Source organism: Arthrobacter gandavensis (genome assembly GCF_039528575.1).
In the GTDB taxonomy this organism is placed as follows: domain Bacteria; phylum Actinomycetota; class Actinomycetes; order Actinomycetales; family Micrococcaceae; genus Arthrobacter_B; species Arthrobacter_B citreus_B.
The window spans coordinates 590,998-646,835 of sequence record NZ_BAAALV010000001.1 but is presented as its reverse complement, the minus strand read 5'-3'; the positions used below and the strand labels follow the sequence as shown (position 1 = coordinate 646,835).

General features: G+C 66.4%; 57 protein-coding genes and 2 tRNA genes (1 of these 59 running past the window's edge). 44 read left to right on the top strand and 15 right to left on the bottom strand.

Annotated features, from left to right (window positions below):
• From gltX to ABFX29_RS03075, 4 genes are all read left to right on the top strand, one after another.
• Positions 1–22, top strand: partial view of a glutamate--tRNA ligase gene (gene gltX, locus ABFX29_RS03090; protein WP_152227384.1) — the 3' portion only. It extends 1,499 nt beyond the left edge of the window; 22 of the gene's 1,521 nt are visible here — the last part of the coding sequence; its start codon lies off the left edge, out of view; it ends in the stop codon at positions 20–22.
• Between the two features lie 8 nt (positions 23–30).
• Positions 31–765, top strand: coding sequence for an HAD family hydrolase (locus ABFX29_RS03085; RefSeq protein ID WP_152227386.1), 735 nt, complete (start codon positions 31–33; stop codon positions 763–765).
• A gap of 145 nt (positions 766–910) precedes the next feature.
• A tRNA-Gln gene (locus ABFX29_RS03080) sits at positions 911–982 on the top strand.
• A gap of 89 nt (positions 983–1,071) precedes the next feature.
• Positions 1,072–1,144 (top strand) — tRNA-Glu (locus ABFX29_RS03075).
• Positions 1,145–1,197: 53 nt separating this feature from the next.
• On the opposite strand, the gene ABFX29_RS03070 is transcribed toward ABFX29_RS03075, so the two are convergent.
• Positions 1,198–1,737, bottom strand: a complete 540-nt coding sequence (locus tag ABFX29_RS03070; protein ID WP_152227388.1) for a DUF1697 domain-containing protein — start codon at positions 1,735–1,737, stop codon at positions 1,198–1,200.
• Positions 1,738–1,818: 81 nt separating this feature from the next.
• On the opposite strand from ABFX29_RS03070, the gene ABFX29_RS03065 reads away from it, so the two are divergent.
• Complete coding sequence (locus ABFX29_RS03065; protein ID WP_211372367.1) at positions 1,819–2,832, top strand: thiamine-phosphate kinase; 1,014 nt, start codon at positions 1,819–1,821, stop codon at positions 2,830–2,832.
• A gap of 4 nt (positions 2,833–2,836) precedes the next feature.
• Here the strand turns inward: ABFX29_RS03065 and ABFX29_RS03060 are convergent, their stop codons facing one another.
• Both ABFX29_RS03060 and ABFX29_RS03055 read right to left on the bottom strand, forming a co-directional pair.
• A complete protein-coding gene (locus ABFX29_RS03060) occupies positions 2,837–3,259 on the bottom strand; it encodes a potassium channel family protein (protein ID WP_152227392.1) in 423 nt (140 codons plus the stop codon).
• Positions 3,260–3,305: 46 nt separating this feature from the next.
• A complete protein-coding gene (locus tag ABFX29_RS03055) occupies positions 3,306–4,025 on the bottom strand; it encodes an IclR family transcriptional regulator (RefSeq protein WP_055240772.1) in 720 nt (239 codons plus the stop codon).
• 143 nt (positions 4,026–4,168) lie between these two features.
• Here ABFX29_RS03055 and leuC point away from each other — a divergent pair, with 143 nt between their 5' ends.
• The 6 genes from leuC to ABFX29_RS03025 all read left to right on the top strand — a co-directional run bounded on the left by leuC (position 4,169) and on the right by ABFX29_RS03025 (position 10,731).
• Positions 4,169–5,632 carry a 3-isopropylmalate dehydratase large subunit gene (gene leuC, locus ABFX29_RS03050; RefSeq protein ID WP_152227395.1) on the top strand — a complete coding sequence of 488 codons (1,464 nt, stop codon included), beginning with the start codon at positions 4,169–4,171 and terminating at the stop codon, positions 5,630–5,632.
• Positions 5,633–5,641: 9 nt separating this feature from the next.
• Complete coding sequence (gene leuD, locus ABFX29_RS03045) at positions 5,642–6,241, top strand: 3-isopropylmalate dehydratase small subunit (RefSeq protein WP_152227397.1); 600 nt, start codon at positions 5,642–5,644, stop codon at positions 6,239–6,241.
• Positions 6,242–6,463: 222 nt separating this feature from the next.
• Complete coding sequence (gene murA / locus ABFX29_RS03040) at positions 6,464–7,789, top strand: UDP-N-acetylglucosamine 1-carboxyvinyltransferase (RefSeq protein WP_152227399.1); 1,326 nt, start codon at positions 6,464–6,466, stop codon at positions 7,787–7,789.
• Positions 7,790–7,799: 10 nt separating this feature from the next.
• On the top strand, positions 7,800–8,558 hold the full coding sequence (locus ABFX29_RS03035; RefSeq protein WP_152227400.1) for a lysophospholipid acyltransferase family protein: 759 nt from the start codon (positions 7,800–7,802) through the stop codon (positions 8,556–8,558).
• Complete coding sequence (locus ABFX29_RS03030; RefSeq protein WP_152227402.1) at positions 8,555–9,595, top strand: NAD(P)H-dependent glycerol-3-phosphate dehydrogenase; 1,041 nt, start codon at positions 8,555–8,557, stop codon at positions 9,593–9,595. Before ABFX29_RS03035 ends, ABFX29_RS03030 begins: the two co-directional genes overlap by 4 nt.
• Positions 9,592–10,731, top strand: coding sequence for a D-alanine--D-alanine ligase family protein (locus tag ABFX29_RS03025; protein ID WP_152227403.1), 1,140 nt, complete (start codon positions 9,592–9,594; stop codon positions 10,729–10,731). The genes ABFX29_RS03030 and ABFX29_RS03025 overlap by 4 nt, the downstream gene beginning before the upstream one ends.
• Positions 10,732–10,753: 22 nt before the next feature.
• On the opposite strand, the gene ABFX29_RS03020 is transcribed toward ABFX29_RS03025, so the two are convergent.
• Positions 10,754–11,227, bottom strand: a complete 474-nt coding sequence (locus ABFX29_RS03020) for a DUF3515 domain-containing protein (protein ID WP_152227405.1) — start codon at positions 11,225–11,227, stop codon at positions 10,754–10,756.
• A 100-nt stretch (positions 11,228–11,327) separates the two neighbouring features.
• Between ABFX29_RS03020 and ABFX29_RS03015 the strand changes: the two genes are divergently transcribed.
• The 4 genes from ABFX29_RS03015 (at position 11,328) to rsmD (ending at position 16,447) form a co-directional block, all read left to right on the top strand.
• Positions 11,328–12,335 carry an LCP family protein gene (locus ABFX29_RS03015; protein ID WP_246167400.1) on the top strand — a complete coding sequence of 336 codons (1,008 nt, stop codon included), beginning with the start codon at positions 11,328–11,330 and terminating at the stop codon, positions 12,333–12,335.
• 200 nt (positions 12,336–12,535) lie between these two features.
• Positions 12,536–13,564: a DAK2 domain-containing protein gene (locus tag ABFX29_RS03010; protein ID WP_246167402.1), complete on the top strand. Its 1,029-nt coding sequence runs from the start codon at positions 12,536–12,538 to the stop codon at positions 13,562–13,564.
• A 6-nt stretch (positions 13,565–13,570) separates the two neighbouring features.
• Entirely contained in the window at positions 13,571–15,799 is a 2,229-nt protein-coding gene (locus tag ABFX29_RS03005; protein ID WP_246167404.1) for an ATP-dependent DNA helicase RecG, read from the top strand.
• Between the two features lie 57 nt (positions 15,800–15,856).
• On the top strand, positions 15,857–16,447 hold the full coding sequence (rsmD, locus tag ABFX29_RS03000; RefSeq protein ID WP_152227410.1) for a 16S rRNA (guanine(966)-N(2))-methyltransferase RsmD: 591 nt from the start codon (positions 15,857–15,859) through the stop codon (positions 16,445–16,447).
• Between the two features lie 6 nt (positions 16,448–16,453).
• Here the strand turns inward: rsmD and ABFX29_RS02995 are convergent, their stop codons facing one another.
• Both ABFX29_RS02995 and ABFX29_RS02990 read right to left on the bottom strand, forming a co-directional pair.
• On the bottom strand, positions 16,454–17,248 hold the full coding sequence (locus ABFX29_RS02995) for a spermidine synthase (RefSeq protein WP_152227413.1): 795 nt from the start codon (positions 17,246–17,248) through the stop codon (positions 16,454–16,456).
• 2 nt (positions 17,249–17,250) lie between these two features.
• Positions 17,251–18,495 carry an aminotransferase class I/II-fold pyridoxal phosphate-dependent enzyme gene (locus ABFX29_RS02990; protein WP_152227414.1) on the bottom strand — a complete coding sequence of 415 codons (1,245 nt, stop codon included), beginning with the start codon at positions 18,493–18,495 and terminating at the stop codon, positions 17,251–17,253.
• A 113-nt stretch (positions 18,496–18,608) separates the two neighbouring features.
• On the opposite strand from ABFX29_RS02990, the gene coaD reads away from it, so the two are divergent.
• The 5 genes from coaD to mutM all read left to right on the top strand — a co-directional run bounded on the left by coaD (position 18,609) and on the right by mutM (position 21,797).
• On the top strand, positions 18,609–19,073 hold the full coding sequence (gene coaD / locus ABFX29_RS02985) for a pantetheine-phosphate adenylyltransferase (protein ID WP_152227416.1): 465 nt from the start codon (positions 18,609–18,611) through the stop codon (positions 19,071–19,073).
• 190 nt (positions 19,074–19,263) lie between these two features.
• Positions 19,264–19,827 (top strand): YceD family protein, encoded by a 564-nt coding sequence (locus ABFX29_RS02980; RefSeq protein WP_152227418.1) that lies wholly within the window; start codon positions 19,264–19,266, stop codon positions 19,825–19,827.
• A gap of 2 nt (positions 19,828–19,829) precedes the next feature.
• Positions 19,830–20,033, top strand: a complete 204-nt coding sequence (rpmF, locus tag ABFX29_RS02975; protein ID WP_055240805.1) for a 50S ribosomal protein L32 — start codon at positions 19,830–19,832, stop codon at positions 20,031–20,033.
• Between the two features lie 82 nt (positions 20,034–20,115).
• Entirely contained in the window at positions 20,116–20,826 is a 711-nt protein-coding gene (rnc, locus tag ABFX29_RS02970; RefSeq protein ID WP_152227419.1) for a ribonuclease III, read from the top strand.
• Between the two features lie 8 nt (positions 20,827–20,834).
• Complete coding sequence (gene mutM / locus ABFX29_RS02965) at positions 20,835–21,797, top strand: bifunctional DNA-formamidopyrimidine glycosylase/DNA-(apurinic or apyrimidinic site) lyase (RefSeq protein WP_152227420.1); 963 nt, start codon at positions 20,835–20,837, stop codon at positions 21,795–21,797.
• A gap of 18 nt (positions 21,798–21,815) precedes the next feature.
• Here mutM and ABFX29_RS02960 read toward each other — a convergent pair whose 3' ends face one another.
• The 4 genes from ABFX29_RS02960 to ABFX29_RS02945 are packed head-to-tail and all read right to left on the bottom strand — an operon-like array spanning position 21,816 to position 27,289.
• Positions 21,816–22,634: a serine hydrolase domain-containing protein gene (locus tag ABFX29_RS02960; RefSeq protein ID WP_152227421.1), complete on the bottom strand. Its 819-nt coding sequence runs from the start codon at positions 22,632–22,634 to the stop codon at positions 21,816–21,818.
• A 10-nt stretch (positions 22,635–22,644) separates the two neighbouring features.
• On the bottom strand, positions 22,645–23,631 hold the full coding sequence (locus ABFX29_RS02955; RefSeq protein WP_152227422.1) for an NAD-dependent epimerase/dehydratase family protein: 987 nt from the start codon (positions 23,629–23,631) through the stop codon (positions 22,645–22,647).
• Complete coding sequence (locus ABFX29_RS02950) at positions 23,628–26,270, bottom strand: alpha/beta fold hydrolase (RefSeq protein ID WP_152227424.1); 2,643 nt, start codon at positions 26,268–26,270, stop codon at positions 23,628–23,630. The genes ABFX29_RS02955 and ABFX29_RS02950 overlap by 4 nt, the downstream gene beginning before the upstream one ends.
• On the bottom strand, positions 26,264–27,289 hold the full coding sequence (locus ABFX29_RS02945) for a 3-oxoacyl-ACP synthase III (RefSeq protein WP_152227426.1): 1,026 nt from the start codon (positions 27,287–27,289) through the stop codon (positions 26,264–26,266). Before ABFX29_RS02945 ends, ABFX29_RS02950 begins: the two co-directional genes overlap by 7 nt.
• Before the next feature lie 213 nt (positions 27,290–27,502).
• Between ABFX29_RS02945 and smc the strand changes: the two genes are divergently transcribed.
• Complete coding sequence (gene smc / locus ABFX29_RS02940; protein WP_211372368.1) at positions 27,503–31,117, top strand: chromosome segregation protein SMC; 3,615 nt, start codon at positions 27,503–27,505, stop codon at positions 31,115–31,117.
• Positions 31,118–31,272: 155 nt separating this feature from the next.
• Here smc and ABFX29_RS02935 read toward each other — a convergent pair whose 3' ends face one another.
• Both ABFX29_RS02935 and ABFX29_RS02930 read right to left on the bottom strand, forming a co-directional pair.
• On the bottom strand, positions 31,273–32,004 hold the full coding sequence (locus ABFX29_RS02935) for a glutamine amidotransferase (protein ID WP_152227430.1): 732 nt from the start codon (positions 32,002–32,004) through the stop codon (positions 31,273–31,275).
• Complete coding sequence (locus tag ABFX29_RS02930) at positions 32,001–33,239, bottom strand: MFS transporter (protein WP_152227432.1); 1,239 nt, start codon at positions 33,237–33,239, stop codon at positions 32,001–32,003. The genes ABFX29_RS02935 and ABFX29_RS02930 overlap by 4 nt, the downstream gene beginning before the upstream one ends.
• 108 nt (positions 33,240–33,347) lie before the next feature.
• Here ABFX29_RS02930 and ftsY point away from each other — a divergent pair, with 108 nt between their 5' ends.
• From ftsY to ABFX29_RS02915, 3 genes are all read left to right on the top strand, one after another.
• Entirely contained in the window at positions 33,348–34,550 is a 1,203-nt protein-coding gene (gene ftsY / locus ABFX29_RS02925; protein WP_152228346.1) for a signal recognition particle-docking protein FtsY, read from the top strand.
• A 280-nt stretch (positions 34,551–34,830) separates the two neighbouring features.
• Entirely contained in the window at positions 34,831–36,126 is a 1,296-nt protein-coding gene (locus ABFX29_RS02920) for an ammonium transporter (protein ID WP_152227434.1), read from the top strand.
• On the top strand, positions 36,123–36,461 hold the full coding sequence (locus ABFX29_RS02915) for a P-II family nitrogen regulator (RefSeq protein WP_091604011.1): 339 nt from the start codon (positions 36,123–36,125) through the stop codon (positions 36,459–36,461). Before ABFX29_RS02920 ends, ABFX29_RS02915 begins: the two co-directional genes overlap by 4 nt.
• A gap of 179 nt (positions 36,462–36,640) precedes the next feature.
• On the opposite strand, the gene ABFX29_RS02910 is transcribed toward ABFX29_RS02915, so the two are convergent.
• A complete protein-coding gene (locus tag ABFX29_RS02910; protein ID WP_152227436.1) occupies positions 36,641–38,059 on the bottom strand; it encodes a glucose-6-phosphate dehydrogenase in 1,419 nt (472 codons plus the stop codon).
• Positions 38,060–38,189: 130 nt separating this feature from the next.
• On the opposite strand from ABFX29_RS02910, the gene ffh reads away from it, so the two are divergent.
• The 13 genes from ffh (at position 38,190) to ABFX29_RS02845 (ending at position 47,533) form a co-directional block, all read left to right on the top strand.
• Positions 38,190–39,773 (top strand): signal recognition particle protein, encoded by a 1,584-nt coding sequence (ffh, locus tag ABFX29_RS02905; RefSeq protein WP_152227438.1) that lies wholly within the window; start codon positions 38,190–38,192, stop codon positions 39,771–39,773.
• Between the two features lie 78 nt (positions 39,774–39,851).
• Positions 39,852–40,568 (top strand): alpha/beta fold hydrolase, encoded by a 717-nt coding sequence (locus tag ABFX29_RS02900; RefSeq protein ID WP_152227440.1) that lies wholly within the window; start codon positions 39,852–39,854, stop codon positions 40,566–40,568.
• Complete coding sequence (locus ABFX29_RS02895) at positions 40,561–41,076, top strand: GNAT family N-acetyltransferase (RefSeq protein ID WP_211372369.1); 516 nt, start codon at positions 40,561–40,563, stop codon at positions 41,074–41,076. The genes ABFX29_RS02900 and ABFX29_RS02895 overlap by 8 nt, the downstream gene beginning before the upstream one ends.
• Positions 41,077–41,121: 45 nt before the next feature.
• On the top strand, positions 41,122–42,009 hold the full coding sequence (locus ABFX29_RS02890; RefSeq protein ID WP_152227442.1) for a VOC family protein: 888 nt from the start codon (positions 41,122–41,124) through the stop codon (positions 42,007–42,009).
• A gap of 192 nt (positions 42,010–42,201) precedes the next feature.
• On the top strand, positions 42,202–42,609 hold the full coding sequence (rpsP, locus tag ABFX29_RS02885; protein ID WP_055240818.1) for a 30S ribosomal protein S16: 408 nt from the start codon (positions 42,202–42,204) through the stop codon (positions 42,607–42,609).
• Between the two features lies 1 nt (position 42,610).
• A complete protein-coding gene (locus tag ABFX29_RS02880) occupies positions 42,611–42,853 on the top strand; it encodes an RNA-binding protein (protein WP_091604027.1) in 243 nt (80 codons plus the stop codon).
• Between the two features lie 132 nt (positions 42,854–42,985).
• Complete coding sequence (gene rimM / locus ABFX29_RS02875; RefSeq protein WP_152227443.1) at positions 42,986–43,528, top strand: ribosome maturation factor RimM; 543 nt, start codon at positions 42,986–42,988, stop codon at positions 43,526–43,528.
• Positions 43,529–44,317, top strand: coding sequence for a tRNA (guanosine(37)-N1)-methyltransferase TrmD (gene trmD / locus ABFX29_RS02870; protein WP_152227445.1), 789 nt, complete (start codon positions 43,529–43,531; stop codon positions 44,315–44,317).
• Positions 44,318–44,547: 230 nt separating this feature from the next.
• Positions 44,548–44,907, top strand: coding sequence for a 50S ribosomal protein L19 (rplS, locus tag ABFX29_RS02865; RefSeq protein WP_091604035.1), 360 nt, complete (start codon positions 44,548–44,550; stop codon positions 44,905–44,907).
• Between the two features lie 5 nt (positions 44,908–44,912).
• The gene (gene lepB, locus ABFX29_RS02860; protein WP_211372370.1) at positions 44,913–45,614 is read left to right on the top strand and encodes a signal peptidase I; all 702 of its coding nucleotides are present in this window, start codon (positions 44,913–44,915) and stop codon (positions 45,612–45,614) included.
• Positions 45,615–45,625: 11 nt separating this feature from the next.
• Positions 45,626–46,405 carry a signal peptidase I gene (gene lepB, locus ABFX29_RS02855; RefSeq protein WP_246167406.1) on the top strand — a complete coding sequence of 260 codons (780 nt, stop codon included), beginning with the start codon at positions 45,626–45,628 and terminating at the stop codon, positions 46,403–46,405.
• Positions 46,402–47,202 (top strand): ribonuclease HII, encoded by an 801-nt coding sequence (locus ABFX29_RS02850; protein WP_420831114.1) that lies wholly within the window; start codon positions 46,402–46,404, stop codon positions 47,200–47,202. The genes lepB (ABFX29_RS02855) and ABFX29_RS02850 overlap by 4 nt, the downstream gene beginning before the upstream one ends.
• A gap of 7 nt (positions 47,203–47,209) precedes the next feature.
• Positions 47,210–47,533, top strand: coding sequence for a DUF2469 domain-containing protein (locus ABFX29_RS02845; RefSeq protein WP_091604041.1), 324 nt, complete (start codon positions 47,210–47,212; stop codon positions 47,531–47,533).
• On the opposite strand, the gene ABFX29_RS02840 is transcribed toward ABFX29_RS02845, so the two are convergent.
• Positions 47,530–48,147, bottom strand: a complete 618-nt coding sequence (locus ABFX29_RS02840) for a GNAT family N-acetyltransferase (protein WP_152227449.1) — start codon at positions 48,145–48,147, stop codon at positions 47,530–47,532. The two genes, ABFX29_RS02845 and ABFX29_RS02840, sit on opposite strands and share 4 nt — an antisense overlap.
• Before the next feature lie 51 nt (positions 48,148–48,198).
• On the opposite strand from ABFX29_RS02840, the gene ABFX29_RS02835 reads away from it, so the two are divergent.
• From ABFX29_RS02835 to ABFX29_RS02805, 7 genes are all read left to right on the top strand, one after another.
• Positions 48,199–48,837 (top strand): hypothetical protein, encoded by a 639-nt coding sequence (locus ABFX29_RS02835; protein WP_152227451.1) that lies wholly within the window; start codon positions 48,199–48,201, stop codon positions 48,835–48,837.
• A 109-nt stretch (positions 48,838–48,946) separates the two neighbouring features.
• Complete coding sequence (locus ABFX29_RS02830) at positions 48,947–49,306, top strand: YraN family protein (RefSeq protein ID WP_152227453.1); 360 nt, start codon at positions 48,947–48,949, stop codon at positions 49,304–49,306.
• Positions 49,306–50,847 (top strand): YifB family Mg chelatase-like AAA ATPase, encoded by a 1,542-nt coding sequence (locus ABFX29_RS02825; protein ID WP_152227455.1) that lies wholly within the window; start codon positions 49,306–49,308, stop codon positions 50,845–50,847. Before ABFX29_RS02830 ends, ABFX29_RS02825 begins: the two co-directional genes overlap by 1 nt.
• A complete protein-coding gene (locus ABFX29_RS02820; protein ID WP_152227456.1) occupies positions 50,844–52,142 on the top strand; it encodes a DNA-processing protein DprA in 1,299 nt (432 codons plus the stop codon). Before ABFX29_RS02825 ends, ABFX29_RS02820 begins: the two co-directional genes overlap by 4 nt.
• Positions 52,143–52,153: 11 nt before the next feature.
• Positions 52,154–52,678 carry a methylated-DNA--[protein]-cysteine S-methyltransferase gene (locus ABFX29_RS02815; protein ID WP_152227458.1) on the top strand — a complete coding sequence of 175 codons (525 nt, stop codon included), beginning with the start codon at positions 52,154–52,156 and terminating at the stop codon, positions 52,676–52,678.
• Between the two features lie 165 nt (positions 52,679–52,843).
• Positions 52,844–53,731, top strand: coding sequence for a tyrosine recombinase XerC (locus tag ABFX29_RS02810; RefSeq protein ID WP_152228350.1), 888 nt, complete (start codon positions 52,844–52,846; stop codon positions 53,729–53,731).
• 210 nt (positions 53,732–53,941) lie between these two features.
• Entirely contained in the window at positions 53,942–54,445 is a 504-nt protein-coding gene (locus tag ABFX29_RS02805) for a DUF3145 domain-containing protein (RefSeq protein ID WP_152227461.1), read from the top strand.
• Positions 54,446–54,537: 92 nt separating this feature from the next.
• Here the strand turns inward: ABFX29_RS02805 and fabF are convergent, their stop codons facing one another.
• Positions 54,538–55,779 (bottom strand): beta-ketoacyl-ACP synthase II, encoded by a 1,242-nt coding sequence (fabF, locus tag ABFX29_RS02800; protein WP_152227463.1) that lies wholly within the window; start codon positions 55,777–55,779, stop codon positions 54,538–54,540.
• Positions 55,780–55,838: the final 59 nt, after the last annotated feature.

Genomic DNA, 55,838 nt, shown 5'->3' with positions numbered 1-55,838 from the left:
CTTCCGCGCGGCGGAGGCCTAAGCGACTCCATGAGTGAACGGCGGAGCGGCAGGCCCACGGGTGTGCTCTTTGACATCGATGAGACCCTCGTGGACCTCCGCACCGCCATGGGCAATACGCTGCGCGACATCAGCGCCGCGGACCTGGCGCACTTCACCGAAGAGGACTGGGCCGCGTACCAGCATCTCTACGCGGCAGACCCGCAGGGCTACTACGACCGCTACCTGGCAGGCGAACTCAGCTTCACCCGCCAGCGACTGCTCCGGGTCGCCCACGCCCAGCAGTCCCACGGCCTGCCCGTGTTCGACGCTGACGCGGAGGAAGCCTGGAACGCCGCCTACGACAAGACGCTGCCGCGCCACTTCAAGGCGTTCGACGACGTCGTACCCGTCCTGGATGAACTGGACGCGCTGGGGATACCCTACGGCGCCGTCAGCAACAATGTGCATGACTACCAGCGGGCCAAGCTTGACGCGGCGGGACTGGAACGCATTCAGGTCCTGGTGGGCATCGATGCAGTCGATGCTGCCAAACCCGATCCGGCGATTTTCCTGGAAGGCGTGCGCCTGCTCGGCACTGACCCGGCGCTGACCCTCTACGTGGGGGACAACCCCGTGGTGGACGGCCGCGGGGCGCTTGATGCCGGGCTGCAGTCGCTGTGGATTGAACGCAGCGGCAACGAGGAGCTGCGCGCGGCGCATCCCGGCCTGGCAGTAGCCGGGGACCTGGCGGCCGTGGCGGCTGCCTTTTCCGTCTCCCGGTGAGGGCACTGACGGGGCCCTTGGGGGTGGAGCCGGAACGGTTCCGGGCCGGTTTTGTACTCCGGCCGGAACCCGTGTATAGTAATAACTCGTGCTGAGGGGTTGAAGCCGGAACTTGAGGGTTCGGGAACAGCCCGGAAGAGCACATTGGGATATGGTGTAATTGGCAACACAACGGTTTCTGGTACCGTCATTCTAGGTTCGAGTCCTGGTATCCCAGCGCTAATCAAAGAAGGCATTTAGTCCGATTTGAGAAAAAAAGAACAGGTATGAAATACTTGTTCAGCTCGCTTAGCAGGTGAAGCAAACGGCCCCATCGTATAGCGGCCTAGTACGTCGCCCTCTCACGGCGGTAACGCGGGTTCGAATCCCGCTGGGGTCACAGACTGCGGTCCCGGACATAAATGTCCGGGACCGTTTCTTTTTAAGCACTAGCTATTCCGCGGCCGCTATTCTTTGCAGGGTTCGCAAATTCCTCGTTGTAGTGGCGGATCTATAACGCGGTTTTGCCGCTGCCTTAGCCAGCGGCGATTCGAGAGTGGAGCCTTTATCCGCGGTCCAGGCGAGGGCCTCGGGACCCAACCGGACCTGCTCGGCACCTGCGGCTTCCGCCACGGCCGTGAGCTCGTCAAGCACGTGCGGGTCCGAGGAGAAGGTGACATAGGCATGGACCGCCGGATTGTCCGCAGCGTAGGGAACCGCGGCTGCCAGTTCTGCCACCCGCGGCACGGTTAGGACCATGACCCATGCCTCGTAACCGAACGCACTGCGCAGCGCTGCTTCAACCCGCTGCTTAAGTTCCGCCGGGTTCCCGCCGGCAGTGACGACGGCGTTCCCGCTGGCCAGGAGGGTGCGCACACCTTCAAGCCCAAGGCCTTCCAGCAGGCCGCGCAGGTCAGCCATCTTCACGGTGACACCGCCCACATTCACGCCGCGGAGCAGGATGGCGTACCGGCAGCCCGGTGGTTCATTCATAGGCCGAGGCTACTCCGGTGCTTCCGGGCGTGCAGCATAATTGAAAACCGGTACACAGCAGGCAAAAGGAAAGCGGTTCCCGTGGCAGATTACCCCCAGTCGGTGGCAGACCTTGGTGAAGGGGAACTGCTGTCCCGGATCTTCCCCCGGTTGGGCGGGCCGCGTATGCTCCTGGGCCCGGGTGACGACGCCGCCGTAATCGGCGCGCCCGACGGCCGCAGCGTTCTCTCAATCGACACCCTGGTCCAGGACCAGGACTTCCGCCTCCAATGGCCCGGCGGTTACCGCACCACCGGCTACGACGTCGGCTGGAAGTGTGCAGCGCAGAACCTCTCCGACATCAATGCCATGGGTGCCGAAGCCACCTCCCTGGTCGTCAGCCTGACCCTGCCGGCTCAGACCCCCGTGTCCTGGCTCGAGGGTCTAGCCGATGGACTCTCGGCGGCCCTGCGTGCCCTCGGAGCGGAGAACTGTGCCGTGGCCGGCGGCGACCTGGGACGGGGAAACCAGCTTGTGGTGACGGCTGCGGTTACCGGCGACCTTCAGGGACGGGACCCGGTCCGGCGTTCGGGTGCGGTCCCCGGCGACGTGCTGGCTGTCTGCGGTGCGCTGGGGCAGGCAGCGGCCGGGCTGGCGCTGCTGGAGAGTTCCCTGCCCTACGCTGACCTGGACGGATGGGAGCGTTCCCTCACCGCGGCCCAGTCCCGGCCGTGCCCGCCGCTGGCTGCCGGGCCTGCGGCTGCTGCGGCCGGAGCGCACGCCATGATGGATATTTCGGATGGTTTGGTGCGCGACGCCGGACGGCTGGCTGCCGCGTCAGGTGTGTGCCTGGACCTGGACTCCCGGATTCTTGGGATCGAGACTGCTCCGCTGGCTCGTGCGGCAGCCAAGCTGGGCGTCGATCCGCTGCACTGGGTGCTGGGCGGGGGAGAGGACCACGGGCTCCTGGCTGCGTTCGCGCCTGGGGCGGACCTGCCGCGTGGATTCCGGCGGGTGGGAGCCGTCCTGGACCGGGCAGTGCACATCAGCGGGCTTCCCGTCACGGTGGACGGACAGGCACCGGATGCGGCCGGCTGGGACCACTTCGCCGGCTAAGGCACTACTCGAGCAGGTGCCGTTCCCGCACCCTTCGTGCCAGGTCGGCCAGCTGTTCGCGGGAGAGGTCCGGAAGCCGTTCCAGCTCGCTGACAAAGTCCCGCAGGCTTTCCTTGGACCTGGTGCGCATCAAGGTGTTGTAGAACCCCACGATCACCCCGGTGGCCAGGGCAACCACCAGGATCCCGTACAGCGCGACCGCCACCGTGATCAACCGTCCCACCACGGTTACGGCAACGAAGTCCCCAAAACCGATGGTGGTAAAGGAAACGAAGAGGTACCAGAGCGCGTCGCCAAAGCGCGGAATCCCGGGTTCGAAGAGCGGCAGCAGCAGGGCCGCGGCAACGTAGACGGCCAGGAAACCGTAGAAGACGACGTCGGCACCGGTGATGCGGATGATGTTCCACAGGACGTGCAACCGTTTCATGCCCGCTCCTTTGAGCCCGGGCTTCCTACGATAGGCCGACGGCGGGTCAGTCGGTATTGGTGCGCAGTGCTTCGGTCAGCTGCTGGGCGGCCTTGGACACAACCTCGGCATGAATGCGCCCAGGCTGGCGGGTGAGCCGCTCTATTGGGCCGGAGATGGAGACCGCCGCGATCACCCGGCCGGAGGGACCGCGGACGGGGGCTGAAACCGACGCCACCCCGGGTTCGCGTTCGCCCAGGCTCTGCGCCCAGCCGCGCCGCCGGACACCGGCCAGAACGGTGGGAGTGAAGCGCGCGTTCTGCAGTCCTTCGAGCAGCCTGTCATGGTCTTCCCAGGCCAGAAGCACCTGAGCCGCGGAGCCTGCCTTCATGGACAGCTGTGTTCCTACCGGGATCGTGTCCCGCAGGCCGATGGGCCGCTCGGCGGATGCGACACAAACCCGCCATTCTCCCTGCCGGCGGAAAACCTGCGAGCTTTCCCCTGTCGCATCCCGCAGAGCCAGCAGTACGGGCCCTGCGGAGGCAATCAGCCGGTCCTCGCCGGCGGCGGACGCCAATTCCACGAGCCTGCTGCCCAGGACAAACCGGCCTTGTATGTCCCGTCCCACCAGCCGGTGGTGCATGAGCGCCAGGGCCAGCCGGTGCACGGTGGGCCGCGCGAGTCCGGTGGCGGCTACGAGCTGGGCCAGGGTGGTGGGTCCGGCCTCGAGTGCGTCCAGCACCATTGCCGCCTTGTCGATGACGCCCACGCCGCTTGAATTGTCCATAGGATGATATTGCCGTCTCAATATTTGAGATGCAAGCCGGAAAACTGGCAGGGCGGCGGGGATGCTGGTTGTCTTAATCCATCAGGATTCCGCAGGGGCCGGCAGAACCGCCGGAAACTGCGCCGGGCGAGGAGCAGATGGCAATGGGAGAGCATTCAGCGGGCAGGACGCTCGCCGAAAAAGTGTGGGATGAGCACGTAGTGTCCAAGGGCAGCGACGGCGCGCCGGACCTGCTCTACATTGACCTCCACCTCGTGCACGAGGTCACGTCACCGCAGGCTTTTGAGGGCCTGCGCCTGGCTGGCCGGAAGCTGCGCCGGCCGGACCTCACCATCGCCACCGAGGACCACAACACGCCCACCCTGGCGATCGACAAGCCCATCGCGGACCCCGTTAGCCGCACCCAGATCGAGACCCTGCGCGCCAACTGTGCGGAGTTCGGCGTCCGGTTGCACCCGCTCGGCGACGCCGAGCAGGGCATCGTACACGTGGTGGGTCCGCAGCTGGGCCTCACCCAGCCCGGCCTGACGGTTGTCTGTGGCGACTCGCACACCTCGACTCACGGTGCCTTCGGAGCGCTGGCCATGGGCATTGGAACCTCCGAGGTGGAGCATGTCATGGCTACCCAGACGCTCTCCCTGAAGCCGTTCAAGACCATGGCCATCAACGTTGAGGGCACCTTGAAGCCCGGTGTGACGTCCAAGGACATCATCTTGGCGGTCATTGCCAAGATCGGTACCGGCGGAGGCCAGGGCTACGTGCTGGAATACCGGGGTTCGGCTATCCGCTCCCTGTCCATGGAAGCGCGCATGACCATCTGCAACATGTCCATCGAAGCCGGTGCCCGCGCCGGAATGGTGGCCCCCGATGAAACGACGTTTGCGTACCTGAAGGACAAGCCGCACGCACCGCAGGGTGCGGACTGGGACGCCGCCGTCGAGCACTGGAAGTCCCTGGTCACCGATGAGGACGCCGTCTTCGATGAAGAGGTCTTCCTCGACGCCAATGAGCTGGAACCGTTCGTCACCTGGGGCACCAACCCGGGTCAGGGCGTTTCCCTCTCCCAGAAAGTTCCCTCGCCTGCCGAATTCGGTGACGAGAACGCGCGGGCCGCCGCTGAGCGTGCACTTGAATACATGGACCTGGCAGCCGGCACCCCCATGAAGGACATCCGCGTGGACACAGTGTTCCTGGGTTCCTGCACCAACAGCCGTATCGAGGACCTGCGGATCGCGGCGGACATCATCCGCGGCCGGCAGAAGGACCCGAACGTGCGGATGATGGTGGTCCCGGGTTCGGCCCGGGTCCGGCTGGAAGCCGAAGCCGAAGGCCTGGACCAGGTCTTCAAGGACTTCGGCGCTGAATGGCGTTTTGCCGGGTGCTCGATGTGCCTGGGGATGAACCCGGACCAGCTGGAACCGGGGGAGCGCTGCGCTTCCACCTCCAACCGGAACTTCGAGGGCAGGCAGGGCAAGGGCGGCCGGACGCACCTGGTTTCACCGGTCGTGGCCGCAGCCACCGCCGTGCGCGGGACGCTGAGCTCGCCGTCGGACCTTGACCCACTGCCCGGCGCAGCCGCCGGTTCCGCCGCCACCGCTGCCGCCTAGGAGAAGAACATGGAAAAGATCACAACGCACACCGGAATCGGCGTTCCGCTGCGGCAGAGCAACGTGGATACGGACCAGATCATCCCCGCGGTCTACCTCAAGCGCATTACCCGAACCGGGTTCGAGGATGCCCTGTTCGCCGGCTGGCGGAAGAACCCGGAGTTCATCCTGAACCAGGAGCCCTACAGCTCCGGCTCCGTGCTGGTTGCCGGCCCGGACTTCGGCACCGGCTCCTCCCGGGAGCACGCCGTCTGGGCGCTGAAGGACTATGGTTTCCGCGCCGTGCTCTCCTCCCGGTTCGCGGACATCTTCCGCGGCAACTCCGGCAAGCAGGGCCTCGTCGCGGCTCAGGTGGCGCAGGATGACATTGAGCTGATCTGGAAGGTGCTCGAAGAGTCCCCGGGCACCGAGGTGACCGTGGACCTCCAGGCCCGGACCGTGATTTGCGGCACGGTCACCGCACCGTTCCAGATTGACGACTACACCCGCTGGCGCCTCCTGGAAGGCCTGGACGACATTGGGCTGACCCTGCGCCACGAGGAGGACATCACAGCATTCGAAGCGCGCCGCCCCGCATTCAAGCCGACGACGCTTCCTGCCAGGAGCTAAGCACCCTCCCGGTTTCTGCCGCGCGAGTCTGCCGCAGTAGTATTGATGGGCCTTCCCGTTCAGGGCAGGCCCATCAGTTTTCCCGCTCCCGCGGCCGGACTGTGCCCTTTCCTGCGCCGTCCCGGCGGCCCCGTTATTTCGGGAAAGGCAGGCTTGCTCCTATGCTTAGGAGGCAGTCTCTTATGGCCTCTGGGGCATTTAAAACGAAAGAAACAGGTGTTCATGGGTAGCGTTCTAACCATCCGTGGTGGTGTACCCCTAACAGGCAAAGTACCGGTCCGCGGGGCGAAGAACCTGGTTCCCAAAGCCATGGTGGCAGCGCTGCTGGGCAACTCTCCGTCGCTGCTTCGCAACGTACCGGAGATCAAGGACGTGGATGTTGTCACGTCCCTGCTGAAACTCCACGGCGTCGAGGTCACGAAGGATCCCGTAACCGGTGACCTGCTGATGGACCCGAAGAACGCCAAGACAGCTGCGTCCCGGGACATCGATGCCCACGCAGGAGACTCCCGTATCCCGATCCTGCTGTGCGGACCGCTGATGCACAGCATCGGCGAAGCGTTCATCCCGGACCTGGGCGGCTGCAAGATCGGCGACCGCCCCATTGACTATCACCTGCAGATGCTGCGGAACTTCGGTGCCCTCGTGGAGAAGCGCCCCGGCGGCATCTCCATCTCTGCGCCCAAGGGGCTCAAGGGTGCGAAGCTCGAGCTGCCCTACCCCTCCGTGGGGGCCACTGAGCAGGTCCTGCTCACCGCCGTGCGTGCAGAGGGCATCACCGAACTGAGCGGCGCCGCCGTCGAACCGGAAATCCTCGACCTCATCGCGGTCCTGCAGAAGATGGGTGCGATCATCACCGTCCAGACGGACCGTGTGATCCGCATCGAGGGCGTACCGGAACTCACCGGCTACAACCACCGGGCGCTGCCGGACCGCAACGAGGCAGCCTCCTGGGCGTCCGCGGCCCTGGTCACCAAGGGCGACATCTACGTTGAAGGTGCCAACCAGCAGGACCTGACGGCCTTCCTGAACATCTACCGCAAGATCGGCGGCGCGTTCGACGTCGACGATGACGGAATCCGCTTCTACCACCCCGGCGGCAAGCTCAATCCGCTGGTCCTGGAAACGGACGTCCACCCCGGCTTCATGACCGACTGGCAGCAGCCCGTGGTCGTGGCACTCAGCCAGGCTGACGGCGTGTCGATCGTGCACGAGACCGTATACGAGAACCGCTTCGGCTTCACCGACGCACTGATCCGCATGGGGGCGAACATCCAGGTGCACCGTGAGTGCCTTGGCAGCATCCCCTGCCGTTTTGGGCAGCGGAACTTCCTGCATTCGGCAGTGATTTCCGGGCCGGTGCAGCTCAAGGGCGCGGAAATCGACATTCCGGACCTCCGCGGCGGGTTCAGCCACCTGATTGCCGCCCTGGCGGCCGAGGGCACCTCCCGTGTCACCGGCGTCGAACTCATCAACCGGGGCTACGAACACTTCCTGGACAAACTCGAGGGCCTGGGCGCGGACTTCGACGTCACGGACGGGAAGTAAGCTTCCGCACATGAGCGAATCGAGAAAGTCACGTCTCACGTTCACCATCCTGGCGACCGTGGTCCGGCCTGCAATGAACCTCATGCTGGGCCGGAGCTGGGATGGGACGGAGAACCTGCCCAAGGGCGGCGGATTCATTGCCTGCCCGAACCACGTGACTGAAATCGATCCGCTCGTGGTCGGCCATTTCTTCTACAACCAGGGGATCCTTCCGCGGTACCTGGCAAAAGCGTCCCTGTTCAAGGTTCCAGTGCTCGGCCCGGCGCTGCGGGCCACCCAGCAGGTGCCCGTCCAGCGCGGGGGCGCCGGTGCTGCGGCTTCCCTCGACGGAGCGCAGCAGGTCATCGACGCCGGCGGCGCCCTGATCGTGTACCCGGAGGGAACGCTCACGCGCGATCCCGGCCTGTGGCCCATGAAGGGGCGGACCGGTGCCGCGAGGCTGGCTCTCCAGACGGGAGCACCGGTGATTCCGATAGCCCACTGGGGTGCGCAGGACCTGCTGCCGCGCTACGGCAAGATGCTGCACCTTTTTCCGCGCAAGCGGGTGCGGCTGCTGGTTGGCAAGCCGGTGGACCTCTCTGACCTGCGCGGGGTTCCGCTGACCAAGTCAGTGCTGGAGGAAGCCACGGAACGGATCATGGCCGAGCTGACGACGCTGGTGGCTTCCCTGCGCAGGGAAACGGCACCCACTGAGCGCTGGGATCCTTCCCGCAAGGGACAGAAGGCCGTAGGACGCGGCTACGATCCCCAAGAGGAGAAGAAGAAGTGAGAACCGAATCTCTTCCGGAGAAAGTGGCAGTTCTCGGCGCAGGCAGCTGGGGAACCACTTTTGCCAAGATTGCGGCGGATTCCGGTGCTGCGCGCAGGGCCGACGTCCTGATCTGGGCCCGCCGCCCCGAGGCAGCAGAGGAAATCAACCAGTCGCGGCGCAACACCCGGTACCTCAAGGACACTGTCCTGCCGGCTAACCTGCGGGCCTCCGCGGACGTTGCGGAGGTTCTCGCCGGAGCCCAGCTGGTGGTTCTCGCGGTACCGGCCCAGACACTGCGGCAGCAGCTGCGCGAATTCAGGGACCTGTTCCCCAAGGACGCCGTGATCCTGTCCCTGATGAAGGGGCTGGAAGTTGGAACGGACGCCCGGATGAGCCAGGTCATCGCCGAGGAACTGGGATGGCCCCAAGAACGTATTGCGGTGCTCTCCGGGCCGAACCTGGCCATGGAAATCGCCCGGGAAGAACCGACCGCTTCCGTGGTGGCGTGCTCAGACATCGCCGTTGCCGGCTGGATTGCAACTGCCTGCACGGCTCCGTACTTCCGGCCGTACACGAACACGGACGTGATTGGCACGGAGATCGGGGGGATCGTCAAGAACGTGATCGCCCTGGCCGTAGGCATCTGCGAGGGAAAGCAGATGGGTGACAACACCAAAGCCTCGGTTATGACCCGCGGCCTGGCCGAAACCACCCGGCTTGCCGTTGCGCTGGGCGGGAAAACCGAAACGCTCTTCGGCCTCTCCGGCATGGGCGACCTGATCGCCACCTGCTCCTCCTCGCTCTCCCGGAACCACACCGCAGGCCGGCTCCTGGCCCAGGGCCTGACCCTGGATGAAGTAACCGAGACCATGGCCCAGACAGCGGAAGGCATCAAGTCCGCCCAGGCGGTACTGGACCGTGCCACCCAGCTGGGCGTCTACATGCCCATTACCGAGAACGTCGTTGCAGTGCTGCAGGGCGCCATTTCGGTAGACGAACTGGGCCCGCGCCTGCTGGCCCGCGAACTCAAACCCGAAGGTGTACACGCATCATGAGCGTCCAGCCCGTTTCCCCCGACGGCGGCTCCAAGCCGCGCGTAGCCGTCCTTTTCGGCGGACGTTCCAGCGAACATTCGGTCAGCTGCGTGACCGCCGCCGGTGTGCTGGAGGCGATCGACCACAGCAAGTACGACGTCGTTCCCATCGGCATTGCCCGCAACGGCCAGTGGTCGCTGGCCTCCGTGGATCCGGAGCAGTGGTCCCTGCGCTCGGAGTCACTGCCTGAAATCACTGCGGGACCGGAGTCAGTCGTGATCTCAAGCGACGGCGCTTCCCGGGAACTCGTCTCCCATGCTCCCGACGCGATGCCGCGCTCCCTGGGACGAATCGACGTCGTCCTGCCGCTGCTGCACGGACCGTTCGGCGAGGACGGCACGCTCCAGGGCCTGCTCGAGATGGCGGATATCCGCTATGTCGGCGCCGGTGTCCTTGCCTCCGCCGTCGGGATGGACAAGCACTACATGAAGGTGGTGTTCGCCTCCGCCGGACTGTCAGTGGGGCCCTACGAGGTCATCACCGACCGCCAGTGGAACCGCGGCGCCGATGAGTGCCTGGCACGCGCTGCCAAGCTGGCGTTCCCGCTGTTCGTCAAGCCGGCGCGTGCGGGTTCGTCCATGGGCATCACCCGGGTGACCGAGCCCTCGGGCCTGCGCGCCGCCGTCGAAACTGCACGGCAGCACGATCCCAAGGTGATCGTTGAAGCGGGCATCACCGGCCGTGAAATCGAGGTGGCAGTCCTCCAGGGCCGCGGACACGACGATCCGCGCACCAGCCTGCCCGGAGAGATCGCAGTCAACGACGGCGGCCATGAGTGGTACGACTTTGAAGCGAAGTATGTTGACGGCGCCGCAGCGGAACTGAGCTGCCCGGCAGACCTGCCCGACGACGTCACCACCCGGGTCCGGGACCTGGCGGCCGTGGCCTTCGAGGCTGTGGGCGCCGAGGGACTGTCCCGCGTCGACTTCTTCTACACCCGGGACGGGGACCTGGTGATCAACGAGATCAACACCATGCCCGGCTTCACACCGATCAGCATGTACCCGCAGATGTGGGCGAAGTCCGGATTGCCGTACACCGAACTGATCGACGAGCTCATTTTGCTGGCGCTCGAACGCCGGACGGGGCTGCGCTGACGTTTGTCCTGACGCCCTCCGGCTAGCCCGGAAGCTCGACGTCGCTCGTGGCCACGCATTCGCGCGTCTGCTCGATGCGGGACACAGCGTTTTCGAGCTCCACCAGGACGGTGGAGGAGGCTACCTTCTCCGTGTCGAACAGCACCTCGACGGCGGGATCCCGGCCGTAGGTAGTGGCCGTCCAGAGGCTGCCCTCTTCCCGCAGCACCCAGTCCACGCCGTTCACGGTAGCGCAGGCATCGGTCGTCGGCCCGGGAACCGGGACACCGCAGCGAACAATGATCTCCGCAGGACTGCCCCAGGCGGAAGTGGCCTGGCTCGTCGTCTCACGCTGGTCCGCGCCCGCGAGGTTCTCCGGCATGGCCACCATGACCGCAGCGCAGTCGGGGTTCGCCGCATCCGGTGCGGCCTCGACGTCTGCGGCGGGAGTGCAGCCGGTCAGGACCGCTGCCAGAACCAGGGTGCCGGCGGATATGGCTGCCGGAAGGAATTTCATGTTTCAAGCGTATCCGTCCTTCTGCGTGTGCCTCGAATCGGATCGGCGCCCGGGTAGTAGGCTCTGACGAAAACCTCAAGGGTGACCAAAGGATTGATCAGTGACGGAGTTCTTTTCGGACATGCAGGAGGAGCCGGCCAGGCAGCGGCATCCCGTGCGGGCCACGATCCTTGTGCTCCTGGTGCTGGTCCTCGTGGCGGGAACCCTGGCCGGCGGATACGTGTGGAGCCTGGCACGGACGTTCAACGAAGGTACCCAGACGATCGCCGGTGCCATCCCGGAGAGCCCTCCGGAAAAACCCGGTGCAGCGGCGGACTCCCGCAACATCCTGCTGATCGGCTCCGACACCCGGGAGGCGGGAGCGGATGCGCGGTCCGACACCATGATGCTGGTGCATGTTCCTTCAGACCGCTCCGCGGTCTACCTGATGTCCATCATGCGCGACACCTGGACGGAGATCCCCGGCCACGGTGAGCACAAGATCAACGCTGCCATGGCACTGGGCGGCGTGCCGCTGATGGTCCAGACCGTCCAGGGCCTGGTCGGTGTGCCCATAGACCACGTGGCGGTCATCGACTTCGAAGGGTTCAAGGGCCTCACTGATGCCCTGGGGGGAGTCGAAGTGGACAACGCCCAGCCCTTCCAGTCGCGGGGCGGCGACGGCGAATACTTCGCCGCCGGGCCCCTGACGCTTCAGGGCGGCTCAGCCCTGAAGTTTGTCCGTGAACGCTACGCATTCGCCGACGGCGACTATCAGCGGGTGCGGAACCAGCAGGCATTCATGCGCGGCTTGCTCTCGAAGCTGATCTCCGCCCAAACCCTGGGCAACCCGGTGCGGCTTCACGCCGCTGCCGGGGCGATCTCGCCCTATCTGAGCGTTGACGAGGGACTGGACGCCGTGCGCGTTGGGGAACTTGCATTCGAACTGCGCGGGGTGAAAGCCGGGGACATCGAGATGTTCACGCTTCCAAACGCCGGGGTGGGGACCTCCGCTGACGGGCAGTCGATCGTGGTGCCGGATGCTGCAGCCACGGCCGCTCTGGCCCAGGCCCTGAAAACCGATCAGTTGTCCGGTTTCGTGGCTGGACTGGATGCGGCCACCCGTTAACCTGGCCAGGCGCAACCCCGGTTCCGGCCGGGTCCCGTGTTCCCAGGGGCTTCCTCTCCAGCACGTTTTCAGCGTCCCTTCTCGGACGCTGTCAGAGCCCTGCGGTAGGCTTCCTAGTGACCGAGCCGGTTCTAAGACAACGATGTCCTGGAAGATAATCCGGAGGAGAAGCATGAGCAGCAGCACGGAACGGGACTACCTTGCAGACTAAGATCACCGCAAACGCCCAGGCGCTGAAGCGATGGTTGAGCAACGCCGAGGTATCGCTGGGGAACCACAGCGACCGGCTGAACGCCATCAACATTTTCCCGGTGGCCGACGGCGACACCGGAACCAACCTCTACCTCACCATGCGTGCGGCGTCCGCCGCTGCCGCCGAGCTGGACACCCAGGACATTGGCGAGCTGCTCGCCGCGGCCGGCCAGGCCGCGATGGAACAGGCCAAAGGCAACTCGGGAACGCTCCTGTCGGTATTTCTCAGCTCCATGGCGGAGCCCCTGATTGGCAACACCCGCCTGTCGGCGCCTCTGCTGGCCCGTTCGCTGGAACGCGCCCAGCTGCGTTCCTGGTCCGTGCTGAGTGATCCGGTCCCCGGCACCATGCTTTCCGTCCTGGAAGAGGCGGCCCGCGGCGCCTCCCGGGTGGAGGCAGCCCAGACCGGAGATGACTCAAACGCCGGCCTGGCCGAAACGCTGCGGGCCATGATGACTGCGGCCCTCGCCGCCGTCGTGCGCACCGAAGAGCAGCTGGAGACCCTGTCGGACGCAGGCGTCGTGGACGCCGGAGGCGTCGGCTTCCTGCTGGTCCTGGACGCCATGCGTGCCGCTGCCCTAGGTGAAGGGCTGCAGGGTGAACTGCTGGACGGGCTGCACGGCTACGACGTGCAGGACCCGCACATCCACGGCACCCAGCCCCAGCTTGAAGGCGTCGAGGTCATGTGCACCATTACGCTCAGCCCCCTGGACGCCGCGACGCTGCGGCTCCAGCTCGATGAACTGGGCGAATCCGTGATCATGAGTGCGGTCAGCCCGGTGGGCGAGGGTTACCGCTGGCGTGTCCACGTCCACACCCCCGACGCCGGCGCAGCGATGGACGCGCTTCATGCCGTGGGCGAGCCGACCAACGTCACCATCACTGAACTCTCTGCGAACGGGCACCAGACCACTGAAATACCGCAGGTGCCGTTGCCCGGCCAGGCCGGCATCGGCGATTTCGCTCGCGAAGCCTAGAGGCCCATGCAGGACAGGATTCCCGGCGAACTCGACTTTCCCCTCAACCGCCGGATCGGAAAAAAGTCTGCGGACAAGATCGAGAAGCAGCTGGGCATCACCACTGTGGGCCAGCTGCTGCTCCACGTTCCGCGGCGGTACATGGAACGCGGGGAACTGACGCGGATTTCCGAGATCCCCTTCGATGAGGAAGTCACCCTCGTCGCGAGGGTGCAAAGCAGCAATTCACGCCGGATGCAGACCCGCAAGGGCATGATCGTGGAAGTCACGGTGACGGATGACGACGACGCCGCGGGTTCCCTGGGGCTGCTGCACCTCACCTTCTTCAACGGCTACGGAGCGCAAAAGGACCTCCAGCCCGGGATCCGTGCCATGTTCTCCGGGAAGGTCGGGGTCTACAAGGGGCAGCTGACCCTGACCAACCCGAACTATGTGCTGCTCAGCGACGAAGCGGACGACGAGGAAGAAGCCAAACGGCCCATCCCGGTCTACCCTGCGACTGCCAAGCTCACCAGCTGGGAAATCAAGACCACCATCGACCTGCTGCTCGACTCGCTCCAAACCGAACGGCTGCGGGACCCGATCCCGCAGGCTATCCGGTCCCGGGAGCACCTGATGGGTGTGGCAGACGCTTTCAACGCGATCCACCGTCCCGCGGCCATCGAAGATGCCTACAAGGCGCGCCACCGCTTCCGGTACGAGGAAGCGCTGGTCCTGCAGACCGCGCTGGCCCGCAGGCATGCCTTCACTGCGGAACAGGACGCCACCTCCCGCCCGCCCCGCCCGGGGGGACTGCTGGAAGCCTTCGACGCCGCACTGCCTTTCACGCTGACGGAAGGTCAGGCCTCCATCGGCGCGGAACTGGCTGCCGACCTGGCCAAACCGCACCCCATGAACCGGCTGCTGCAGGGCGAAGTTGGATCCGGCAAGACTCTGGTGGCGCTGCGGGCCATGCTGCAGGTGGTCGACGCCGGGGGACAGGCAGCGCTGCTGGCACCCACCGAGGTGCTGGCCGCCCAGCACTACGCCTCGATCACCCGGACACTCGGTCCGCTGGCCCAGGCCGGCATGCTCGGCGGCAGCGAAACTGCCACCCGGGTAACGCTGCTGACTGGTTCAATGTCCGCGGCTCAGCGCAAGTCAGCGCTCCTTGAAGCAGCTTCGGGGTCGGCTGGAATCGTGATCGGCACGCACGCACTGCTCTCGGAACATGTGCAGTTCGCGGACCTGGGCCTGGTGGTGGTTGATGAACAGCACCGTTTCGGCGTCGAGCAGCGGGACATCCTGCGCACCAAGGGCCGGGAGTCCACCCCGCACCTGCTGGTCATGACCGCCACTCCCATTCCGCGCACCGTGGCCATGACAGTGTTCGGTGACCTGGATGTCTCCACCCTGACCCAGCTGCCTGCCGGACGGGCACCGATCTCCACGTACCTGGCCCCGCTGGCGGACAAACCGGCCTGGGGTCCGCGAATCTGGGCGCGTGCCCGCGAGGAGATCGACGCCGGAAGGCAGGTCTACGTCGTCTGTCCCAAGATCGGGGACAGGGAAGAGGAACCCGGCACCGAGCTGGCGCTGCTTGAAGAACTGCCCCCGCAGGCCGCCCCGCGGAACCAGCGTCCGCTGGCTTCGGTCCTGGACACGGTCGAGCGGCTCGAGGAACTGCCGGTGCTCGCAGGTATTCGGCTGGGCATGCTGCACGGGCGGATGGATCCGGCGGATAAGTCCGCCGCGATGGATGCCTTCAACCGCGGCGAAATAGACCTGCTGGTCTCCACCACCGTGATCGAGGTGGGGGTGGACGTCCTCAACGCCACCATGATGGTGATTCTCGACGCCGAACGTTTTGGCATCTCGCAGCTGCACCAGCTGCGCGGCCGCGTAGGCCGGGGAGGCCTGCCCGGCACCTGCCTGCTGGTGACCAACCTTGAGGACGGGCATCCCAGCCGGGAACGCCTGGACGCCGTGGCAGCCACCACCGATGGTTTCGAACTCTCGCGCCGGGACCTGGAACTGCGCCGGGAAGGTGACATCCTCGGTGCCTCGCAGTCCGGCGGACGCTCGACCCTCAAGCTGCTGCGCGCCATCCAGGATGAAAAGGTCATTGAACGGGCGCGTGCCGATGCCTACGCGCTGATCCAGGAAGACCCGGACCTGCTGGACCATCCGGCCCTGAATGAGGCGATCGAGGCTTACCTGAACCCGGAGAAGGAAGCGTTCCTGGACCGCGGCTAGGTTCGGGGGCGGGTACCCGATGCCGGACGGGGCAGGCCCGCTGGCTAGAGTGGAACCATGAGCCGCATCATTGCCGGAGCCGCCGGCGGAACCACCCTGACCAGCGTTCCCGGGTCCAGTACCCGGCCTACCACTGACAGGGTGAAGGAAGCGCTCTTCTCCCGCCTGGAGTCCTACGGAATCCTGGACGGGGCCTACGTGCTGGACTTGTTCGCCGGCTCGGGCTCCCTGGGCGTGGAAAGCGCCAGCCGCGGGGCCGCACGGGTCGACCTGGTCGAACTGGCAGAAAAGGCCGCGCAGGTCTGCCGCGGCAATGCGTCCCTGGTGAACAAGATCCTCGGCTCCGAACGGGTGCGGGTGCACCGGACCAAGGCGGAGTCCTACCTGCTTCGGGTACCGCCGGGACTGGTCTGGGACCTGGTCTTCCTGGACCCGCCGTATCCGCTGGAGGAGGAAGGCCTGTCCGCAGTGCTGGAAGCGCTGAGTCCCCGCCTGGCGGACGGCGCCGTCGTCGTGGTGGAACGCTCCACCCGCTCGCCCGAGCCCGGCTGGCCGGCTGGCATGGAGCGCTTCAGCGAAAAGGCCTACGGCGAGACAACACTCTGGTTCGCCGAGCCGGCTCCAAAGAAAGACGGCGCAGAAGCCTAGATTTCTTTAGCGTCCCTCCGCGAACGCGTCGAGGTCTGCTCCGGTCAGCACCGCTGCCGGATGGGGTCCGGCCTGCAGAAGCGACGTCGTCCACTCGGCGGGCCAGCGGTACGGCACCGCCGCCAGCACAATGTTGCCGGGGTGCCTGCCGGTGAACAATGACGCGTCCCCAAGTGCTGCCGCTTCGCCCCCCGCCCTGCCGAAGACATCGGCCAGCGCCTTGGCCTGCCGGCGTGCGAAGGCAAGCGGGGGATCGTCGCCCACATTCACCAGCAGCACGCCGCGCCCGCTCAGCAGTGCCCGCAGTTCCTCGTAATAGCTGCGCTCTGCCAGATGCTCCGGAGCGTCGGCACCGGCAAAGACGTCAAGGACCACGGCATCGAACGAGCCGGCCTCGAAGCGCTCAAGTTCCGCGCGGGCGTCGCCGGTCACCGTTTCAAGCACAGTGCCCTCCGGCAGCGGCAGGTAGGCCAGGACGTAGTCAAGAAGTTCGCGCTCAAGTTCAACGGCGGCCTGCTCAGAACCGGGGCGTGTGGCCTGCACATACCGGGCCAGGGTCAGCGCCCCGGCACCCAGGTGGAGCACCCGCAGCGAAGCGCCCGGCGGACCAGCCAGGTCCAGGACGTTACCGATCCTGCGAAGGTACTCGTAGAAGATCTCCTCCGGGTGGGCCAGGTTCACGTGGGACTGCTGGGCTCCGCCGATGGAGAGGATCCAGGCGCCGTCATTGAAGGCATCCTCGTCCAGTTCCGCGTGGGCAGCGATGCCGCGCAGGAGGCGGGAGGGCGGACGCTTCGCCATCCTTAGAGCACCTCGTTGAGCCGGGAGATGCGCTCAGCGGCTTCCTGGAGCACGTCGAACCGCTTGCAGAAGGCGAAGCGGAGCATGGTCCTGGTCCGTTCCGCGCCCTCGGGGTGGCAGAACATCGCCACTGGGATGGCTGCTACGCCCACGAGTTCCGGCAGCCGGCGTGCCAGGGCGGTGGCGTCGTCGATGCCCAGGGGAGCGACGTCGGCATTCACGAAGTACGTTCCCTGTGGCTGGAACACCTCCAGTCCCGCCTGCCGAAGCCCGGCGGAGAGCACGTTGCGCTTGGCGCGGAGGGTTCCGGCGATGTCGGTGAAGAACGCATCCTCCATGCGCAGCCCCTCGGCGATCGCCGCCTGGAACGGAGAGCCGGAGCTGTAGGTCAGGAAACTCTTGACGGCACGCACCGCGGCAACCAGCTCCGCCGGCCCGCTGATCCAGCCGATCTTCCAGCCGGTCAGGGAGAACGTCTTGCCTGCGGATGAAATGGTCAGGGTGCGGTCCGCCGCACCGGGCAGCGTGGCGACGGGAATATGCCGGGGCCCAAACGTGAGGTGTTCGTAGACCTCGTCGGTGACAATCACGGCGTCATGCTTCACCGCCAGGTCAACGATGCGCTGCAGTACGGTCTCCGGGAAGACGGCGCCGGTGGGGTTGTGCGGGTTGTTGACCAGCACCACCCGGGTACGGTTCGTGAACGCTGCTTCCAGGGCAGCCAGGTCCGGCTGGAAATCCGGGGCCAGCAGGGGAGCAGTGGTGTGGGTGGCGCCGCTGAGCCCAATCATGGCGCCGTAGGAGTCGTAGAAGGGCTCGAAGGTCAGGACCTCGTCTCCCGGCCCGGTGAGCGCGAGGATAGCGGAAGCTATCGCCTCCGTGGCGCCGGTGGTCACCATGACCTCCGTCCCGGGATCCGGACGAAGACCGTAAAACCTTTCCTGGTGCTCGGCGATGGCCTCGCGCAGCACCGGCAGCCCCATGCCCGGGGCGTACTGGTTGGCTCCGCCGAGTATCGCCCGGCGGGCAGCATTGCGGATTTCCGCCGGTCCGTCTTCATCCGGGAAACCCTGTCCCAGGTTAATCGCTGAGTGGGTACCGGCCAGGGCGGTGATTTCCTCGAAGATGGTGATGCCCAGGTTGCCGTCTGCGCCAAGAAGGTTCGCTCCCGCCGCCGTGCGCTGCCAGGGTGCGGGCGCACCGTCCCGGGAGTCTCGGAGCATAGGCGTGCGGGATGTTGAAGTCATGCCTTCAAGTATTACCTGACACACCCGGGAAACGGGCCGGCGGGACACCCTCCGGTTCTCCATTCCGCCGTGCCTGACCGCCCTGGAGCCCGCCAACCGGGTAGATTCGATGTATGCGACGCGCTGTATGCCCCGGATCCTATGACCCCATCCATAACGGCCACCTCGAAGTGATTGCCCGCGCCACGAACCTCTTTGACGAAGTCATCGTCGCGGTCTCCACGAACTACGCCAAGAAGTACCGGTTCTCCGAAGACGAGCGGCTGGAAATTGCTGCGGAAACGCTGGGCTCCCTTGCGGGAGTGTCAGTGCTGCCCATGGGGCACGGCCTGCTGGCAGATTTCTGCCGGGAGCATGGCGCAAGCGCCATCGTCAAGGGACTGCGGTCGGTGCAGGATTACCAGTACGAACTGCCCATGGCTGTTATGAACCGGCAGCTCACCGGCGTGGAAACCGTCTTCCTGGCCGCGGAGAATTCCTACACGCACCTTTCCTCAAGCCTGATCAAGGAAGTCGCCTCACTGGGCGGAGACATCACCGGATTTGTGCCGAGCGCCGTGTTGAAGCGGCTGAGCTAGCCAGGTGCAATGGCCCCGGGGTGCGCTGTGCAGGCAGTAGACTTGATGGGGCGACGGAAACCCGGCGTTCTGCCGGCTGCCTGAACCCCGGTTTGAGAGATACCGGCTCCTCAGGCTAAGATGATATGTCGGTCTATGTTCTACAGGAGTTCTCATTAGCGTTTCATCGCGGTCACAACCGAGTTCCCCCTTGGCAATTAATGTCAAGGATCTCGGGCGCAGCCCGGGAACCATGCGGACAATGCATGAGCATGTGCCGGCACCGAAAGACTTCGGTGTTGCGCTTATTGGCGTACCGTTCGGATCGGACATTGAGCTCGATCTGAGGTTTGAAGCTGTACACGAGGGGATCCTGGTCTCGGGTTCCGCGCTTGTTCCCGTCAAGGGCGAGTGCGGACGGTGCCTGGTTCCCATCGAGTACAACGAGGACGTCGATGTGCAGGAACTCTTCTACTACGAGGACACAGAGTCCTTCGAAGAAGAAGAGGAAGAAGAGCAACGCCGGATCGAGCGAGATGTAATCGATCTTGAACCGGTTTTGCGGGACGCAGTGGTAACTTCCCTGCCGTTCCAGCCGGTGTGCCGGGAGGACTGCGAAGGCCTTTGCTCCGAATGCGGGGCGCGCCTTGAGGAGGATCCGGGTCACCACCATGAAGTTGTGGATCCTCGCTGGGCAGCCCTTGCCGGGTTGGCTGGCACCGCCGCTGAAGATGCGGCAACAAGTACAGAGTCAGACGAGAGAGAAGAGAGTTAGTCGTGGCTGTTCCCAAGCGGAAAATGTCCCGCTCGAATACGCGTGCACGCCGGTCCCAGTGGAAGGCAACTGCGCCCAACCTGGTAAAGACCGTTGAGAACGGCCGCGTTACCTACAGCCTGCCCCACCAGGCCAAGGTCGTAACCGACTCCGCAGGTACCGCGCTGTTCCTTGAATACAAGGGCCGCAAGGTAGCGGACGTCTAAGACCAGTGAGTGTCCCCTTTGCCGTTTGCCCCATGGGCAGCCGCTGAAGGGGGCTCACTGCTTTTCGGGGCACAATCAGCAAGTGAAAAATACTGAAGAGCTTCTGAAGCGTCTCGGCGTCGACCTCGATGCCGAGACGCTTCGTCTTGCGCTCACACACCGCTCCTACGCATACGAGCATGGCGGCATCCCCACCAACGAACGCCTTGAATTCCTGGGCGATTCGATCCTGGGGTTCTCCGTAACCGACACGCTTTACCGTGACAACCCCGGGCTTTCCGAGGGTGAACTGGCCAAGCGCCGTTCCGCAGTAGTCAGCACCAAGGCGCTGGCCTCCGTGGCCCGCGAGCTCAGGCTGGGCGACTTTATCCTGCTCGGCCAGGGCGAGAAGCTGACCAACGGCAAGGACAAGTCCTCCATCCTGGCGGACACCACCGAGGCACTGATCGGCGCGGTGTACCTGTGCCACGGCATCGAGACTGCCCGTTCAATGGTGATGCGCCTGATTGGGCCGCTGCTCCACGATGCGGACACCCTGGGAGCCGGCACCGACTGGAAGACCAGCATCCAGGAAATAGCTGCCGCCCGGAAAATGGGCGACATCGAATACCGGGTTACGGGCTCCGGCCCGGACCACTCCCGCAGTTTCGTCGCCGTGCTGCACATCGGCGGACGTGCGTTCGGCACGGGCACCGGCCGGTCCAAGAAGGACGCTGAGCAGGAAGCTGCCGCAGACACCTGGAAGCTGTTGCGTGAACAGGACAGCAGCCAGGCTCCTTCGGCACCTGTGTAGCCGCTGTCATGCCCGAACTTCCCGAAGTCGAGGTAGTCCGGCGCGGCCTGGCACGATGGGTGCGCGGCCGCACCATCACCGGCGTCGAAATCCTCGATGAACGCTCCATCCGGCGGCACGTTCCGGGGCCGGAGGACCTGCGCGGCAACCTCGAGGGCGCCCGCGTGCTTGATGTGGCCCGTCGCGGGAAATTCCTCTGGCTGCCCCTGGTGGAGGACTCAGCGCCCGACGCCGCCCCGCCGTTTGCGCTGATGGCGCACCTGGGCATGAGCGGGCAGCTGGTGATGGAAACACCCGACCTGCCCGATGAGAAGCACCTCAAGGTCCGGTTCACGCTCAGCCCGGCTGAGGACGCAGACGGTACGCGCATGCCGGACGAACTTCGTTTTGTGGACCAGCGCATTTTCGGCGGGGTCTTCCTGGCGGACCTGCTGCCCACACCGGACGGGCAACCCGGCGGGCTCTCGGAAACGGGGCTGGCGCTGGTTCCGTCGGAAGCAGCCCATATTGCCCGCGATCCGCTGGACCCGGCGTTCTCCTTCGACGATTTCTACCGGAGGCTGCGCGCCCGCCGCACCGGCATCAAGCGCGCACTCCTGGACCAGGGGCTTATCTCCGGGGTTGGCAACATCTACGCGGACGAGGCGCTGTGGGCAGCGAAGCTGCACTTTGCCAGGCCCACCGACACCATGCGCCGGGCGGATGCCCTGCGCCTGGTGGAAGCCGCCCGGGACGTGATGCTGCGTGCCCTCGAAGCCGGGGGAACCAGTTTCGACTCGCTCTACGTCAACGTCAACGGAGCCTCCGGCTACTTCGCCCGCTCCCTGAATGCCTACGGCCGCGAGGGCCGGCCGTGCCCGCGGTGCGAGGCGGCAGGCCTTCCCACACTGATCCGGCGGGATTCGTTCATGAACCGTTCCTCGTACTCCTGCCCGGTCTGCCAGAAGCGTCCGCGCAACGGCCGCTGGTAGCTCCTGCCCTGCCGGCGGCTAGCTGCTGCGCAGCTCAGCCACCAGGGCGTCGTTGAAAACCGGCCACGCTTCGGCGGCCCAGGGACCGAAGTCCCGGTCCGTGAGGGCCACCGCAGCCGCTTCCAGCTCCGGATCAACCCACAGGAATGTCCCGGACTGTCCAAAATGTCCAAAGGTGCGCGGAGAATTGGCCTCGCCGGTCCAGTGCGGAGACTTCCCGTTGCGGATCTCGAAGCCAAGGCCCCAGTCGTTCTCCTTCTGCCGGCCGAATCCAGGCAGCACACCGGCCAGGCCTGGGAACACCACGGAGGTGGCGGCAGTCAGCGACCCGGCGCTGATTAGCTGCGGAGCCTGAAGCTCGGCAGCAAACCGGGACAAGTCGGCTGCCGTGGAAACGGCCCCGGCAGCGGGAGAACCTTCCAGTGCCGTGTCTTTCATGCCCAGGGGCTCGAGGACAGCCTCGGAAAGGTAGTCCGCGAAGGAGATGCCGGTAGCCTGCTCCAGATGTTCTCCCAGCACTTCGAACCCCGCGTTCGAATACAGGCGGCGGGTCCCCGGTTCGTAACGGACTGTGCGGTCCCCGAAATCGTAACCTCCGGTATGCGCCAGCAGGTGGCGGATCGTGGAGCCTTCCGGACCGGCCGGATCATCAAGGCCTACGGCTTCCTCTTCGAGGGCCACCTGGAAGGCATACGCGGTGAGCAGCTTGGTCACGGAAGCCAGCGGGTAACGCTTCTGCTGTTCCCCGCCGGTTCCGAGGACGGTCCCGTCGGCCGCAACGACGGCGGTGGAAACGTTTTCCGCGGGCCAGGACTGGGTCTTCTGGAGAGTCTTCATCCCTGCCATCCTATGCGGCGTAGTGCTTGGCCAGGCGGGCCATGCCCTCCTCGACGGAGACCTCCGGCGCCCAGTCCAGGACCTGGCGGGTGTGCCGCTGGTCGAACCAGTGGGAGGTGGAGAGCTGCTCCGCCAGGAACCGGGTCATGGGAGGTTCGTCCTCCACCAGGCCGCGGGAACCGGCTGCGAGCCAGGCTTTCTCAATGACGCTTCCGGCGCCCCGGGCAAGCCAGCCGGGAACGCTGAGGGACGGAGCTGGAATGCCTGCGGCGGCGCAGATACCGCCGATCATTTCCCGCACCATGCGGGGCTGGCCGTTGGTTACCACCAGTGCCTGCCCGTGGGCCTGCTCCATCCGGTCCAGGGCACGGGCGATGGCGGAAGCGGCGTTGTCCAGGTACGTGGTGTCGATGAGGGCCGCCCCGCCGTCCAGCAGCGGGAGCCGTCCGGACCGGGCCCGGTCCATGACCCGTTCCACCAGCTGGGTGTCGCCGGGCCCCCAGACGATGTGCGGACGGATTGCCGTGACGCGGAATTCAGGCGAATCAGCGGCAAGTGCCAGGAGTTCTGCGGCGGCCTTGGAACGGGCATAGCTGCCGCGGGCCCGCTCGGGGTCCGCGGTTCCCGCGCCCGCTCCGGCGATCGGCTCGCCGAAGTGGGCCACCGAGGGCGAGGAGACGAAAACGACGTCGCGCACGCCGGCGGCCCGCGCGGCGTCCAGGACATTGCGGGTGCCGTCGATGTTGGTCGCCTGGAACTCGGACCACTCACCGGTGAAGGAAACCTTTGCCGCAAGGTGGACGACGGCGTCCATTCCGGCTATGGCTGCTTCCACGGCTGGGCGGTCCGTGATGGAGCCGGAGACCGACTCCAGGCCTGGAGCGGCCGCAGGGCGCCGCTGCAGCGTCCGCACATAGTGTCCCTGGCCTGAGAGGACGCCGGCAACAGCGCCTCCGAGCAGGCCGCTGGCGCCGGTGACAAGGATGCGGCGGCTCATCGGCGGGCTCCCGGTGCGGTGATGCGGCCGCCGGCCAGGACCCGGGCGGCCCAGGCACCCAGAGCGGAGCGGTCGATCTTGGAATTGTGGCGGATGTCCGTGGGCATCTGCGGCAGCACCAGCACCGCGGCCAGGTCCAGGCCACAGCGTTCGGCGACGGCGGAGCGGACGTCGGCGGCCAGGGAGTCTTCCGCCGGTCCGGGCCTGCGGGCCCCGCCGACGGTTTCAACGACGGCCACGGGAACCTGTGTTCCCGCCGGGCCAACGCCTACCAGGGCCGCCAGGCGGACAGCAGGCACTGATTCCGCAGCCTGTTCGGCTGCGACCGGCGTGAGGGGCCCTGCGGGGGTGGTCAGGACATGGCCAAGACGTCCCTCGACCCAGAGCCGGCCATCCGCGTCGAAATGGCCAACATCTCCGGTCCGGTGCCAGCCCGGCAGCGAACTGCTGTGCGCCTCGGTAATCCAGAGCCGGTCGTACCGGTCCTTCACATGCGGCGCACTCACCAGGATTTCTCCCGTGATGCCGTGCGCGTCGGAGATCTCGCTGCCCGCCGTGCCGTCTGCGGACAGCGGAGCGAGGGCCACGCGGGCACCGGCCACTGCTGTGCCCACGCACACACCGTTGCCGGTACCGGCCTTGCGGATCTGCTCCAGGCTGATGTCCGTGACCGGCAGAGCCTCGGTCATGCCGTAGGGCGTGTGCAGGGCAGCGGCGGGAACCAGGTCCTGTACCCGGGTGAGCAGGGCTTCGGGGATGGGAGCCCCGGCAGAGAGCAGCAGTTCAACCTTGCCCAGTGCATCCCGCTGGGCCGCGTCCAGGTCCCCGGCGGTTGCCAGCACGTTGGCCAGGGCGGCGGGGGAGGCGAACACCGTGGTGGCCTGGATGGCCGCGGCGGCGTTGGCCAGGGCGGCGGCGCTAAGCGTGCGCGGAGCGGTGACGTCCATGTCCGGAGTGACGCTGGTGGCGCCCAACGCGGGTCCGAGCAGGGCGAACGGTGCGAAGCCTGCCACCAGGGAGGAACCGGCCTTGAGGTTGTAGGTCCGGCGCAGCGTGTCCCGCATGGCGGCGAGCCGGCGGTGCGTGTAGACGGCTCCCTTGGCCGGTCCGGTGGAGCCGGAGGTGAAGAGCACGGCGGCGTCCGCGTCCGGATCCACGTGCCAGTCGGGGACTGGCTGTCCGGCCCCGGCAGCGGTGAGTTCAGCGACCGTGTGCGCTGTGCCGAGCAGGCGCCGCCTGGCCGGGGATGCTTCGCCGGCCAGGACCGGGGTACCCGGCCAGCCGAAGAACCGTGCACCGGTGAGGCCGCGTTCAATGCCTACGATGAAGTCCGGTCCCGCGCCCTTGATGGCGCGGCTCAGGCCCTTGGTGCCCAGCCCGGCGTCGGCAACCACCACCACGGCGCCCAGCCGCAGGCAGGCGTAGATCAGGGTTGTGAGCTCGCTGCCCGGCGGCACCAGCAGGTTCACCCGGCTGCCCGGGCGCACTCCGATGCCGGCCAGCCCGGCCGCCAGCGCGTTGACCCGGGAACCGAGTTCGGCCCAGGAGAGCACCGCGGGAGCTTTACCTGATTCGGCCGGAGCCATATCAACGACGGCGGGTGAATCGTCCGAGCTGCGCTCGTCCAGCTCTGCCAGCATGGGCCGGAAGCCGGAGCGCTGTGTTTTTGCGGCTGGGGCCTGCTTCGGAGCCGCAGCCTGTCCCGGAGCCGGGGCGTGGACGGCATCCAGCCAGGCATAGACCGGCGAGGCGATGTCCCTGTCCTCGGCCACCAGGTGCCCGGCACCTTCGAAGCGGTGAACGTCCGCCTGGGGAAGGCGGCTGATGAGGTCCCGCAGGTACCGGTCGGAGAAGACCGGGTCCTTGGGGCCCCACAGCGCCAGCACCGGCACGTCCAGCTCCCGGATGCCTTCGGCGACGCGGCTCAGCGTCCGGTAGCTTGGGTGGGTTTCATCCGCGGGGATGTCGGCGACGAAGTTGCCGACGCCCTCGCGCCGTGCTGCTGAGCGATAGGGCTCGGCGTACGCCTGGCGGACCTCCGGGAGCAGTGCCGGGCGGGCCAGGGAATGCGTGACGCGCAGGAAGGCATCGGTGGTCCTGGTGCCCCAGCCGTGCACTGCCGGGTGCAGGGCCAGGCGCAGTGCCGGCGGCAGGGAGAAACCGGCTGGGTGCACCGCGGTGTTGGTAAGCACCACGCCTGCCAGCTGTTTGCGGTGGGCCAGTGCCCAGCCCAGGGAGATGATGCCGCCCCAGTCGTGTCCCACGCTCACCACGGGCCCGGTGAGGCCGAGCGCACCGGTCAGGTCCCCGAGGTCGGTGATCCGGTCGGCGAGCCGGCGGAACGTCCCGGTGCGGTCGGAGAAACCCATATCCAGCTGGTCTACGGCGATGACGCGCCAGGGACGGTCCGCGGTGCTCCCGGCAGCGGCCAGGGTGCGCCACAGATAGGACCAGGTGGGGTTGCCGTGGACGCACAGCAGCGTTCCGGCAGGCTCGACGCCGCGGGCAGCAAGGTCCGGGGCGTTATCCAGCAGGTGCCAGGTGTGGGTGGTTCCTGCTGCATCCACGGCAGCGGTGGAGGGAACCTGGACATGGCGGGACCACGCGGCCGGAACTCCGGGCCAGAGTTCAGCTACCACGCGATCTCCATCATGGTGGTGTTCAGGCCGGAGCCCACGCCCATGCACAGCACCCGGTCCCCGGGATGCAGCGTGCGGGCTTCCTGCGCGAGCGTCATGGGCAGTGATGCCGGACCCACGTTGCCCCACCGGGGGAACGTGATCGGAACACGTTCCTTGTCCAGCTCTACGGCCTTGATGATGGCGTTCGTGTAGGAGTTGGAGACCTGGTGGGTGACGTAGCGGTCCATGCCCTGCCAGTCCCAGCCGTTCTCCTGCGCCTCATGCCAGGCAGTGACCACCAGGTCCAGCCCGCCTTCGAGCAGCCCTTTGGTATCGGTGTACATGCCGCCTTCACCGCCCACGCACAGTTCGTGGTGTTCGGTGCCGGCCCGCGAGACCCCGCCCAGGATGCGGTGCGAACCGGGGTGGTCCCCGGCCCGGCCGATTACGGCAGCCGCAGCCCCGCTGCCCAGCGTCAGGGTCGCGAACTCCCGAAGGTAGTCCTGGCGGGTGGAGTCCTCACGGTTTAGGCGGCCGAACGTGGCTTCCTGGACTCCCTGCGAGTCTTCCCCGGCCACAATCAGGGCGTAATCGATCTGGCCGGATTCGATCATGTTCGAGGCCATGGTGATGCCGTTGACGAATCCGAGGCAGGCATTGGCAAGGTCAAAGTTCAGGGCAGAGGAAGGCAGGCCCAGGCTGTGGTGGATCTTCACTGCGACGGAGGGCTCAAGGTTCTTGCGCGTCACTGACGTGTTGATGAGCAGCCCGATCTGTGCCGGCTCGACGCCGGCTTCAGCCATCGCCTTGGCTCCCGCCTCGATCGCACCGTCCTCGAAAGTCGAACCGGGTGCCCACCATCGCCGTTCGCTGACGCCGGCGACCCGCTCCAGCAGGCCCTTGGAAAGCCGCAGCCGTTTCAGGGACGGCGAGAGCCGTTCGTCGAACTCATGAGAACTGACAACAACGGGCGCTTCTACGCTCTTGACGCTCAGGAGTGCGGTGTTGGTGTGATGGAAGTTGAAGTTCCCGCTCAAAATGCCTGCCTTGTCTGCTGCCAAAAAAGATCGCGGTCCGGGCCCGGTAAAGCCCGTAACGGCGCCGTCGAACCATATGATTCTCTAAGAAGCCTACTTTCCTGCCCGGCCTGGAACGCGCGAAATCCCGGATTACGCTCTGCGAGTACTGCGCTTAAGTGTGGGGTACCACCCGGCTTTAAGGAATCTTCCACAAACGAGAGACAGAGGCCAGTGCACTTAAAAACCCTCACGATGCGGGGCTTCAAATCCTTCGCGTCGGCCACCACCTTCGAGTTTGAGCCCGGAGTGACCGCCGTCGTCGGTCCCAACGGCTCAGGCAAGTCCAATGTGGTGGATGCCCTGGCCTGGGTCATGGGGGAGCAGGGAGCCAAGACCCTGCGCGGCGGAAAAATGGAAGACGTGATTTTTGCCGGGACCTCCGGGCGGCCGCCGCTGGGCCGGGCGCAGGTCTCGCTCACCATCGACAATTCCGACGGCGCCCTGCCGATCGACTACTCCGAAGTCACCATTTCCCGCACCCTGTTCCGGGCCGGCGGCTCCGAGTACGCCATCAATGGTGCACCCTGCCGCCTGCTGGACATCCAGGAACTGCTCTCTGACTCCGGGCTGGGCCGGGAAATGCACGTGATCGTGGGGCAGGGGCAGCTGGACAAGGTGCTGCACGCGTCGCCGGAGGACCGCCGGGGCTTCATTGAGGAAGCCGCGGGAATCCTCAAGCACCGGCGGCGGCGGGAAAAGACCGTGCGCAAGCTGGACGCGATGCAGGCCAACCTCGCCCGACTGACCGACCTGACCGCGGAGCTGCGCCGGCAGCTTGGGCCACTGGGCAAACAGGCGGCCGTGGCACGCCGGGCCAAGCAGGTCCAGCTGGATGTACGCGATGCCCGGGCACGCCTGCTCGCCGATGACATTGTGACCCTGGCCGCCGCCGTCGAGGAAGACACAGCGGCCGAGGCAGCGCTGCGCACCAGGCGGGCACAAGTCGAGCAGGAAGCGGCAGCACAGGGTGCGCGGCTCGCGGAACTCGAACGGCTTGCCGCCGAGGCAACCCCGCGGGTCAACGCAGCACGAGACGCCTGGTACGCGCTTTCCTCTGCACGGGAACGGCTGCGCTCGCTGGCTGCTCTGGCCGACGAGCGGCGCCGGCTGCTTGGCTCCGCTGAACCTGCGGCCGACCCCGGCCGCGACCCCGAGAAACTGCAGGCTCAGGCGCAGCGGGTGCGCGCCGAGGCCGAGCAGCTTGCCGCCGAGGCCTCCGAACGGGAGGGCATGCTCGAAGACGCCGTTGAGATCCGGGCCGCCGCAGAGGAAGAAGCGGCAGCCGAAGAGCGACGCCTGGCCGCCCTGCTGCGGGCAGCGGCGGACCGCAGGGAAGGCTTGGCCCGGCTCTCCGGCTCGGTGTCCGCCGCGCGGTCCCGGGTGGAGGCTGCGGAGGCTGAGCTGGGAAGGCTGCGCGGTTCCATTGCGCAGGCCGAGGAGCGCCGGCGTAGGGCCGAAGCGGATTTCGCTGCCCTGGAGCAGGAAGCAGCTGGAGCGGAGTCCGGCGAAGAAGGCCTGGACGCCGAATACGAGGAAGCCACCGAGGCGTTGGAAGTCGCCACGGCACGGCTGGCGGACCTCGTGGAAGAAGAACGGCAGGCGGTTCGGGACCGTGAGACCCTCACCGCCCGCCGCGATGCCCTTGCCGTGGGGCTGGACCGCCGGGACGGGTCGGCGGCGCTGCTGGGTGCCGGGCTTGACGGTGTGCTCTCGCCCCTCGCCGACCTGCTTACCGTCAGGCCCGGCTACGAGCGCGCAGTCAGCGCCGCGCTGGGACCGGCAGCCGAAGCGCTGGCAGTACGCGACGGCGACACTGCAGTCCAGGCGCTGAAAACCCTCAAGGACTCCGAACTGGGCCAGGTGAACCTGGTTCTGGCCGCTGGTCCGGCCGCCGGGGAACCCGCCGAAAGCCGGGTGGAGCTTCCGGCCGGCTGCGTTTATGCCGAGGATCTGGTGGAGGCAGCCGCGGGCGCTGGACCTGCCGTGCGCTCCCTCCTGCGCCCCGCCGTCGTGGTTGAATCCCTGGACCGTGCATCGGCCCTGCTGGCACAGCACCCCGGACTAACGGCGGTCACCGCTGACGGGGACGTGCTGACAGTCTTCACCGCCGCCGGGGGATCGAGCACGGCCCCCGGGCTCATCGAAATCCAGGCTGCCGTGGAGGAAACCCAGAGCAGGTTGGATGAAGCCTCAGCCCGCGCCGAAAAGGCACGTTTCGCGATCGCAGCACTGCGGGCGGAACGTGACACGGCGCAGGCCAGGGCCGATGCAGCGCTCGCCGTCCTGCACGAATCCGATGCCCGCCTCGCCGCCGTGGGGGAGCGGCTGGGTGCCTTGGGCTCCGTGCTGCGTTCGGCCTCCGGGGAAGCGGAACGGCTGACGCGCCTTGCCGAGGCGGCTGAGGCGAACCTCACTGCGGAACAAGAGAAGCTGGCCGAGGCGGAACAGCGGCTGGCAGCGGCGCAGGAAAGCCCGGAAGACGCTGCCGAACCTTCCACTGACCGCCGTGATGCGCTGGCATTGGCCGCAGCCCAGGCGCGGCAGGCCGAAATGGATGCCCGGCTGTCCCTGCGCTCGGCCCAGGAGCAGCTCTCTGCCGTGTCCGGCCGGGCTGAATCCCTGGAGCGGGCCGCAGCGGCGGAGCGCCGCGCCCGGGCAGCGGCAGCAGAACGGGCACGGGTGCGTGCCGCCCAGGCCGCACGTGCGCAGGCGGTGGCCACGGCGGCCCTGCAGGCCGGACGCTGGGCGGACGTGTCCCTGGAAGCCGCGGCCGCCGAGCGGGACCAGGCCGAAGCCGTCCGCGCCGAGTTTGAAGCCGAGCTCACCGAGGTGCGGGCCGCTAACGCCGAGTCCGTGGCAGAGCTGGCCAGGCTGACGGACTCCGTGCACCGCGACGAGCTCCTCCGGGCTGAGAAACGGCTGCGGATCGAAGCACTGGAAGTCCGGGCCGTGGAGGAACTCGGCATCACCGCAGACAACCTTGTCGCCGAATACGGGCCGGACCAGCTGGTTCCGGTTCCTGCGGATGCCGTGGAGGGCGCCGGAAAGTGGGCGGCCCTGCATCTGCCGGTGGACGAGGACGGCAACCCGGTCACCGAAGGTGTTCCCTACAACCGCGCCGAGCAGGAGAAACGGCTCAAGCGTGCCCAGCGGGACCTTTCCGCCCTGGGCAAGGTGAACCCGCTGGCACTGGAAGAGTTCGCTGCCCTCGAGGAGAGGCATGCCTTCCTCAGCACCCAGCTTGAGGACCTCAAGGCCACCCGCAAGGACCTGCTGGACATCATCCGTGAAGTGGACCAGCGGGTGGAAGAGGTCTTTGCCGCCGCTTTCCAGGACACAGCTGTCCAGTTCGAGAGGGTCTTCGGGCGGCTTTTCCCCGGCGGCGAGGGACGGCTGGTCCTCACCGATCCGCAGGACATGCTCACCACCGGCATTGAGGTGGAGGCCCGTCCAGCCGGCAAGAAGATCAAGCGGCTGTCCCTCTTGTCCGGCGGAGAGCGCTCGCTGACCGCCGTCGCCCTGCTGGTAGCCATCTTCAAGGCCCGCCCCTCGCCCTTCTATGTCATGGATGAGGTTGAAGCGGCACTGGATGACACCAACCTGGGCCGGCTGATCACCATCTTCGAAGAGCTGCGTGAATCGTCCCAGCTGATAGTCATTACGCACCAGAAACGCACCATGGAAGTGGCCGATGCCCTGTACGGCGTGTCCATGCGCGGCGACGGCGTCTCCGCCGTGATCAGCCAGCGGCTGGCCGGCGCGGCGCGGCATTCTGCCGCCCCTTAGCCTTGCAGATCCCGCCCTGGTCCTCGCAAGCTCGGAGAGGGGCCCTGGATCTTTCACTGCCTCGCTCGTTCCTCGCTCGTTCCTCGCTCGTTCCTCGCTCGGCGATGCGGGGCTACGCAGAACACCGTGCCGCGCGGCCCCCGGTCCTGAAACCGTTAGCGGGCGTATCGTGCGGTGAAGTTGCGCAGGATCAGCGGCGGGGCAGTGACCCGGGCCGGACGGACGGAGTCCATCACCGCGTCGGCTTCCTCAGGCGGAAAGTACCCGGCATTGCGGTAGACCGAGATACGGGTCAGCAGCCCGGCGACGTCGAGCTCGGGATGGAACTGGGTGGCGTAGAGGTTCTGCCGCACCCGGAACATCTGCACGGGGCAGGTGGGGGAGCCGGCCAGGTTCACCGCATGCGGGGGCAGCGTGAAAACGGCTTCCTTGTGGCCTACGAAGGCGTCGAACGTGTCCGGCAGCCCGTCGAGCAGAGGATCCCGGCGTCCCTCCACGGTGAGGGTAACCGGAACTGCGCCAATCGCCTCGCCGTAGGTGCGGTCGACGACGGCGCCCTGGTGCCGTCCCAGCGTCCCCACGCCGTAGCAGGCACCCAGGAATGGAAAGTCCTCCGCGACCACGGCGTCCAGCAGGGCAGACAGCTCCTTTTCAACGCGCAGCTGCAGCGCGGACTTGCCCTCTTCCGGGTCCGAGGAGTTGAACGGGCTGCCGCCCACGATGATCCCGCTGTACTGCGCCAGGTCAACGGCCGGCAGGGGGCCCGCTTCCATCCGTACCCGGTGCAGCTGGTGCGGGGCCAGGCCCCCGAAGTTCAGGTAGGACTCGTATTCCTCCTCGGCGGCGCCGTCTTCGGCGCGGGTGGCCAGGAGCAGGAAGGGCTTCATTCCTCGATGGTAGTGCGGTGCGGGCGCATCCTGGCCGTCCGCTGCTCCGGGGCCAGGGTTTCCCGTGCGGTCAGCCAGATCAGCAGTGCTGCCAGGGCGGTTGCTCCCGTGACGGCGAAAGCCCAGGTGTAGCCCAGGGTGTCGGCCAGCACACCGGCCAGGATGGGGCCGATGATCGCTCCGGTGTCCGCGGACATCTGGAACGCCGCAAGGACCTTGCCGCCGCTGCGTTCGGAACCGACGACGTCGGCCACCGCGGCCTGCTGGGCCGGGTTCAGCAGGCCTGTGCCCAGGCCGGCAACCGCGGAGACCACCAGGAACATGGCCACTGACCCGGAGAAGCCGATTGCCGCAGTAGCGGCGCCGTTTATCGCCAGGCCTGTGATGACCAGCGGTTTGCGGCCCCAGGAGTCAGCCAGCCGGCCGGAGAAGGTCAGGGCCAGGGCTGTCCCGGCTGCGAACGCGGTCAGGGAGATGCCGGCAATTTCCGGGCCTGCTGACAGGACAGCAGCGGCAAAGAGCGGCAGCAGGGAGTTGCGCACGCCGAAGGAGGACCAGCCGTTGGCGAAGGATGAGACCATGGCGGCGCGGTAGGCGGAGTCGGAGAGCGCCTCCCGGACGCTGAGGTGTACCCGCTCGGCAGGTTTCTCCTTTGCGCCGGCACTGCCGCGTGCTTCCCTCAGCAGGTAGGCGACTACGACGGCGGCCACCAGCAGTGCTGCGGCGTAGACGAGGAAGGGAACGCGCAGTCCGAAGCCGGCCAGAAGACCGCCGAGCAGGGGCCCGCCAATGTTGCCCAGCAGGAAGGACGAGGCGTAGGCGCCGGAGATGCGGCCGCGGATGGCGGGAGGAGCCAGCCGGATGATCAGGGCCATGGCGGAAATGGTGAACATGGTGGATCCGATGCCGCCGAGGCCGCGGAAGATCAGCAGCTGCCAGTAGTTCCCGGCGAAGGCGCACGCTGCCGTGGACAGGGCCACGATCAGCAGTCCCATCACGTAGACAGGGCGTTCACCGAGTTTTTCCAGCAGGGCTCCGCCGGCCGGGGCGAAGACCAGCCGGGTGAACGCGAAGGCGCTGACCACAACCGAGGATGCCGCCACGCCAACGTTGAAACTCTGGGCGAACTGCGGCAGCACCGGAGCCACCAGGCCAAAGCCAAGGGCAATGAGGAACGCTGCGGCAATAAGGACTTTGATTTCGCGGGGGATCGGTATCCGGGGTGAGCTCGCCATGATGCTTCGATTCTCGCAGACTTGGCCGCGTTTCGGGCCGGTGCCGCCGGGACGGCAGTGGGCACGTACGGGTGCCCGGCGGCGGCGCCGTATGACATGCTGGAAAGCGTGAATGAGACTCTTTCAATTGTGATCTATGTGGTCATTGGGCTGGCTGTTGTCGGTTCGCTGGCAGCCCTGCTGGTCCGCACCCGCCGCACGCCCAAGGGCATGTACCCCACGAAGCGTGACGCAGACGACCTGCCGGGCGGCAGCGGTTCCACCTCCGTCCTGGACCGTCCCGGAACTGCCGAGCCGGAAGCTGATTCCAGGCTCACCGTCCCGGATGACCTGCGGGACCTGGAAGAAGCTCCCGCTGAGCCCGAGGCCCCGGCGCTGGAGACCCCCGAACCGGTCCAGGGCCGCCTGGCCCGGCTGCGTGCCCGGCTGGCGAAGTCCAACAACGCGCTCGGCAAGGCTCTGCTGGCGCTGCTTTCCAGCGACAAGATCGACGAAGACGTCTGGGACGAGATCGAGGAAACCCTGCTGCTGGCAGACCTCGGCACCGAACCGACCACCGAACTTGTCGACGCGCTGCGCGAGCGGGTCCGCATTTCCGGCAGCCGCGACCCCCAGGAAGTCCACGCGATGCTGCGCGAGGAACTGATCAAGCTGGTGGATCCGTCCATGGACCGTTCCCTCGCCGTTGACCGGCATGCAGATAAGCCCGCCGTCGTTATGGTGGTTGGCGTGAACGGCGTCGGCAAGACGACAACCGTGGGCAAGCTCGCCCGCGTCCTGGTGGCCGAGGACAAGGACGTTCTCCTTGGAGCAGCGGACACTTTCCGTGCCGCGGCAGCCGAGCAGCTTGCCACCTGGGGCCAGCGGGTGGGCGTGCCCACCGTGCGCTCCGACGTCGACGGCGCAGACCCGGCGTCGGTCGCCTTCGAAGCAGTGAAGGCCGGCATTGACGGCGAAGTGGACACGGTGCTCATCGACACCGCCGGCCGCCTGCAGAACAAGGTTGGCCTGATGGACGAGCTCGGCAAGGTCAAGCGCGTGATCGAGAAGCAGGCCGAGGTTGACGAAGTGCTGCTGGTCCTGGACGCCACCACCGGACAGAACGGCCTGACCCAGGCAAAGGTCTTCGCCGAGGTCGTGAACATCACCGGCATTGTGCTCACCAAGCTGGACGGGACCGCCAAGGGCGGAATCGTCGTCGCGATCCAGCGCACTCTCGGTGTGCCGGTAAAGCTGGTGGGCCTTGGTGAAGGCCCGGATGACCTGGCGCCGTTCGATGCCGAAGGTTTTGTGGACGCACTGCTGTCATAGCGTGCTGAAACGCAAACGGGCTCCCGCGCCGGTCTTGGCGCGGGAGCCCTTTTGCGTGCGGCCGGATTGATACTGCGGTCAATGGCACGCCCTCCTGACAACACTCACGGCTGGTTCACCGGCGCAGGCAACGTTCCCGAAACACGCCGGAAACTGCACTTTTACCCGGCGCCGAAGTTTGTAATGTCCCGGCAATACCCCCGGCTGAATACCGAAACTTCGCCCCGGCAATGTTCTTTCCAGCGCGGGAGATGCCCGCAAAGCGTGGAAGGACATGGAGATGGATCTGACCGCAGGTCACGTCTGGGTGATGGTATCGGCGGCACTCGTGCTGCTTATGACACCCGGTTTGGCATTCTTTTACGGTGGCATGACCAGGGCGAAGGCAGCCCTGAACATGATGATGATGAGCTTCGTGTCGATCGGACTCGTCGGTGTGGTCTGGGTCCTCTGGGGCTTCTCCATGAGCGGCGGAGACGGGGTTGCCGGGCTGTTCGGCAATCCCTTCGCATCCTTCGGGCTGGAAGACCTGATCGGCACCGAGGACATGATTGGCGCCGGCTTCGGAGCAACCTTCGCGATCATCACGGTGGCACTGATCAGCGGCGCGATCGCGGACCGTGCCAAGTTCGGCGCCTGGGCCGTCTTCGTTCCCGTGTGGGTCACCCTGGTCTACTGCCCGCTTGCCTTTATGGTCTGGGGCGGAGGCCTGCTTGGTGAAGAAGGAGCGATCGGCTCCGTCGTGGGTGAAGCCATTGACTTCGCCGGCGGCACCGTAGTTCACATCAACGCCGGCGTAGCGGCCCTGGTGCTGGCGCTGATCATTGGCAAGCGCCGCGGTTTCGGCTCCGACCCGAGCCACCGCCCGCACAACATCCCGTTCGTGATGCTCGGCGCTGCAATGCTCTGGTTCGGCTGGTTCGGCTTCAACGGAGGCGCTGCCGGCACTGCTGAGGAAGCGGGCCTGATCTGGGTCAACACCCTCGCCGCTCCCGCCGCCGCCATGGTGGGCTGGCTGATCACCGAACGGATCCGCGACGGACGCCCCACCTCCCTGGGTGCAGCCTCGGGCATCGTCGCCGGCCTTGTGGCCATCACCCCGGCCTGTGCCAGCGTTTCCCCGCTGGGCGCACTCGGCCTGGGCCTGGTTTCCGGCATCCTGGCAGCCCTGGCCGTGGGGCTGAAGTACAAGTTCGGCTACGACGATTCGCTCGACGTCGTTGGGGTCCACCTGGTGGCAGGCCTGGTCGGCACCGTGGCACTTGGCTTCATCGCGCTGCCTGTCGACGGCGAAGGCGGCGGCCTCTTCTACGGCGGCGGCTTCGCACAGCTCGGCGCGCAGATCGTGGCGACCGTAGTAGCGATTGTCTTCTCCGCAGTCATGACCCTCATCATCGGCCTGGCCATCCACAAGACCATGGGCTTCCGGGTCACCGAGGAACAGGAAATCAACGGCGTGGACCTCAGCGAGCACGCTGAGACCGCATACGAACTGGGCGGCATCGGCGTCGGCGGTTCCTTCCGCCCGGCAGCTGAGCACACCACCGTCCCCGTCAAGGAGAGCGTCAACTCATGAAACTCGTAACCGCAATTGTCCGGCCGGAGAAGTTCGACTCCATCCGCGGCGCCCTGGAGAGCTATGGAGTCCAGGGACTCACCGTTAGCCAGGCCAGCGGCTACGGCCGCCAGCGCGGCCACACCGAGGTCTACCGCGGCGCTGAATACACGGTGGACCTGCTGCCCAAGCTGCGCGTGGAAGTCCTGGCCGCCAACGAATGGGTCAGCGACATCGTGGACGTGCTGGTCTCCACCGCCAACACCGGCCGCGCCGGAGACGGCAAGGTATGGGTGACCAACGTAGAGGAAGCACTGCGCGTCCGTACGGGCGAGCGCGGCGACTCGGCACTCTAGCCAGCCTGCACCACACGCAATAAGGGCATCTCCTGACAAAGCCGCCCGGCCGGACCTCTCATTGCAGAGGAACCCGCCCGGGCGGCTTTGCGCTTCCCGGCGCCGCAACCACATCGAGATGGCAGAAACTGCCCGTATGGGCGCCCATTCGTGCAGTTTCTGTCATCTCGATGGGGAAGTTACAGGGTGCTGCGGCTGGTGTCCCAGCCGGAGGGCCCCTGCGTGCCTGCCGCGTAGGTGTCCATGGGAATCGCCTGCGCCCGCCAGGCCGAGAGCACAGGGTCCACGATCCGCCAGCATTCCTCGGCTATGTCCCCGCGGACGGAGAGCAGCCGGTTGCCCTCGATCACAGCCTCCAGGACCTCGCCGTAGGCGCTGAGCTGTGAGGTGTGCAGCTGGGCGGTCAGCCTGCTGCGGTCGAGGCGGAAGATATCCGCGGGTCCGTTGACGTTCAGTTCCAGCTCCAGGAACGCCGGGTTGAAGGAGATGCGAAGGCGCGACGGCGCTGCGGTGGAACCGCTGAATCCGTCCGGGAGGTGGTTCACCTTCCGGAACGTCACCACCGCCTCCTTCCGGGTGCGGGCCTGTGCTTTGCCCGACCGCAGGATGAACGGCACACCGGCCCACCGGTCGTTGTTGATGGCTATTTCGATCTCGGCCAGGGTTTCGGTGTTCCGGGCGGGATCCACCCCGGGGGAATCCGAATAGGCCTGCACTTCGCGGCCGTCGATCACTCCTGCGGTGTACCGCGCCCTCCGGGTGCTCCGGTGGAACTCACCGGGAACGGAAGCAGCCCGCAGGGTGGCCGCAACGAGGTCCCGGAGGTCACGTTCGCCGAGGGAAGCCGGAGGGCCGATCGCCATAAAGGCCATGATGTGCAACAGGTGGCTCTGGATCATGTCCTCCAGCGCACCGGAGGCGTCGTAGTACTTCGCGCGGCCCTCCAAAGCCAGCTGCTCATCAAAGACAATCTCCATCTTCTCGATGTGCAGTGCGTTCCAGATCGGCTCCAGCAGACGGTTGGAGAACCGCATGCCCACAATGTTCATAACCGTGGTCATGCCCAGGAAATGGTCGACCCGGAAAATGTCCTCTTCGGGGACCAGCGACTCCAGCACCCGGTTCAGCTCCCTGGCGGAAACCTGGTCCGTCCCAAACGGCTTCTCCAGCACCAGCTGGGTATCCGGCGGAAGGTCGCCGGGCCTGAGCGTGTCCACAGTGGAAATGGTGAGCTTGGGCGGAAGGGCAAAATACACGGCCAGCGGAAGCTCGAGTCCTTCGATGCCGGCGGCAAGGCTTCCTGGTGTGTTCAGGTCCAGCCTCCGGTAGGAGCTGCGCTGCACTGCTGCGTCGAGCTCGCGGCGCGCCTGCCTGCCGGCGGCGTCGTACTCGGTGGAAAAAGAATCCGTTATCCGCAGCATCCAGTCCTGCTGGGTCCAGTCCCGTGAACCGGAGCCCACCACCACCAGCCCGGGCGCCCGTCCGCGGGCGATCAGCCGGGCCAGGCCGGGCAGGAGCAGCCGGTGGGAGAGGTCTCCGGTTCCGCCTAGGATCAGCAGGGTCTTCACACGGGACTCCCGCGGTCGGTTGGCAGCCATGGTTCCAGCGTCCCACCGCGGCGGATGCCGGCATAGGGTCCGTGCGGCCATTACCCACCTGCGCTTGGTACCCTTAACAGCTGGGCCTGGCAAACATGGCGAACTACCCGATGAAAGAAGTGCGCAGCGCGTGTTCAATTCACTGTCTGACCGGTTGACTTCCACGTTCAAGAACCTGCGTGGCAAGGGACGTCTGAGCGAAGCCGACGTCGATGCCACAGTGCGGGAAATCCGGCGTGCACTGCTCGATGCGGATGTCGCTGTTCCCGTGGTTCGTGCCTTCACTGCCTCCGTCAAGGAACGCGCCCTCGGGTCCGAGGTCTCCCAGGCCCTGAACCCGGGCCAGCAGGTCGTTAAGATCGTCAACGAGGAACTCGTGGGGATCCTGGGCGGCCAGACCCGCCGCCTGAACCTGGCCAAGAACCCGCCCACGGTCATCATGCTCGCGGGCCTCCAGGGTGCCGGTAAGACTACCCTGGCAGGCAAGCTCTCCCGTTACCTCAAGGACCAGGGCCACAGCCCCCTGCTGGTTGCTGCGGACCTCCAGCGCCCGAACGCGGTCAAGCAGCTCCAGGTCAACGGCGAACGTGCCGGCGTGCCGGTTTATGCTCCGCACCCGGGTGTCAGCTCGGAGTTCGAGGCAGCCACCGGCGACCCGGTCGCCGTCGCACGCCAGGGTGTCGAAGAAGCACGCACCAAGCTCCACGACATCGTGATTGTGGATACCGCCGGACGCCTGGGCGTGGACGCGGAACTGATGCAGCAGGCCGCTGATATCCGCGCGGCCATCACCCCGGATGAAGTCCTTTTCGTCATCGACGCCATGATCGGCCAGGACGCCGTCGCCACGGCCCAGGCCTTCAACGAGGGCGTGAACTTTACCGGCGTCGTGCTGACCAAGCTCGACGGCGATGCCCGCGGCGGCGCCGCGCTGTCCGTCGCCTCGGTGACCGGCAAGCCGGTAATGTTCGCATCCACCGGCGAGGGACTGAAGGACTTCGAGGTCTTCCACCCGGACCGCATGGCCAGCCGCATCCTGGACATGGGCGACATCCTGACGCTCATTGAGCAGGCGGAGAAGTCCTGGGACAAGGACGAAGCGGCCCGGATGGCCAAGAAGTTCGTCGACCAGGAAGACTTCACCTTTGAGGACTTCCTGGCCCAGATGCAGCAGCTGCGCAACATGGGTTCGATGAAGAAGATGCTCATGATGATGCCCGGCGCCGCCGGCATGCGCGAGCAGCTGGAGAACTTCGATGAGCGGGAGATCGACCGCGTCGAGGCGATGGTCCGCTCCATGACCCCGCACGAGCGAGTTGCACCCAAGATCATCAACGGTTCCCGCCGGGCCCGCATTGCCCGAGGTTCCGGTGTCCACGTCTCTGAGGTGAACGCCCTTCTGGAACGCTTCACCCAGGCCCAGAAGATGATGAAGAAGATGGCAGCCGGCGGCGGCATTCCGGGTATGCCCGGAATGGCGGGTCCCGGCGGCTTTGGCGGTTCACGCAAGAAGCAGCAGGCTGCCAAGGGTAAGAAGAAGGCCCGCTCCGGCAACCCGGCAAAGGCGGCGCAGGAGCGTGCAGAGGCCGAGGCGCGGCGTGCGGGTGCGGCAAAGGCTTTGCCCACCGGTTCCGCCTTCGGCCAGCAGGGAGGGGACTTTGATCCTTCTTCGCTGAACCTGCCCAAGGGCTTCGAGAAATTCCTCGGCAAGTAGTACGCACGTAAATGCACGGCCGGTCCGGGTCTTCCCCGGACCGGCCGTGCGCGTCCGCCGGGAGACTAGGCTGGTTTGATGGCTCAGCAACGGATTGTCTTTGTGCACGGTGCGGGCCGGTTCGGTGCGGCGGCCTGGCCTGGCCAGCATGCCCTGGCCCGCAGCTGGGACTGCCTGTTCCTTCGCCGCTCCGGGTACGGGCTCCAGGTTCCGCCGTCCCCTACGGACCATGCCGCTGACACGGCAGCGGTCCTTGCCGCCCTGGGCAGCGGCGGGCATGTGGTGGCCCACGCTGAGGGGGCCGTGTCCGCGATGATGGCCGCTGTGAGCGACCCTGCCCTGGTCCATTCTTTGACCTTGTGTGAACCGGCAGTGTTCTCGCTGACGCGGGACCTGCCGGCAACGGCCGCCCGCCGGGCGCTGCTGGATCCGCTGTTCCAGGCGGCCGCCGGACTCACCGACGATGAGTATGGCACCGAATATGCCCGGCTGGTCTTTTCCGCTGAATCCGCGCCCGACCCGGGCAACGATCCGCACGCCGCTGCCCGCCAGCGTCTTCAGTCACCGCCGTGGGACGCTCCGCTGGACATAGTCCCCGGCGTGCCCACCCTGGTGCTGACGGGGGAGTGGGAGCCGGTGTATGAAGAAGTCGCAGCATTCCTCGCTTCCACCGGTGCCGAACACCGCCCCGTGGGCGGCAATCACCGGCCGCAGGACACGCAGGCGGGCCGCGAGGCGATCACCGAATTCCTTGCCCGGACGGGTGCGGCTGTGATGGCCGGGGGCCGTGCCTGAGATTCGGGCCGCCCTGCCGGCGGACCTGGTGCTGCTTCCGGAGGTGGAAGCGGCGTCGGACACCCTGCTTTTCGGCCGGCCCGAAATCCGCGCTGACCTCGCCGGAAGCCTGCCAGGGCCAGCCGAGCCCCGGGAACTGGCCGCGGCCCTGAAGGTGCTGGTCGCCGGCGCTCCGCCGGTTGCCTTCGTGCGGCTGGAAGAGGTGGGCGGCTGTGCCCACCTGGAGCAGCTTTCGGTCCACCCCGACGCTGCCCGGGCAGGGCTGGGACGGGCCCTGCTTGGAGCGGCCATTGAGTGGTCGAGGCAGGCTGGGTATTCGGCCCTGACACTGTGCACGTTTGCACGGGTCCCCTTCAACGCGCCTTTCTACCGCACCTGCGGATTCGCCGCCGTCCAGCCCTCCGGCGCGCTGGCCCGGGTGCGGCAGCACGAGGCTGAACTCGGACTGGACCGCATCGGTGAACGCGTTGCGATGCGCCTCGAGCTGGCCGCGCCTCCGGCAGGATGACGACGGCACTGGAATTTAGCTGAAGCTTCAAGTAATATTTGATACATGAACCTTCAAGTAAATGCCCAGGACCTGCTGCCCGCGAACCTCGCGATGGGAACCGTCATGCTCAAGGTGGGGGATATGGAGAAAGTCTCCACCTACTACCGGAAGGCGCTGGGCCTGGAGCCTGTGGCGGAGGCTGACGGCGGCCTTTACCTGGGCCGGGGTGCGGTGCCCCTGGTCCACCTGGCTCCGGCCGCCGGGCTGCAGGTGCCTTCCCGCGGGGAAGCGGGCCTGTTCCATACCGCCATCCTCTTCGAAACCCAGGCCGACCTGGCTGCCACTGTGGCCCTCGCGGCACAGTTCGATCCGTCCGCCTACGTCGGCAGCGCCGACCACCTGGTCAGCGAGGCGTTCTACTTTACCGATCCCGAAGGCAACGGCATTGAGCTCTACTGGGACCGGCCGCGCGAAGACTGGGCCTGGGATGACACGCCCGAAGGCCGCACCGTCCGCATGGCCTCACTTTCCCTGCCGCCGCAGCAGTACTTCCGTACCCACCTGAGCGAGGGGGCCATGGCCCGGACGGCAACGGCCGGTGCCGGCGTCGGGCACGTCCATCTGCAGGTGGGGGATACTGCGACGGCGGCAGCGTTCTACGTGGACACCCTCGGGTTTGAGCGGACCGCAGACTTCCATGGACAGGCGCTGTTTGTTTCCGCAGGCGGCTATCACCACCACATGGCCATGAATGTGTGGAACAGCCGCGGAGCAGGTCCGCGCCGTGACACCCTGGGCCTGGGCGAGGTACTGATCACTGTCCCCGGGCAGGATGATGTGGGATCCCTGGCGGACCGGCTAAAGTCCGCCGGCGTCACCAGCCACCACACCGGAGCAGAGCTGCGTTTCGAGGATCCCTGGCGCAACCGGATCCGCGTCGCCGCTGCCTGAGGTCCCGTTGGACCACCGCAGCAGCGTGAGTCGCGAAACGCGGAGTCATCTGGCACAATGGACAGGTACTCGATCTGCGTGGCCCCTCTCTCCGTGCAGCATCTTGTCCTTTTGAACCCCAAACGTTATGGCCCGCCCCACGGGAGCAGAAGTTCGGGTTCGCCCCATTTCAGATCAGGAGTGACCACAAAAGTGGCCGTAAAGATTCGCCTTAAGCGCCTCGGCAAGAAGTTCTCAGCACACTACCGCGTTGTTGTCATGGATTCCCGTGCCAAGCGCGATGGCCGTGCCATCGAAGAAATCGGACTGTACCGTCCGACCGAGGAGCCGTCGTACATCGACATCAAGTCCGACCGCGCCCAGTACTGGCTCGGCGTCGGCGCCCAGCCGACCGAGCAGGTCGCAGCACTGCTGAAGATCACCGGTGACTGGCAGAAGTTCAAGAACATCGACGGCCAGGAAGGTACCCTGCGTACCAAGGCTCCGAAGGAGCCCTTCGTGGCTCCGGAGAAGAAGTCCGTGATCGTCCCCGAGGCAATCACCCCGAAGGCCAAGAAGGAAGAGGCAGAAGCCGCTTCCACCGAGGCTGAGGCTGAGTAGATTGCTTGCCGAAGCGCTGGAGCACCTCGTGCGCGGAATCGTTGACTCCCCGGAGGACGTCAAGGTTTCCGCCAAGAACAACCGCCGCGGGGAAACTCTCGAGGTTCGTGTTCACCAGGATGATCTTGGCCGGGTTATCGGCCGCCAGGGACGCACCGCCCGCGCACTGCGCACGGTGATTTCCGCCCTGGCCGGCAGTGAGGCTGTCCGCGTCGACGTCGTCGACACCGACCGCCGCCGCTGACGCACCAGCAATTCCAAGCAGTATCCAGCAGTTCCTAACATCCGGCCCCGGCACCAGATAATGGTGAAGGGGCCGGATGTTTTTTAGGCTCCGGCCATTTCCGCCGCGCCCATACCGACCCAAGGAGAATCCATGCAGTTACAGGTGGCACGCATCGGCAAGCCTCACGGTATTCGGGGCGAGGTGACCGTCCAGGTGCTGACCGATGCCCCCGAGGACCGGTTCGCACCCGGTGCCGTCCTTACGGTTGAGCCGGCTGCCAAAGGACCGCTCACCGTGATCAGTGCCCGCTGGAACAAGGACATCCTGCTGCTCGGCTTCGACGAGGTTGTTGACCGCAACGGCGCCGAGGAACTGCGCGGTGCCAAGCTGTTCATCGACACCGAGGAAGCGGAAGAAGACGACGACGCGGAAGGCTGGTACGAGCACGAGCTCGTGGGCCTCCAGGCCCGGGTAGGCGACGACGTCGTCGGTACCGTCACGGCCCTGCGCACCCTCACCGTCCAGGACCTCCTGATCGTCGAAGACACCAAGGGGCAGGAAATCCTGGTGCCCTTCGTCGAGGCGATCGTCCCCGAGGTGAATACCGAAGAGGGGTACGTCCTGCTGACCCCGCCGGCCGGACTGTTCGAGCTGAACCTGCCCGAGGCAGGCAAGGACGGGGCAGGACGCTAAGTGCGTATTGACGTTTTCTCCATTTTCCCGGAGTACCTTGCCGCACTGGACCTGTCCCTGATAGGCAAGGCCCGGCAGGACGGACTGCTCGACGTCCGGGTCAAGGACCTGCGCGAGTTCACCACCGACCGGCACCGCACCGTAGACGACACACCCTATGGCGGCGGTGCGGGCATGGTCATGAAACCTGAGCCCTGGGCGCAGGCCCTGGCCACCGCCCTGGACCCCGCCCCGGAAGGTCCGGCACGGCCCACGCTGATCGTTCCTTCGCCGGCCGGAGAAGTTTTCACCCAGAAGACCGCGTATGAACTCGCTGGCGCCGGCCATCTGGTCTTTGCCTGCGGCCGGTACGAAGGTATCGACGAGCGGGTGCTGGAATGGGCGGGGGAGCACTTCACCGTCCGCCCCATGAGCCTGGGGGACTACGTCCTGAACGGCGGCGAAGTGGCAGTGCTGGCCATGGTGGAGGCGATCGGGCGGCTGGTGCCCGGCGTCGTCGGGAACCCTGAATCCCTTGTGGAGGAATCGCATTCAGACGGACTCCTGGAGTACCCCGTGTACACCAAGCCATCGCAGTGGCGTGAGCGGCCCATTCCCGAGGTGCTGCTCAGCGGCAACCATGCGAAGATCGCCCGCTTCCGGCGTGATGAACAGCTCCGCCGAACCTCCGAACGCCGTCCGGATCTCATCGCAAAGCTGGACCCGTCCACCCTGGACAAGGCAGACAAAGCCACGCTGGCGGTCCTCGGCTGGACGGTGTCAGCGGAAGCTGTCCTGCCGCAGGCCTGAGCCCGCCTCCGATTGGTGGGCCGCGGCGGCACTGTGGCACAATGGGTAGTTGTGTCATCTGGGTCCGCGCCTGCCACAGGGGGAGCGAGACCAACAGGCAAGGCACACCGGCAACCGATTCCCGGAACGCCGGTTTCATAGCTTCGGCAGCATCTGTGCACCGTTTCGGTTCACCCTTGCCGCCGTGACCAAAGTGGATGACCTGTGGCGTTCACCAGGAGTGAGTAACAATGCACATCCTAGATTCCCTCGACGCAGCCTCGCTGCGTTCGGACATCCCCGAGTTCCGCGCCGGTGACACCGTCAAGGTTCACGTCAACATCGTTGAAGGCAAGAACACCCGTGTTCAGGTCTTCCAGGGCTTCGTCATGAAGCGCCAGGGCGATGGCCTGCGCGAGACCTTCACGGTCCGCAAGGTCAGCTTCGGCGTCGGCGTGGAGCGTACCTTCCCGGTGCACTCCCCGGTCATCGACAAGATCGAGGTTGTCACCCGTGGCGACGTCCGCCGCGCCAAGCTGTACTACATGCGCGACCTGCGCGGCAAGGCTGCCAAGATCAAGGAAAAGCGCGACTTCCGTCCCGCCAAGTAATTTTCTTGCCGCAGACATCCGCGGACGGGGCTGGTCCCCGGAAACACACGAAACGCCAGTCCATTGCGGGCTGGCGTTTTGTGCTCTGGGCCCTGGCGGGGGCAGTAATCCTCGCCGGCCTGGTCCGGGCGTTCATCTTCGACGTCTATTACATTCCCTCCGGTTCAATGCAGCCGCTGCTGGAGCCCGGGGACCGGGTGCTGGTTTCCCGCACCGAGTACCGGGGTTCCGAGATACAGCGCGGCGACGTCGTCGTGTTCGACGGACGCGGTTCGCTGGCTCCGCTGCACAGCTCTGACCCCGTGCTGAAGCAGGCCGCTGACGCCACTGCACAGTGGCTGGGCCTGGCCGGCAGCGACACCGTGTACATCAAGCGCGTCATCGGCGTGCCCGGGGACCGGGTGGCCTGCTGCACTGACGGCATGCTGACCGTGAACGGACAGCCAATCCGTGAGCCTTATCTCTTCCCCGGTGACACCGGGAGCGAAACGCCGTTCGACGTCGTTGTACCCGAAGGCCGGCTGTGGCTGCTGGGCGACCACCGCTCCGATTCAGCCGATTCACGGACGCTGCTCGGCGCGCCCGGAGGCGGACTGATTCCCGAGGACCGGGTGATCGGCCGTGCACAGCGAATCCTTTGGCCGTTCGACAGAAGTACCGGCATTGAACGACTAGAGTTGGACACCGTATGGCAATTCGTGGAATAAGAGGAACGCACATGGCGCAGGACTTCCCGGACGACCCCGCAAACGGGGACGCCAACTCCGGCGAAGCGCATCCCCGCGCCTCCCATGCCAAGGGCAAAGACGGCAAGAACCGGGGCTTCGGCGCCTGGCTGCGCGAGGTCGTCATCATTGTGGTGATTGCCCTGCTGCTCTCCTTCCTGATCAAGACCTTCCTCTTCAGGGCGTTCTTCATTCCTTCGGGCTCCATGGAAGAGACCCTGGAAATCGATGACAGGATCTTCGTGAACCTGCTGGTCCCCGAACCATTCGACCTCTCCCGCGGAGACGTCGTGGTCTTCAAGGACACCCAGGCCTGGCTGCCGGCAGCGCAGGAGAAGAACGGCAATTTCATCGCAGACGCCCTCACCTTCGTCGGCCTGCTCCCGGACGAATCCGAACAGCACCTGGTCAAGCGCATCATCGGCATGCCGGGAGACCATGTGGTGTGCTGCGACGCGGACGGCAGGGTCACGGTCAACGGTGAAGCCCTGGACGAGCCGTACATCTATCCCGGTGCGCAGCCGTCCGACACGCCATTCGACGTCGTAGTGCCGGAGGGCAAGGTGTGGGTCATGGGCGACCACCGCAACGCCTCCGCAGATTCGCGTGAGCACCAGGACGGGCCCAACGGAGGCTTCATTGACATTGAAGACATCGAAGGGAAGGCAGCCGTGATTGCGTGGCCGCTGGACCGCGCCGGATTCATCGGCAGCTACCCCGAGGTGTTTGAAAACGTGCCCGAACCCTCCGGGGCGCAGACGGCCTCGAAGTGACGTCCCAGCAAGGCGAGGCGCTGCGCATTCCGGCAGGTGCCACCGCGGCGAAACCGGCCCGCAGCCCGCGCACGCGCACCTCGCCTAAGGCACCAACGCTCCGCTACGAACGCTCCTTTGCCGCCCTGGGCCACCGGGTGCTGGCAGGCTGCGATGAAGTGGGCCGCGGTGCGCTGGCCGGTCCCGTCAGTGTGGGGCTGGTGGCCGTCCAGCTGGAGTCTGTCCGCGCGCTGAAGGGTGTCCGGGACAGTAAGCTGCTCACACCGGCGGACCGGCAGGCGCTTGTTCCGCAGATCAAGAAATGGTGCCCGGCCTGGGGCGTCGGCCACGCCAGCGCCGCCGAGATCGACCTGCTGGGCCTTATGGGTGCCCTGCGCCTTGCTGGAACGCGGGCCTGGACACAGGTGTGCGAAACCCTGACTCCCGACGTCGTGCTCCTGGACGGAAACCACAACTGGCTCTCGCCCGAAATGCAGGCAAGCCTCTTCGATGAGCCGGTGGAGGAAGAGGACGTCGCCTGCACCGCTCCGGTCCATACCCGTATCAAGGCGGACATGACCTGCCTGAGCGTGGCCGCTGCCTCCGTCCTGGCGAAAGTCGAGCGCGACACAATGATGGTTGAATACGCCGCCCAGCATCCCGCGTACGGCTGGGAGATCAACAAGGGATACGCCACCGAAGCGCACCGTGCAGCGATCGACACGCTGGGCCCGTCCCCGCTGCACAGGCTGTCCTGGCGGCTGGGAACGGCACGTTCGCCGCAGGATGGCCCCGCACAAGGCCCGCTTGGGGGATGATGGTGCCATGAGCGCAGAGGATCTTGAGAACTACGAGACAGACATGGAGCTGCAGCTCTACCGCGAATACCGCGATGTTGTGGGGCTGTTCAGCTACGTGGTGGAAACCGAACGGCGCTTCTACCTGGCCAACCATGTGGATCTTCAGGCACGCAGTGCCGACGGCGAAATCTACTTCGACCTGACCCTGCAGGACGCCTGGGTTTGGGACGTGTACCGTTCAGCCCGGTTCGTCAAAAGCGTCCGGGTCATCACGTTCAAGGACGTCAATGTGGAAGAGCTTGCCCGCAATGACGACCTGACCCTGCCCAAGGCCGACGAACTGGGTTAGTCCTCCTTCAACGGCCGCCGGGTTCCTGTTGGTGCCTGGGGCACATGGGGCAGCAGCGCCAGCGCGTCGCTCCATAGAATCCGCGGGATGCGCGGCGCGGCTGCCTCGAGTTCGGAGAACCAGCCGTCCACCATCTCGCCCCGGTGGGCCAGCAACCGCGGAACGGTGACCGGCAGCGGGAAGCCGTTGCGCCACACTGCCTTGTAGCTGCCCAGGTTCCCAACGTTGGCTGTCCAGTTCAGCGATTCCCAGCCCAGGGTATCGAAGGCGTAGGACACGGCGAGGCGGACCGCCCGGCTCATGAGGCCACGGCCCCGGAACTCGGGCGAGGTGACGAACCCCAGTCCGCCGGTTCCGGCTCCCTGCCAGCGCAGGTCGATGCTGCCGGCGTACTCTCCGTCGAATTCCAGCGCCCAGGAGATGGCGTCCTGCTGCGGCACCCCTACCGCGGCGATGTAGTTCAGGGCCATCTCCCGGGTGTACTCCATGGGCACCGTGGTCCAGGCGATAGTCAGCGGGTCCCGCGACCGCGCGACGACAGCATCCGCGTCGGAGGTGAGGTGCGGCCGGAGCAGCAGCGACTCATCCTGCAGCAGCGGGATCTGGAAGGGCATTTTTCCAAGGTACCGCGCTGTGGTTCCGCGGAGGCATCCTAGACTGCCTAGATGGCAGCTGTTCCACCTGATCCATCGTTCGGGGAGGTCCCCGGGTTCCTGGCCACGCTGGAAGGGGTGCGCATCTACGCGCAGCTAAAGCCCGACGCCGACGGGCTGGGCGAGCTGGTGCGGCTGCAGGCCGCAGCGCGCGCCCTGGCACCGCGTGCGCGCCCGGTGAGCCCGGGCCGGCTGCACCTCACTTTGATCCACTTCGGGAAGGCCGGTGAAGCGTACACCCGGCTGGCTGACGCGACCGGAGTCTCCAGGGCGGAATTCGGCCGTGCACTGCGGGTCTACCTCGCTGCCACGGAAGCAGCCCTGCCGGACCATGACTTCCTGCTTCCCGCCGTTGGCCTGGCAGGGTTCGGGGTCAACGGGACCACGCTGGCGGTTGAGTGCCGTTCCACCCCGGAACTGGATGAGGTGCACGCTGCCCTCTATGGACTGCTCCTGGAGTTCCTGGCTGCTTGCGGGGTCCCGGATCCTGCGGGATACGCCGCACAGGACCCGGCGCTGGCGTTCTCGGCAATGCTGCGGCCGCACATCAGCATCCTGCACGGTTTCCGACTGCCCGTGGGAGCTGCGCTGCCCCCTGTGACAGGGGCACCGATGCGCCTGACACCGTTGCCGGTGCTGTACCGGACCTGACCGCCGGGGTGCGGCACCGCTCCTGCACAGGACGCGGCCGGGCCGGGTGCTCTCCACACAGGTCGTCTCTCCCGCCGGGCGGGGCCCGGGAGCGGCGCAGACTCAAGGCATGAAAGCCAAAGACCTGTTGGGCCGGACGGGTGAAGAACTTGCCGCCCAGTACCTCTCCGCCGCCGGATACGACGTCATCGAACGGAACTGGCGGTGTCCCCAGGGAGAGATTGACCTCGTGGCACGGGACGGAACCACCCTGGTCATCGCCGAGGTGAAGACCCGCTCATCACTGGACTACGGGCATCCCTTCGAAGCCGTCAGTGCTGCCAAGCTCTCCCGCCTTTACCTGCTCGCTGCTGCCTGGATGCGGGAACATTCCGCTGGTCAGCGCAACTGGCGGGTGGACGCTGTCTCCGTGCTGCTGCCCGGGACAGACCAGCCGCCGGTCATTGAGCACCTGAAGGGAATCCTCTGATGGGCCTGGGACGGACCTACGGTGTGGGCCTTATAGGCCTCACGGGGCGGATCGTGGAGGTTGAGGCGGACATCGGCCAGTCGCTCCCGGCGTTCATTCTGCTGGGACTGCCGGATGCCTCGCTGAACGAGTCCCGGGACCGGGTGAAGTCGGCCGCCAAGAATGCGGGGCTTCCCCTGAGCCGGCGGAAGATCACGGTGAACCTGATGCCGGCTGACGTCCACAAGCGGGGCTCCGGGTTCGACCTGGCCATAGTCATGGCCGCGCTTGCCGCCGCCGGAGATGTCCGCCGCACCGGCAGGACAGTCTTTCTGGCCGAACTGGGACTGGACGGACGGCTGCGTCCGCTGCGGGGAGTCCTCCCGTCTGTCATGGCGGCCGTGGAGGCCGGTTATCCTGACATTGCCGTTGCGGCTGCCAACGCGGCCGAAGCTGCCCTCGTTCCCGGAGCACGGGTTCGGGGGTTTGCCTCGCTGGCCGCTGTAGCGCAGGCTTTCGGCGCCCGTCCGGACTCATTAGTCTTCCCTGCCGAAGAACCCAGCCCTGGATCGCAAGACACCGAAAGCGGAGCGGCAGCCCCGGCCGGGCACGACCTTGCAGATATCGCCGGGCAGGATGAGGCACGGTTCGCCCTCGAAGTTGCTGCGGCCGGCGCGCACCACCTGCTGATGACAGGCCCTCCCGGTGCGGGGAAAACCATGCTCGCCGAACGCCTGCCCGGACTCCTGCCGGATCTGCCGGACACCCCGGCCATGGAAGTAACAGCCATTCACTCCCTCAGCGGCCAGGGAACGCACTGCACCAGCCTGATTCGGCGTCCTCCGTTTGAAAGTCCCCATCACACGGCCACCGCTGCGGCAGTGATCGGCGGCGGAAGCGGAATTCCCCGTCCAGGAGCAGCTTCACGTGCCCACCGCGGTGTGCTCTTCCTGGATGAAGCCCCGGAGTACGATGCGCGGGTGCTCGACGCACTTCGCCAGCCGCTGGAGAGCGGGCAGCTGGTGCTGCACCGGGCCGCAGGAACCGCTGTGTACCCGGCCCGGTTCCAGCTGGTGCTGGCGGCCAACCCATGTCCCTGCGGCCTCGCCAGCGGCAAGGGGACTGAATGCACCTGTACGCCGCAGCAGCGCCGCCGCTATTTCGGCCGGCTTTCCGGCCCGCTTTTGGACCGGGTGGACCTGCAGCTGGAGATCCGGCGCGTCTCCCTCCAGGACTTCGCTGCGGCAGGGACAGCTGAGCCCAGCGCCCACGTTGCCCACAGGGTGGAGCAGGCACGCAAACTCCAGCAGGAGCGGCTGGCTCCGCTGGGCTGCGAAACAAACGCAGAGGTCCCCGGCGCCGTGCTCCGGGGCGCCCTCCGGCCTCCCCGGAGCTGCACGGCCGCGCTGGACAGGGCACTGGACCGGCAGACACTGACCGCCCGGGGCTACGACCGTGTGCTGCGGGTGGCATGGTCAATAGCCGATTTGGCGGGCCACAGCTCTCCCGACGCTGACGATATTGGCCAGGCACTGGGTTTCCGGCAGCAGGGGGCGGCATGAGCCGCCCGGAACCGGTCCGGCTCGCCAGGGCGGCGCTCTCGCGCCTGATTGAGCCCTCAGACAGCGTGGGGCAGGCGCTCGTTGCAGCCGCAGGACCCGAAGCCGCTGCCCAGATTGCTGCGGGCCATCAACGGGCGGGCACAACGCTGCGCCGGGAAATCGCCGGGCTACTGGAAGAGCGCGGCATCCGGGGAACAGGCCGGGTGCTCGACGAGGCTATGGAGCGCTGGCAGCCGCGGGTGGCAGACCTGGCACCGCAGCGGGACCTGCAGACCGTTCAACGGTTTGGCGGCAGAATGCTCGTCCCTGAGGACACGGACTGGCCGGCAGCTCTGCTCGACCTTGGTCAGGCCATGCCATTTTGTCTCTGGGCCCGCGGAAGCGGAACGGTCCCCGGGCTGGGGCAGTGCCTGGCACTGGTGGGTTCACGTGATGCCACTTCCTACGGACTTGCCATCACGGGTGACCTGGCTGCCGGACTTGTCCAGCGCAGCTGTACCGTCATCTCCGGCGGCGCCTACGGCATCGATGCGCAGGCACACCGCTCCGCGCTCGCTGTTGGTGGAATCCGGGGAGGAACCGAAACACGTGCTGCCCCCGACGGCAACCGTCCCTCCGCCGGGGGCAGCACCGAAATGCCGACCGTTGCGGTGCTGGCCGGCGGAGTAGACCGGTTCTATCCTGCGGGGAATGACGATCTGCTGCGCTCCGTGGCAGAGACAGGGCTCATTCTGAGCGAAGTTCCGCCCGGCTCGGCGCCAACCCGGTGGCGCTTCCTGCAGCGGAACCGTCTCATTGCGGCACTGTCGGCAGCCACGGTGGTTGTAGAAGCGCGTTGGCGTTCCGGTGCGCTGAACACTGCGCACCACGCCGCGGAACTGGGGAGGGGAGTGGGGGCTGTGCCCGGGTCCGTCTATTCAGCCAATTCGGCCGGCTGCCACCGGCTCCTGCGTGAAGGAAGCGCGGTCTGCGTGAGCGACGCGGCAGAAGTCCTGGAACTCATAGACCCCTTTGTCCTTGCCCCTGACAGTGCTGATGATGCAGACCGCACGGGCATGCTGGCTGACCATGACGGCCTGACCGTGGAAGACATCCTGCTCCTGGATGCTCTGCCCCTGCGTAAGGCCGTCCCGCCACAGAAACTCTCGGCTGTGGCCGGACTAAGTCCTGCGGCTGTCCGCGCAGGACTTGCCCGGCTTGAACTTTCCGGGCTTGCCCGGAGGACGGGGGAAGGCCTGTGGCAACGCGGCAACCGGCCCCGGCCAAATCCAGGCACTACTACATCCGATACCTGAAGGAGACTGGCATGCGCACCCACAAAGTGATCTATTCGCCCCTGGGCATTCTTACCCTCATCGCCGAAGACGGAGTGCTGGTTGCGGTTGAGTCCGCATCCACTGACTCGCTGCTGGTCGACTCGGCGCGGCTTGGGCTTGCGGCCGAGGACGGGTTCGAGTCCGCAGAACGTCAGTTTGAGGAGTACTTCTCCGGACGCCGCTGCTGCTTCGACCTGTTGGTTGAGCAAACGGGAACACCTTTCCAGCAACAGGTCTGGCAGGCCGTCAAAGCGATTCCCTATGGGCAAACCCGTACCTACAAACAGCTGGCAGTCTCGCTGGGGGATGCGTCCAAGGCGCGCGGGGTAGGAGCTGCTCTTGCCCGGAACGCACTTGGAATCGTGGTGCCAACGCACCGGGTGGTAGGCACCAAAGGCGCCCTCACCGGCTACTCGGCGGGGATCGATGCCAAGCGGGCACTCCTTGACCTCGAATCGGCACCGGCGAATGAGGCCCTGCGGCAGCAGTGCGCGGGCGCTGGAGTGCCCGCGTAGGGCCCGGCGCCGGAGTGCCGGCGTAGCGTACAGCCGGTGTGCCTGCTTGAAGCCGCGGCGGAAAGCGGCGAAGGTGGACCGGTGGGCAACTCCAGTTATTCCAAGGCAGCGGACGGCCAGGCACAGCAGGCACCGGCTGGGCGTCCGGCGGAGTACTCACGCGCCCTGGAAGGTTTCTGCAGCTACCTGGTCTCCGAACGCGGGCGTTCGGAGCATACTGTCAGGGCCTACGAAGGCGACGTCACATCCCTCCTGGACTTCGCCGCCGGACTGGGCCTCACCAGTCTTGCCGAGATTGACCTGTCCGTGCTGCGCAGCTGGCTCGGCAAACTAAGCGACTCCGGCCTGTCCCGCGCCACCATCGCCCGGCGTGCCGCGACGGCGCGGTCCTTCACCGGCTGGGCACTGCGGGAAGAACTGATACCTGCCGATCCCGCGCTGCGCCTCAAAGCCCCCAAGCGGACTAAAACGCTCCCCGGGGTTCTCCGTCCGGCCCAGATCGATGCCCTGTTTGAAACCCTTGCCGCGGCAGCCGCAGAGGGGGACGCTCTCGCCCTGCGGGACCGCGCCCTGGTGGAACTGCTGTATGCCACGGGAGTCCGGGTGGGAGAACTTGCCGGACTGGACATCGACGACCTGGACCAGGACAGGCGGACCCTGCGCGTAGTGGGCAAGGGCAACAAGGAGAGGACCGTCCCTTACGGCCTGCCGGCGGCACTCGCGGTAGACGACTGGCTGCGCCGCGGCCGGCCCGCACTGGCAAGGGAAGCCAGCGGCCCGGCACTGTTCCTGGGGCAGCGCGGCGGCCGGATAGACCAGCGCCAGGTGCGGGGCGTCACGGCAGCGCTCTTCGAGGCACTGGGGGATACCTCGGCAAGTGGGCCGCACGCCCTTCGGCACAGCGCTGCCACCCATCTCCTGGACGGCGGAGCGGACCTGCGCAGCGTGCAGGAACTCCTGGGGCACAGCAGCCTGGCCACCACCCAGCTGTACACCCACGTCTCCGTGGACCGGCTGCGCAAGAGCTACCAGCAGGCGCACCCCAGGGCGTAAGGGGTCCTTAGCTTCACAGAGAGAAAAACCACTTACAACCAAGTAGTTTCATTGGCGTAATTGCGTAACATGCGGCACAATGATGCTAGGTCTCACGCTGGCAGCTTAAAAAGTCTGCAGGCCGCGAGAGTTACAGGGCTTGGAACTTCAGGAACCATCCCGTCCATGCAGGTCGTTGGGGAAGACGCACCTACAGCTACGGAGGATGGAATGACTGTTGTGATGGCGCACGGCGTATTGTTCGTGCACTCAGCCCCTTCTGCGTTGTGCCCGCATATCGAGTGGGCCATCGAATCCGTCGTTGAAAAGCGGACGGATTTTGAATGGACGCCTCAGCCGGCAGCACCCGGCATGGTTCGCGCCGAGCTGGCATGGGCCGGCCCGCAGGGCACCGGATCACTGCTGGCCTCGGCGCTGCGCGGATGGGCGCACCTTCGCTATGAAGTCACCGAAGAGCCCAGCGCCGGTGCCGACGGCAGCCGCTGGTCGCACACCCCCGAACTCGGCATCTTCCACGCCACGACGGACGTTCACGGAAACATTATGGTCTCCGAGGACCGCATCCGGTACGCCTACGAAAACGGTGCCGGTGATCCAGCTGCCGTCTACCACGAGCTTTCGCTGGCGCTCGGCGAGGCCTGGGATGACGAACTGGAGCCTTTCCGCCACGCTGCAGACGGGGCGCCCGTTCGCTGGCTCCACCAGGTAGGCTGACGGCCGCTCTTCCCCTTCCTTCTCCGCAGCTCCGCTTTTGCGCAGCAAAAAGGCCGGGTCCCCGATCAGGGACCCGGCCTTTGCTGTCGGTGCTAGTGGCTGCGCAGGGCCACGACGGCGTTGTGTCCGCCGAAACCGAACGAGTTGTTCAGGGCCACGATGTCACCTGCGGGCAGGTCGCGGGCGGTGGTCACCACGTCCAGCGGGATCTCGGGATCCTGGTTGTCCAGGTTGATCGTGGCCGGTGCCTGCCGTGTGTAGACGGCCATGGCCGTCAGCACTGCTTCAACAGCACCGGACGCGCCCAGCAGGTGGCCGGTCTGCGACTTGGTGGCGGAAACTGCCACGTTGTCCACGTGGGCACCCAGGGCTGACTTCAGCGCGGTGTATTCCGGCTTGTCGCCCACCGGGGTGGAAGTCGCGTGGGCGTTGACGTGGACCACGTCTTCAGCCTGGGCCCGCGCGTCGTACATGGCTGCCTTGAGCGCGCGGGTGGCACCCAGTCCCTCAGGGTCCGGGGCCGTGATGTGGTACGCATCGGCGGTGACTGCCGTGCCGGCCAGCTCGGCGTAGATTCGGGCGCCGCGGGCCAGGGCGTGTTCCTCGGCCTCAAGGACGAGGGCACCTGCGCCCTCACCCATGACGAAGCCGTCACGGTCCTTGTCATAGGGCCGCGAAGCACGCTGGGGATCGTCGTTGCGTCGGGAGAGCGCCTGCATCGAGGCAAAGGATGCCAGCGGCATGGGGTGGATGGCAGCTTCGGCGCCGCCGCAGACCACGACGTCTGCCTTGCCGGAACGGATCAGTTCCAGTCCCTGGTGCAGTGACTCAGTGCCCGATGCGCAGGCAGAAACCGGCGTGTGGGCACCTGCGCGGGCGCCCAGGTCCAGGCTTACTGCAGCGGCCGGGCCGTTCGGCATCAGCATGGGAACGGTCATGGGCAATACCCGCCGGGGACCCTTTTCGCGCAGGGTGTCCCAGGCATCGAGCAGGGTCCAGACTCCGCCAATCCCGGTGGCGAAGGAGACCGCCAGCCGGTCGTGGTCGATCTCGGCTCCATCCAGCCCGGAATCGGCCCATGCCTCGCGCGAGGCAACGACGGCGAACTGGGTGGACGGGTCCATGCGCTTGGCTTCCACCCGGGAGAGGACCTCACTGGCAGGCGTGGCAACACGTGCGGCGAAGGTGACCGGCAGGGAGTACTTCTCGACCCAATCGTCTTCCAGGGTGCGGGCACCGGAGACACCCACCAGGGCGTTCTTCCACATGGTCGGGACATCTCCGCCGATCGGCGTTGTTGCGCCGAGGCCGGTAATGACTACTTTGCGGGCCATGATTCACTCTCTCGGGAAAATTGGGGCGCACCTGGTTGCTGGTGCAGCGGGTGGTGCTG

Coding starts and splice junctions, on each gene's coding strand:
- ABFX29_RS02900 (WP_152227440.1), top strand. CDS start 39,852: ATGGCTCAGCAACGGATTGTCTTTGTGCACGGTGCGGGCCGGTTCGGT.
- mutM (WP_152227420.1), top strand. CDS start 20,835: ATGCCCGAACTTCCCGAAGTCGAGGTAGTCCGGCGCGGCCTGGCACGA.
- ABFX29_RS02995 (WP_152227413.1), bottom strand. CDS start 17,248: ATGGCGAAGCGTCCGCCCTCCCGCCTCCTGCGCGGCATCGCTGCCCAC.
- ABFX29_RS02910 (WP_152227436.1), bottom strand. CDS start 38,059: ATGGCTGCCAACCGACCGCGGGAGTCCCGTGTGAAGACCCTGCTGATC.
- ABFX29_RS02825 (WP_152227455.1), top strand. CDS start 49,306: ATGGGCCTGGGACGGACCTACGGTGTGGGCCTTATAGGCCTCACGGGG.
- ABFX29_RS02930 (WP_152227432.1), bottom strand. CDS start 33,239: ATGGCGAGCTCACCCCGGATACCGATCCCCCGCGAAATCAAAGTCCTT.
- ABFX29_RS02955 (WP_152227422.1), bottom strand. CDS start 23,631: ATGAGCCGCCGCATCCTTGTCACCGGCGCCAGCGGCCTGCTCGGAGGC.
- ABFX29_RS02915 (WP_091604011.1), top strand. CDS start 36,123: ATGAAACTCGTAACCGCAATTGTCCGGCCGGAGAAGTTCGACTCCATC.
- rplS (WP_091604035.1), top strand. CDS start 44,548: ATGCACATCCTAGATTCCCTCGACGCAGCCTCGCTGCGTTCGGACATC.
- ABFX29_RS02820 (WP_152227456.1), top strand. CDS start 50,844: ATGAGCCGCCCGGAACCGGTCCGGCTCGCCAGGGCGGCGCTCTCGCGC.
- ABFX29_RS02960 (WP_152227421.1), bottom strand. CDS start 22,634: ATGAAGACTCTCCAGAAGACCCAGTCCTGGCCCGCGGAAAACGTTTCC.
- ABFX29_RS03005 (WP_246167404.1), top strand. CDS start 13,571: ATGCAGGACAGGATTCCCGGCGAACTCGACTTTCCCCTCAACCGCCGG.
- ABFX29_RS03060 (WP_152227392.1), bottom strand. CDS start 3,259: ATGAAACGGTTGCACGTCCTGTGGAACATCATCCGCATCACCGGTGCC.
- murA (WP_152227399.1), top strand. CDS start 6,464: ATGGGTAGCGTTCTAACCATCCGTGGTGGTGTACCCCTAACAGGCAAA.
- coaD (WP_152227416.1), top strand. CDS start 18,609: ATGCGACGCGCTGTATGCCCCGGATCCTATGACCCCATCCATAACGGC.
- ABFX29_RS02935 (WP_152227430.1), bottom strand. CDS start 32,004: ATGAAGCCCTTCCTGCTCCTGGCCACCCGCGCCGAAGACGGCGCCGCC.
- rimM (WP_152227443.1), top strand. CDS start 42,986: ATGCAGTTACAGGTGGCACGCATCGGCAAGCCTCACGGTATTCGGGGC.
- ABFX29_RS02830 (WP_152227453.1), top strand. CDS start 48,947: ATGAAAGCCAAAGACCTGTTGGGCCGGACGGGTGAAGAACTTGCCGCC.
- ABFX29_RS02845 (WP_091604041.1), top strand. CDS start 47,210: ATGAGCGCAGAGGATCTTGAGAACTACGAGACAGACATGGAGCTGCAG.
- rsmD (WP_152227410.1), top strand. CDS start 15,857: ATGAGCCGCATCATTGCCGGAGCCGCCGGCGGAACCACCCTGACCAGC.
- ABFX29_RS02920 (WP_152227434.1), top strand. CDS start 34,831: ATGGATCTGACCGCAGGTCACGTCTGGGTGATGGTATCGGCGGCACTC.
- ABFX29_RS03025 (WP_152227403.1), top strand. CDS start 9,592: ATGAGCGTCCAGCCCGTTTCCCCCGACGGCGGCTCCAAGCCGCGCGTA.
- ABFX29_RS02890 (WP_152227442.1), top strand. CDS start 41,122: ATGAACCTTCAAGTAAATGCCCAGGACCTGCTGCCCGCGAACCTCGCG.
- ABFX29_RS02805 (WP_152227461.1), top strand. CDS start 53,942: ATGACTGTTGTGATGGCGCACGGCGTATTGTTCGTGCACTCAGCCCCT.
- ABFX29_RS03070 (WP_152227388.1), bottom strand. CDS start 1,737: ATGAATGAACCACCGGGCTGCCGGTACGCCATCCTGCTCCGCGGCGTG.
- lepB (WP_246167406.1), top strand. CDS start 45,626: ATGGCGCAGGACTTCCCGGACGACCCCGCAAACGGGGACGCCAACTCC.
- leuD (WP_152227397.1), top strand. CDS start 5,642: ATGGAAAAGATCACAACGCACACCGGAATCGGCGTTCCGCTGCGGCAG.
- ABFX29_RS03020 (WP_152227405.1), bottom strand. CDS start 11,227: ATGAAATTCCTTCCGGCAGCCATATCCGCCGGCACCCTGGTTCTGGCA.
- ABFX29_RS02840 (WP_152227449.1), bottom strand. CDS start 48,147: ATGCCCTTCCAGATCCCGCTGCTGCAGGATGAGTCGCTGCTGCTCCGG.
- ABFX29_RS03055 (WP_055240772.1), bottom strand. CDS start 4,025: ATGGACAATTCAAGCGGCGTGGGCGTCATCGACAAGGCGGCAATGGTG.
- ABFX29_RS02815 (WP_152227458.1), top strand. CDS start 52,154: ATGCGCACCCACAAAGTGATCTATTCGCCCCTGGGCATTCTTACCCTC.
- ABFX29_RS02835 (WP_152227451.1), top strand. CDS start 48,199: ATGGCAGCTGTTCCACCTGATCCATCGTTCGGGGAGGTCCCCGGGTTC.
- ABFX29_RS03085 (WP_152227386.1), top strand. CDS start 31: ATGAGTGAACGGCGGAGCGGCAGGCCCACGGGTGTGCTCTTTGACATC.
- ABFX29_RS02990 (WP_152227414.1), bottom strand. CDS start 18,495: ATGACTTCAACATCCCGCACGCCTATGCTCCGAGACTCCCGGGACGGT.
- ABFX29_RS03035 (WP_152227400.1), top strand. CDS start 7,800: ATGAGCGAATCGAGAAAGTCACGTCTCACGTTCACCATCCTGGCGACC.
- leuC (WP_152227395.1), top strand. CDS start 4,169: ATGGGAGAGCATTCAGCGGGCAGGACGCTCGCCGAAAAAGTGTGGGAT.
- fabF (WP_152227463.1), bottom strand. CDS start 55,779: ATGGCCCGCAAAGTAGTCATTACCGGCCTCGGCGCAACAACGCCGATC.